The organism is Novosphingobium sp. 9U (assembly GCF_902506425.1).
GTDB lineage: Bacteria > Pseudomonadota > Alphaproteobacteria > Sphingomonadales > Sphingomonadaceae > Novosphingobium.
Window position 1 is genome coordinate 624,843 of sequence record NZ_LR732469.1, and the last position, 56,275, is coordinate 681,117.

Annotated in this window: 52 protein-coding genes (2 of these 52 only partly in view); 25 read left to right on the forward strand and 27 right to left on the reverse strand. The window is 63.9% G+C overall.

Features of this window, described 5'->3' with window-relative positions:
• On the forward strand, positions 1-417 hold the final stretch of the coding sequence (locus tag GV044_RS02835) for a LysR family transcriptional regulator (RefSeq protein ID WP_159865172.1). It extends 501 nt beyond the left edge of the window; 417 of the gene's 918 nt are visible here — the last part of the coding sequence; the start codon falls outside the window, past its left edge; its stop codon occupies positions 415-417.
• Positions 418-432: 15 nt separating this feature from the next.
• On the opposite strand, the gene GV044_RS02840 is transcribed toward GV044_RS02835, so the two are convergent.
• Genes GV044_RS02840 through GV044_RS02850 form a run of 3 tightly spaced genes read right to left on the reverse strand, consistent with a single transcriptional unit; the run spans position 433 to position 2,572 of the window.
• Positions 433-735: a UBP-type zinc finger domain-containing protein gene (locus GV044_RS02840; protein ID WP_159865175.1), complete on the reverse strand. Its 303-nt coding sequence runs from the start codon at positions 733-735 to the stop codon at positions 433-435.
• Positions 732-2,120, reverse strand: coding sequence for an FAD-containing oxidoreductase (locus GV044_RS02845; RefSeq protein ID WP_159865178.1), 1,389 nt, complete (start codon positions 2,118-2,120; stop codon positions 732-734). The genes GV044_RS02840 and GV044_RS02845 overlap by 4 nt, the downstream gene beginning before the upstream one ends.
• On the reverse strand, positions 2,117-2,572 hold the full coding sequence (locus tag GV044_RS02850; protein WP_201298997.1) for a DUF4126 domain-containing protein: 456 nt from the start codon (positions 2,570-2,572) through the stop codon (positions 2,117-2,119). The genes GV044_RS02845 and GV044_RS02850 overlap by 4 nt, the downstream gene beginning before the upstream one ends.
• A gap of 67 nt (positions 2,573-2,639) precedes the next feature.
• Here GV044_RS02850 and GV044_RS22510 point away from each other — a divergent pair, with 67 nt between their 5' ends.
• From GV044_RS22510 to GV044_RS02875, 6 genes are all read left to right on the forward strand, one after another.
• Positions 2,640-2,771 (forward strand): hypothetical protein, encoded by a 132-nt coding sequence (locus GV044_RS22510; protein WP_256377239.1) that lies wholly within the window; start codon positions 2,640-2,642, stop codon positions 2,769-2,771.
• 31 nt (positions 2,772-2,802) lie between these two features.
• Entirely contained in the window at positions 2,803-3,414 is a 612-nt protein-coding gene (locus tag GV044_RS02855) for a sigma-70 family RNA polymerase sigma factor (protein WP_159865181.1), read from the forward strand.
• The gene (locus tag GV044_RS02860) at positions 3,404-4,045 is read left to right on the forward strand and encodes an NrsF family protein (protein ID WP_159865184.1); all 642 of its coding nucleotides are present in this window, start codon (positions 3,404-3,406) and stop codon (positions 4,043-4,045) included. Before GV044_RS02855 ends, GV044_RS02860 begins: the two co-directional genes overlap by 11 nt.
• Positions 4,046-4,157: 112 nt before the next feature.
• On the forward strand, positions 4,158-4,739 hold the full coding sequence (locus tag GV044_RS02865; protein ID WP_159865189.1) for a DUF308 domain-containing protein: 582 nt from the start codon (positions 4,158-4,160) through the stop codon (positions 4,737-4,739).
• 191 nt (positions 4,740-4,930) lie between these two features.
• Complete coding sequence (locus GV044_RS02870) at positions 4,931-5,398, forward strand: carboxymuconolactone decarboxylase family protein (protein WP_159865192.1); 468 nt, start codon at positions 4,931-4,933, stop codon at positions 5,396-5,398.
• Positions 5,398-6,279, forward strand: a complete 882-nt coding sequence (locus GV044_RS02875; RefSeq protein WP_159870776.1) for a sigma-70 family RNA polymerase sigma factor — start codon at positions 5,398-5,400, stop codon at positions 6,277-6,279. The genes GV044_RS02870 and GV044_RS02875 overlap by 1 nt, the downstream gene beginning before the upstream one ends.
• Before the next feature lie 70 nt (positions 6,280-6,349).
• Here the strand turns inward: GV044_RS02875 and GV044_RS02880 are convergent, their stop codons facing one another.
• The 3 genes from GV044_RS02880 to GV044_RS02885 are packed head-to-tail and all read right to left on the reverse strand — an operon-like array spanning position 6,350 to position 10,850.
• Positions 6,350-9,946 carry a M1 family aminopeptidase gene (locus GV044_RS02880; protein ID WP_236554640.1) on the reverse strand — a complete coding sequence of 1,199 codons (3,597 nt, stop codon included), beginning with the start codon at positions 9,944-9,946 and terminating at the stop codon, positions 6,350-6,352.
• 17 nt (positions 9,947-9,963) lie between these two features.
• A complete protein-coding gene (locus GV044_RS22005; RefSeq protein ID WP_236554642.1) occupies positions 9,964-10,239 on the reverse strand; it encodes a hypothetical protein in 276 nt (91 codons plus the stop codon).
• Complete coding sequence (locus GV044_RS02885; RefSeq protein WP_236554643.1) at positions 10,194-10,850, reverse strand: ABC transporter ATP-binding protein; 657 nt, start codon at positions 10,848-10,850, stop codon at positions 10,194-10,196. Before GV044_RS02885 ends, GV044_RS22005 begins: the two co-directional genes overlap by 46 nt.
• A gap of 388 nt (positions 10,851-11,238) precedes the next feature.
• Here GV044_RS02885 and GV044_RS02890 point away from each other — a divergent pair, with 388 nt between their 5' ends.
• From GV044_RS02890 to GV044_RS02910, 5 genes are all read left to right on the forward strand, one after another.
• A complete protein-coding gene (locus GV044_RS02890) occupies positions 11,239-11,523 on the forward strand; it encodes a hypothetical protein (RefSeq protein ID WP_159865195.1) in 285 nt (94 codons plus the stop codon).
• Between the two features lie 121 nt (positions 11,524-11,644).
• A complete protein-coding gene (locus tag GV044_RS02895) occupies positions 11,645-12,790 on the forward strand; it encodes a zinc-dependent alcohol dehydrogenase (RefSeq protein WP_159865198.1) in 1,146 nt (381 codons plus the stop codon).
• Positions 12,783-13,322, forward strand: a complete 540-nt coding sequence (locus tag GV044_RS02900) for a hypothetical protein (RefSeq protein WP_201298998.1) — start codon at positions 12,783-12,785, stop codon at positions 13,320-13,322. Before GV044_RS02895 ends, GV044_RS02900 begins: the two co-directional genes overlap by 8 nt.
• Before the next feature lie 47 nt (positions 13,323-13,369).
• A complete protein-coding gene (locus GV044_RS02905) occupies positions 13,370-13,978 on the forward strand; it encodes a DUF4142 domain-containing protein (protein WP_159865201.1) in 609 nt (202 codons plus the stop codon).
• 9 nt (positions 13,979-13,987) lie between these two features.
• The gene (locus GV044_RS02910; RefSeq protein WP_159865204.1) at positions 13,988-15,838 is read left to right on the forward strand and encodes a M61 family metallopeptidase; all 1,851 of its coding nucleotides are present in this window, start codon (positions 13,988-13,990) and stop codon (positions 15,836-15,838) included.
• Positions 15,839-15,866: 28 nt separating this feature from the next.
• On the opposite strand, the gene GV044_RS02915 is transcribed toward GV044_RS02910, so the two are convergent.
• Positions 15,867-16,709 carry an MBL fold metallo-hydrolase gene (locus GV044_RS02915; RefSeq protein WP_159865207.1) on the reverse strand — a complete coding sequence of 281 codons (843 nt, stop codon included), beginning with the start codon at positions 16,707-16,709 and terminating at the stop codon, positions 15,867-15,869.
• Positions 16,710-16,932: 223 nt separating this feature from the next.
• On the opposite strand from GV044_RS02915, the gene GV044_RS02920 reads away from it, so the two are divergent.
• Entirely contained in the window at positions 16,933-17,367 is a 435-nt protein-coding gene (locus GV044_RS02920; protein ID WP_159865210.1) for a hypothetical protein, read from the forward strand.
• Positions 17,368-17,445: 78 nt separating this feature from the next.
• On the opposite strand, the gene GV044_RS02925 is transcribed toward GV044_RS02920, so the two are convergent.
• From GV044_RS02925 to GV044_RS02940, 4 genes are all read right to left on the reverse strand, one after another.
• Positions 17,446-18,192: an SDR family NAD(P)-dependent oxidoreductase gene (locus GV044_RS02925; RefSeq protein WP_236554644.1), complete on the reverse strand. Its 747-nt coding sequence runs from the start codon at positions 18,190-18,192 to the stop codon at positions 17,446-17,448.
• Entirely contained in the window at positions 18,192-19,487 is a 1,296-nt protein-coding gene (locus GV044_RS02930) for a family 1 glycosylhydrolase (protein WP_159865216.1), read from the reverse strand. Before GV044_RS02930 ends, GV044_RS02925 begins: the two co-directional genes overlap by 1 nt.
• 505 nt (positions 19,488-19,992) lie before the next feature.
• Positions 19,993-20,637 (reverse strand): TetR/AcrR family transcriptional regulator, encoded by a 645-nt coding sequence (locus tag GV044_RS02935; RefSeq protein ID WP_236554923.1) that lies wholly within the window; start codon positions 20,635-20,637, stop codon positions 19,993-19,995.
• Between the two features lie 115 nt (positions 20,638-20,752).
• Complete coding sequence (locus GV044_RS02940; RefSeq protein ID WP_159865222.1) at positions 20,753-22,606, reverse strand: NAD(P)/FAD-dependent oxidoreductase; 1,854 nt, start codon at positions 22,604-22,606, stop codon at positions 20,753-20,755.
• A gap of 207 nt (positions 22,607-22,813) precedes the next feature.
• Between GV044_RS02940 and GV044_RS02945 the strand changes: the two genes are divergently transcribed.
• From GV044_RS02945 to GV044_RS02970, 6 genes are read left to right on the forward strand one after another with little or no spacing between them, the layout of a single operon-like run.
• Positions 22,814-23,626, forward strand: coding sequence for a TauD/TfdA family dioxygenase (locus GV044_RS02945; protein WP_159865225.1), 813 nt, complete (start codon positions 22,814-22,816; stop codon positions 23,624-23,626).
• Between the two features lie 34 nt (positions 23,627-23,660).
• Positions 23,661-25,364: an FAD-binding protein gene (locus GV044_RS02950; RefSeq protein WP_159865228.1), complete on the forward strand. Its 1,704-nt coding sequence runs from the start codon at positions 23,661-23,663 to the stop codon at positions 25,362-25,364.
• Positions 25,361-25,930 (forward strand): CoxG family protein, encoded by a 570-nt coding sequence (locus GV044_RS02955; RefSeq protein ID WP_159865231.1) that lies wholly within the window; start codon positions 25,361-25,363, stop codon positions 25,928-25,930. The genes GV044_RS02950 and GV044_RS02955 overlap by 4 nt, the downstream gene beginning before the upstream one ends.
• Positions 25,931-25,947: 17 nt before the next feature.
• On the forward strand, positions 25,948-26,382 hold the full coding sequence (locus GV044_RS02960) for a nuclear transport factor 2 family protein (RefSeq protein ID WP_159865234.1): 435 nt from the start codon (positions 25,948-25,950) through the stop codon (positions 26,380-26,382).
• A 19-nt stretch (positions 26,383-26,401) separates the two neighbouring features.
• Positions 26,402-27,157 (forward strand): SDR family NAD(P)-dependent oxidoreductase, encoded by a 756-nt coding sequence (locus tag GV044_RS02965; protein WP_159865237.1) that lies wholly within the window; start codon positions 26,402-26,404, stop codon positions 27,155-27,157.
• A gap of 30 nt (positions 27,158-27,187) precedes the next feature.
• On the forward strand, positions 27,188-28,018 hold the full coding sequence (locus tag GV044_RS02970; RefSeq protein ID WP_159865240.1) for a TauD/TfdA family dioxygenase: 831 nt from the start codon (positions 27,188-27,190) through the stop codon (positions 28,016-28,018).
• A 318-nt stretch (positions 28,019-28,336) separates the two neighbouring features.
• Here the strand turns inward: GV044_RS02970 and GV044_RS02975 are convergent, their stop codons facing one another.
• The 5 genes from GV044_RS02975 to GV044_RS02995 all read right to left on the reverse strand — a co-directional run bounded on the left by GV044_RS02975 (position 28,337) and on the right by GV044_RS02995 (position 37,707).
• On the reverse strand, positions 28,337-29,167 hold the full coding sequence (locus GV044_RS02975) for a 23S rRNA (adenine(2030)-N(6))-methyltransferase RlmJ (protein WP_159865243.1): 831 nt from the start codon (positions 29,165-29,167) through the stop codon (positions 28,337-28,339).
• 289 nt (positions 29,168-29,456) lie between these two features.
• Positions 29,457-29,777 carry a hypothetical protein gene (locus GV044_RS02980; RefSeq protein ID WP_159865246.1) on the reverse strand — a complete coding sequence of 107 codons (321 nt, stop codon included), beginning with the start codon at positions 29,775-29,777 and terminating at the stop codon, positions 29,457-29,459.
• 279 nt (positions 29,778-30,056) lie between these two features.
• Complete coding sequence (locus tag GV044_RS02985; protein ID WP_159865249.1) at positions 30,057-32,489, reverse strand: TonB-dependent siderophore receptor; 2,433 nt, start codon at positions 32,487-32,489, stop codon at positions 30,057-30,059.
• A 318-nt stretch (positions 32,490-32,807) separates the two neighbouring features.
• A complete protein-coding gene (locus GV044_RS02990) occupies positions 32,808-36,188 on the reverse strand; it encodes a PAS domain S-box protein (RefSeq protein WP_159865252.1) in 3,381 nt (1,126 codons plus the stop codon).
• 1 nt (position 36,189) lies between these two features.
• Positions 36,190-37,707, reverse strand: coding sequence for an ATPase domain-containing protein (locus GV044_RS02995; protein WP_159865255.1), 1,518 nt, complete (start codon positions 37,705-37,707; stop codon positions 36,190-36,192).
• A 341-nt stretch (positions 37,708-38,048) separates the two neighbouring features.
• On the opposite strand from GV044_RS02995, the gene GV044_RS03000 reads away from it, so the two are divergent.
• Positions 38,049-38,240, forward strand: coding sequence for a hypothetical protein (locus tag GV044_RS03000; protein WP_159865258.1), 192 nt, complete (start codon positions 38,049-38,051; stop codon positions 38,238-38,240).
• Between the two features lie 97 nt (positions 38,241-38,337).
• On the opposite strand, the gene GV044_RS03005 is transcribed toward GV044_RS03000, so the two are convergent.
• The 3 genes from GV044_RS03005 to GV044_RS03015 all read right to left on the reverse strand — a co-directional run bounded on the left by GV044_RS03005 (position 38,338) and on the right by GV044_RS03015 (position 42,966).
• Positions 38,338-39,405 (reverse strand): phosphotransferase, encoded by a 1,068-nt coding sequence (locus tag GV044_RS03005; RefSeq protein ID WP_159865261.1) that lies wholly within the window; start codon positions 39,403-39,405, stop codon positions 38,338-38,340.
• The gene (locus tag GV044_RS03010; protein ID WP_201298999.1) at positions 39,405-40,595 is read right to left on the reverse strand and encodes an acyl-CoA dehydrogenase family protein; all 1,191 of its coding nucleotides are present in this window, start codon (positions 40,593-40,595) and stop codon (positions 39,405-39,407) included. Before GV044_RS03010 ends, GV044_RS03005 begins: the two co-directional genes overlap by 1 nt.
• 70 nt (positions 40,596-40,665) lie before the next feature.
• On the reverse strand, positions 40,666-42,966 hold the full coding sequence (locus GV044_RS03015; RefSeq protein ID WP_159865264.1) for a TonB-dependent receptor: 2,301 nt from the start codon (positions 42,964-42,966) through the stop codon (positions 40,666-40,668).
• A gap of 301 nt (positions 42,967-43,267) precedes the next feature.
• On the opposite strand from GV044_RS03015, the gene GV044_RS03020 reads away from it, so the two are divergent.
• From GV044_RS03020 to GV044_RS03035, 4 genes are all read left to right on the forward strand, one after another.
• Positions 43,268-43,906 carry a GntR family transcriptional regulator gene (locus GV044_RS03020; protein WP_159865267.1) on the forward strand — a complete coding sequence of 213 codons (639 nt, stop codon included), beginning with the start codon at positions 43,268-43,270 and terminating at the stop codon, positions 43,904-43,906.
• Positions 43,907-44,030: 124 nt separating this feature from the next.
• Positions 44,031-44,360 (forward strand): EthD family reductase, encoded by a 330-nt coding sequence (locus tag GV044_RS03025; RefSeq protein ID WP_159865270.1) that lies wholly within the window; start codon positions 44,031-44,033, stop codon positions 44,358-44,360.
• Position 44,361: 1 nt separating this feature from the next.
• Complete coding sequence (locus GV044_RS03030) at positions 44,362-45,570, forward strand: hypothetical protein (RefSeq protein ID WP_159865273.1); 1,209 nt, start codon at positions 44,362-44,364, stop codon at positions 45,568-45,570.
• Positions 45,571-45,575: 5 nt separating this feature from the next.
• Positions 45,576-46,559: a phosphotransferase family protein gene (locus tag GV044_RS03035; protein WP_159865276.1), complete on the forward strand. Its 984-nt coding sequence runs from the start codon at positions 45,576-45,578 to the stop codon at positions 46,557-46,559.
• A gap of 89 nt (positions 46,560-46,648) precedes the next feature.
• Here GV044_RS03035 and GV044_RS03040 read toward each other — a convergent pair whose 3' ends face one another.
• The 4 genes from GV044_RS03040 to GV044_RS03055 are packed head-to-tail and all read right to left on the reverse strand — an operon-like array spanning position 46,649 to position 50,116.
• Complete coding sequence (locus GV044_RS03040) at positions 46,649-47,044, reverse strand: acetyl-CoA carboxylase biotin carboxyl carrier protein subunit (RefSeq protein WP_159865279.1); 396 nt, start codon at positions 47,042-47,044, stop codon at positions 46,649-46,651.
• Positions 47,041-48,756, reverse strand: coding sequence for a pyruvate, phosphate dikinase (locus GV044_RS03045; RefSeq protein ID WP_236554645.1), 1,716 nt, complete (start codon positions 48,754-48,756; stop codon positions 47,041-47,043). Before GV044_RS03045 ends, GV044_RS03040 begins: the two co-directional genes overlap by 4 nt.
• Positions 48,757-48,758: 2 nt before the next feature.
• Entirely contained in the window at positions 48,759-49,370 is a 612-nt protein-coding gene (locus GV044_RS03050) for a hypothetical protein (protein WP_159865285.1), read from the reverse strand.
• Entirely contained in the window at positions 49,367-50,116 is a 750-nt protein-coding gene (locus GV044_RS03055) for a PEP-utilizing enzyme (protein WP_236554649.1), read from the reverse strand. Before GV044_RS03055 ends, GV044_RS03050 begins: the two co-directional genes overlap by 4 nt.
• A 143-nt stretch (positions 50,117-50,259) precedes the next feature.
• Between GV044_RS03055 and surE the strand changes: the two genes are divergently transcribed.
• On the forward strand, positions 50,260-51,033 hold the full coding sequence (gene surE / locus GV044_RS03060; RefSeq protein WP_159865288.1) for a 5'/3'-nucleotidase SurE: 774 nt from the start codon (positions 50,260-50,262) through the stop codon (positions 51,031-51,033).
• A gap of 89 nt (positions 51,034-51,122) precedes the next feature.
• Here surE and GV044_RS03065 read toward each other — a convergent pair whose 3' ends face one another.
• The 4 genes in view from GV044_RS03065 to GV044_RS03080 are tightly spaced (at most 16 nt apart) and all read right to left on the reverse strand, a layout consistent with a single transcriptional unit that may run on beyond the window.
• Complete coding sequence (locus GV044_RS03065; protein ID WP_159865291.1) at positions 51,123-52,346, reverse strand: thiolase family protein; 1,224 nt, start codon at positions 52,344-52,346, stop codon at positions 51,123-51,125.
• A complete protein-coding gene (locus GV044_RS03070) occupies positions 52,346-53,896 on the reverse strand; it encodes a class I adenylate-forming enzyme family protein (RefSeq protein ID WP_159865294.1) in 1,551 nt (516 codons plus the stop codon). Before GV044_RS03070 ends, GV044_RS03065 begins: the two co-directional genes overlap by 1 nt.
• A 16-nt stretch (positions 53,897-53,912) precedes the next feature.
• Positions 53,913-55,370: a pyruvate carboxylase gene (locus GV044_RS03075; protein WP_159865297.1), complete on the reverse strand. Its 1,458-nt coding sequence runs from the start codon at positions 55,368-55,370 to the stop codon at positions 53,913-53,915.
• Between the two features lie 5 nt (positions 55,371-55,375).
• Positions 55,376-56,275, reverse strand: partial view of an acetyl/propionyl/methylcrotonyl-CoA carboxylase subunit alpha gene (locus tag GV044_RS03080; RefSeq protein ID WP_159865300.1) — the 3' portion only. 468 nt of this gene lie beyond the right edge of the window; the window shows 900 of its 1,368 coding nt (coding positions 469-1,368); its start codon lies beyond the right edge, outside the window; its stop codon occupies positions 55,376-55,378.

Sequence of the window (56,275 nt, forward strand, 5' to 3'; positions counted from 1 at the left end):
GCGCCATCGTACCTGGAGCAACATGGGACGCCATCGTCGCTGGAGGAGCTGGGTGGCGCCTGTGCCATCCTCTATTCGAACCGCGGGATCGACTGGCGCTTTCGGTCCGGCGACGGCGAGACGATCCTGCGGCCTCGCGCCTGCCTGCGCGTCAACAACGGCATCATGATGCGAGAGGCCGCGACGACGGGCCTCGGGATCGCGCTCCTGCCGACGTTCTTCATCCACGCCGAACTGGCGAGCGGCAGCCTACGCGTCCTCGATGTCGGCGCCGAAGCGGAGGGGGCGCAGCTGTTCGTGGCTTACCCGCGCAACCGCAGCACCTCGGCCAAAGTCACCGCGCTGGTCGCCTCGCTGAAGCAAGCGATCGGATCGCCGCCTTATTGGGAGAGCGCCGGCCCCGAGGAAAAGCGCTGAAGGCCGTTTCTACCGCTAGACGTAGCGCGGGATGGGTCCGAGTTGGCGCGTCCGGTCCGGCAGATCGACCACCACTTCGTCGACGTAGCACCATCCCCAGCCTTCCGGGGGATCGTACCCCTCGATGATCGGGTGCGCTGTAGCGCGGAAGTGAGCCGTGGCGTGGCGGTGCGGGGAATCGTCGCAGCAGCCGACATGGCCACAGGACCTGCATAAGCGCAGGTGCACCCAGGCGCTGCCGATCGCCAGGCACTCCTCGCATCCCTTCGCGCTCGGGGTGACCTGCCTAATGGTGGACGTGTGGCTGCAGTCACTCATGCTTGCTTCTCCGATGGTGGCGTCAGGCCGAGCAGAACGGTGGGGATCAGCTCCGATACGGTCGGATGGATCGGCACTGCCCAGCGCAGGGTGTCGATCGGCTGGTCGGCATTCATCATGTCGAGGATGCCATGGATGGCCTCGTCGCCGCTGGTGCCCAGCATGGCCGCACCCAGGATGCGCTGCGTTTCCGCGTCGGCGACGATCTTGATGAAGCCTTTCGTTTCGCCTTTCTCCACGGCCCGGCCGACGCGCGTCATGGGTCGCTTGGAGATCAGGAGTGGCCGCCCGCTCTTGCGCGCCTCCGTCTCGCTCAGGCCCACGCGGCCGAGCGGCGGATCGGTGTAGAGCGCGTAGCCGAGCAATCGTTGGCTCACCTTGCGATCCTCACCGTCGAGCAGATTGGCAGCGACGATCTCGAAGTCGTTGTAGGCGGTGTGCGTGAAGGCGCCACGGCCATTGCAGTCGCCCAGCGCCCAGATGCCCGGCACGTTCGTCTGCAGCGTGTCATCGACCTGGATGTAGCCGCGCGCGTCGGTCACGATTCCGGCGACGTCCAGCCCGAGGTCATCGGTGTTCGGTCGGCGTCCGACAGCGAGCAGCACGTGACTGCCCGTCACGGTCGGCTCTCCAGAACTGCAGTCGACGGAAACGAGGACTCCGTTCTGGTGTGGCGCGAAGCCGATGCAATTGGCGCCGGTTCGCACGACGATGCCCTCGTCCTCCAGGATCGCGCGCACGGCATCGGAGACGTCCTCATCCTCATGCGCGATCAACCGCTCGCCCCGCTCGACCACGGTCACCGCCGCGCCGAAGCGGCGATACATCTGAGCGAACTCGAGCCCGACATAACTGCCGCCCACCACCACCAGATGCTCGGGCACGGTGTCGAGCGTGACCATGTCGGTATTGTCGAGATGCGGTACGTCGCCGACGCCCGGCATGTCGGGGACCAGCGCGCGGCCGCCGACGTTGAGGAAGATGCACGGCGCAGTCAGCTCCTCATCATCGACCGCAAGGACGTTCGGGGCAGTGAAGCGCGCATGGCCGCGTAGCAGGGTCAGCCCGGCCATGCCCTCCAGCCACCGTTCGTTATTCGTCCGCGCATCGGTGACAACCTTCTGCGCCCTGGCCGCCACCGCCTTCATGTCGATGGCGATCTCGCCCGTGGTGACGCCGAACTCGGCCCCGCGCCGCGCCAGGTGCGCGGCATAGGCACTGGCGACCAGCGTCTTGGTCGGCATGCAGCCGGTGTTGACGCAGGTCCCGCCCACCAGCTTGCGTTCGACGAGCGCGACTTGCATGCCCGCCGCGGTCAGCCGCCCGGCTAGCGGAGGCCCGGCTTGGCCCGCGCCGACGATGATCGCATCGAACGTCCGCCTCATAGCATCAGCACGACGGCTGCAGCGGCCAGGATGGCGACTGCATCCTCGACCAGCGCGGCCGGCCGATCGCTGCCGAACGCCGCCGCCAGCCTGGCGCGCGCCGCCGCTCCGCCAAGCGTGCCGATCACTGTGCCGACGAGGCCGAGCAACAGACCGATGACCCACGATCCCGACCCCACGCCGATGGCAGCCCCGCAGACACCGCCACTCACCAACCGCGCCCCGAACTGCACCGGCACCTTGCGACTGGGCGTCGACGGCAGCTGGTCGGTCACAAGCTCGCCCACCGCAAGCAGCGACAGGACCCAAGGGCTGAACCGGTAGCCGAGGAACGCCAGCCAGCTCCCGTCGAGCTGCAACCGGCTCGATGCAGCGGCCCAGGCGATGGCGGCCGGCGCCAACATGGCGCGCAGCCCCGCGACAATGCCAATAATGAGTGCGAGGACGATCACGCTCTTGCCCTTTCAGCTAAGGGCGGAATGGTCTCACGCCCGATCCGCGCCGACAAGTATGATCGGCATGTCGGAAGCCACTGCGAGGTATGCCGAAGGCGGCAAGCAGAACATCGTTGACGCCGCGGGCGTCGATGGTCCCTGCAAAAAAGCGCAGGTCCGAAAGGCCGCCGCGACGAAAAAGATCGACATGGAGTGACCGAGGCCGCTCGACGCGCGAATAAGGGATCATGCGCTCGCATCTCCTGTCGAGATTGATCTCCAAGCCGTCGTCGGGCGCGGCGCCGCTCACGCGTGAGCGTCCGTCCCGCATGACGCCGGACAGCTGGAGCAGCCTGATGGCAGCGGCCCAGGATGGTCATGGCGGTGCGTATCGAAGGCTGCTTGGCGAAACGTCGGAATGGCTCAAGCGCTACTTCGAGCGGCGACTGCCGCCCGGCGACGTGGACGATGCCGTCCAGGAAAATCTGCTCGCCATCCATCGGCGGCGTCATTCCTACGATCCGCAATACCCCTTCGGCCCCTGGCTGGCGGCCATCGCCAAGAACAAGTGGGTCGACCAGTTACGAAGCCTGGCGCGGCGCCCGCTCGACGCGCTTTCGGAAGACTCGGCGGTGGGGGATCACGAGGCGTCGGTGGTTAGCAGCTCGGTACTCGCCAGCCTTCTTGAGGAACTGCGCCCCGCCCAGGCCCAGGCGATCCTGCTGGTCAAGGTGCAGGGCTACAGCGTCGAGGAGGCCTCGTCCCAGACCGGCCTCTCTCCCTCGGCCGTGAAGATGAACATCCACCGTGGCCTCGTGCGCCTCACGGCATTGATTGAGAAGACCCCCGATGTCGAATGAAGCCCTGATCGCCGACCTGACCTCAGGTCTCGCGCCGGTCCAGCGCCGCAGCATGGTGCGAGAGGGCGCGCTCGTCTTTGCACTGTGTGGACTGGAACTTGCGCTCGTTCTCGCCGGAGGCGTGATGCGACCGGACATGCATCACATGGCCGGTTCGCCATACCTGATGTGGAGAGTGGGAAGCCTGGGACTTCTCGCGCTGGCGGCCTGCGCGCTGGCAGTGCGGTCATTCTCGCCCACAACGCGGCCGCGGCAGGGGCTGATGCTCGCCTGCGCCTTGGCAGCCCTAGCCATCGCTGCCGGCGCCTTCGTCATGCCAGATGGAGCGAGTGGCCGAGGGCTGCTCGACCGGATCGATCCGACAAGCGGGATGATGTGCGCGACATCGATCTTCGTGCTCTCGCTGCCGATCGTCGCATTGCTGGGCGCCCTGATGCGCAAGGCCGCGCCGATTCAGCCGAGGCGCAGCGCGCTCGCATCGGGCATCGCCGCGGGCACCTGCGGAGCCTTCGTGTTCGCGTTCTACTGCCCCTTCAACGATCCGCTCTACGTGGTGTTCTGGTACAGCATCGGCTGCGCCGCGGTCACCGGCGTAGCACGATGGTGCCTGCCGCGACGCTTTCGGCTTTAGCCTGACCTCGCGCGGACGCCCCGCGCCGCGCAGTGAAAACTACCCCTCACCGTTCCACCCCGGACTTCCCGGGAACGGAGACGTGCGCCCTCATCACAATAGGAAACGTGCCATGACGACCAACTTCGAGGCGTCCGCTCCCGACAGGGACTGGCTCAAGACCTACTACTATCTGCGCTTCGCGGTCTCTGCCGCCTGGGTCGCGCTGGCGTTCACGCTGGGCAGGAGCGTGCCGCAACTGGCCGCTGTGATGCTCGTCGCCTATCCTGCATGGGACGCCCTTGCGAACGTTCTCGACGCGAGCCGAAGCGGCGGCCTTGCGAGGAACAAGAGCCAGGTGCTGAACTTCGTCATCAGCACGCTCACCGCAGTCGCAGTCGCCGCCACCCTCTCGCATGGCATGCACACGGTGCTGCAGATCTTCGGCGTGTGGGCCGTCCTGTCCGGCCTTCTGCAGCTCGTCACCGGCGCGCGGCGCTGGAAGGCGTATGGAGTGCAGTGGGCGATGATCCTGAGCGGCGCGCAGTCGGGTCTGGCCGGAACCCACATGCTCAACCAGGCAGCAGGTGCCGCACCGGTTAGCATAGTCGACATCGCCCCCTATGCGGCGTTCGGCGCCTTCTATTTCCTCATCTCGGCCGTCTCGCTGACCGTCAGCGACAAGCGGCGCCGCGCCGGGACCGCTGCGGCCTGAGCTTGCGCGGGCGAGACGGTACCTTGCGCTCGCCTGAGAAGAGGAAAGGCTGGTGCAGTGCTTGCTCTATGCAATTGAGCGCTACACCACGTTGATCCTGTTCATGGGCGATCGAAAATATCACCCAACCCATGTCACACCGCGACTGCCCGCCTCGTCATGTCAGCGCAACCCACGAAAGGACCGCTGACATGACTGCAAAGCTCAATCCCTACGCCGCCGCACCCCAACTGATGAAGAACTGGACTGCAACGTCGCTGCTCGTCAACGACAGCCTTGAGGCGGGTCTTGTCGAACTGGTCAAGATCCGTGCTTCGCAGATCAACGGCTGCGCCAACTGCATCAACATGCACACCGCCGAGGCGCGCGAGCGCGGTGAGCACGAGCAGCGCATCTACTTGCTCTCGGCCTGGCAGGAGGCGCCATGCTATAGCGAGCGTGAACGGGCGGCGCTGGCTTGGACCGAGGCATTGATCCGCCTGTCCGAGAGCCACAACCACGAAGCCGCCTACGAAGCGCTGGCGGCACAGTTCACACAGGAGGAGCAGGTGAAGCTCACGCTCGTCATCAACGTGATTGCTGCCTGGAACCGCATGGCCATCGGCTTTGGCATGTGGCTAGAGACGGACGCCACGCGCAAGCTCCAGGCGGCGGCGTGATGCTGGCGGCAGGCGGCGGCGCCCACCTCTTTCCCGAGGTGGAGGACGCGGCGACAAGCTTCGGACCCTTGCGACCCCGCCTGCTGCGCGTTGCCTACCGCATGCTCGGCTCGGTGAGCGATGCCGAAGACGTGGTGCAAGAGGCATTCATTCGCTGGATGAAGGCAGACCGCGCCATTGTGCGCGAACCCGAGGCATTCCTGCGCCGCACGGTCACGCGGCTATGCCTGGACCAGCTCAAGTCGGCGCGGCATCGCCGCGAGACTTACGTAGGCCCGTGGTTGCCGGAACCGCTCGTCGAAGCAGACGAGGAAGACGAGGTCACCCTGCCGCTGATGCTCGCGCTGGAGCGCCTGTCGCCGCTCGAACGCGCCGCCTTTCTGCTCCACGATGTGTTCGGTCTCGCCTTCGAGGAAGTGGCGGCGACGATCGGTCGCGATCCCGCCGCTTGCCGGCAACTGGCCGCACGCGGCCGCGCCCATGTGCGCGCCGGCCGCCCACGCTTTGCTGTTGAGAAGCAGCGCGGCCAGGAAATCGCCGAGGCCTTCTTCGCCGCTTCGCGCAGCGGTGACATGACGGCGCTGGGCACACTGCTGGCAGCCGACGTCAGCCTCCACTCCGACGGCGGCGGCAAGCGGGCTGCGGCGGTCACAGCGGTATGCGGTCTCAAGCCCGTCCTGCGCCTGCATAGGGGGCTAGCCGTGCTGTTCGGCAAGTCCGGCTCGCAACTGGTGCGCACGACCACGATCAACGGGTTGCCCGGCTTCGTCACCTGCGAAGCGGACGGCGAACTGCAGACCACCGCGCTGGAAATCGAAGACGGGAAGATCGTCGCGATCTACATCATGCGTAATCCGGACAAGCTGCGACATCTGCACTGAAATGGCATGTCGGCGGCGCTCAAGGTGGCCTACACTATGGCAGCATGGCGAAGTCTGGCCCGCGCCGCCCTCAATCGACTGCTACGACGTTGTCATCTGAGTTGCGATCGATGTAGAAGTTGTACGGGTCTACTCCGGCGAACGCCGGCTTCTGCGCCGATCTCAGCACGATCCGCTGCCTGCCGGTGACCACATCCTGGCGCGCCATCGCGATCACGTCACTGCGATCGAAAACGCCTTGGCCTGGCTTCTGCTTGAACAAGCCGACTTCGATCGGCTCGCGCAGTGACGCGGAGCGTTCCGTGCCCTTGCCATCGGCGTAGTACTTGGCGGCATCGATGGTGAGCGTCGTGGTCCAGCTGCCATCGGGATTCTTCGTCACCTTGGCATTGTCCGCCTTCAGATCGTAGATCGTGATGCGTTCGAACAAGTCGGTGATCAGCGCCTGCTGCTCGGGCGTGTGGGCTTCCTTGCAGAACTCGGCAATGAGATCGACCGAGCGCGGGTAAGGCGCGCCCTCGAAGCGGTAGCGCGCCAGGAACCGCGCCAGCGCCCGGTCGACCGCGTCCTCGCCCAGCCGTTGCTGGAGCAGGTACATGACCAGCGATCCCTTGCGGTAGTGGATGTAGCCCTGGTCCTCGACGCGGTAGAGCGGCAGCTCCTGCAATCGCTCGCCCTTGCGGTTGCTCAGGTATTGATCCAGTTCGTACTTCAGGAAGCGCCGGATCTTGTCGGGGCCATAAAGGCGTTTCATCACCATCAAAGCCGAGTATTGCGCCATCGTCTCGGATAGCAGGGTGTCGCCCTGCATCGCGCCGCCGACCACCTGGTGTGCCCAGTACTGGTGCGCCAGCTCGTGCGCAGTCACGTAGCTGACATAGTCGATCTTGTCCGGATCGCGTACGTCGGCGGCGAAGCCGATGCTTTCCGAGTAGGGCACGGTGCCAGCGAAGGCTTGGGCGAAGGTACTGTAGCCGGGGAACTCGATGATCCGCGCATAGTCGAACTGGTAGGGGCCAAAGTGTGCGGTGTAGTAGTCGAGCGAAGCCTTCATCGCGGCGAGCATCTTGGGCACGTTCCAGGCGTGCCGCGGGTCGTGGTATACCGAGAGGCGGATGCCGGCATGGTCGTCGTGCGCCTCTGCATAGCGGGCCGACTGGATCGAGAAGAAGTTCAGGATGGGCGCGGGGCTGACGAACGTCGCGGTTCGCCGCCCATTTCGGGTCACGTCGGAAATCTTGTTGCCCGGCGCGATCGGCACTTGGTCTGCGCTGGTACTGAGCACGATGCGCGAGTTGACCCAATCGGCATGCACGTAGTTCTCGCGCTGTGCCGAAGTATCGTCGAGCGAGGCGGGGCGCAGCTCGTCGGGTAGGCCCTGGCGCCGGCGCGCGGTGCGGTCGGTCAGCAAGGCATCGCGGGTCATTCCGATCACCGGCGCGAACACGAAGTTGTTCACGAAGCTGCCGTTCTCGACCAGGTCGGTGTGGGGCTCACCGTTCTCGAAACCGCGCCGCCAGATGGTGGATCGGAAATCGAGCGTGGCGGTGCGGCCAGGCAGCAACGGCGTATCGAAGCGGTAAATGCGATAGCCGTTCAACTTGTCGTAAAAGGCAAGCCTGGCTCCGGCGAGCGCGAGGCTGGTGAAATCGACGGTATCGTCGGACTGGCGCACGTGCACTTGCCAGATTGGCGCCTGGGTCTCGTTGCGCAGGACGTAGCGGCCGGTCACGTCCATCCGGCGGCGGGCGGGGTCGAGCGCGACATTGAAGGCGACGTCGGTCACCACGGGACGTGGCAGGTTCTCGTACTTGAGATAGCGACGTTCGTAGTCGGCGGTCTGCTTCTCGATCTGGTCCTTCGTGCGGTAGAGGTTGAGCTCGGCAATGTTGTGGTGGATCAGGATGCCGCTGCCCACCATGCCCGCCAGCCCGAGCGCGGCGAGGGTCGCCGAAACGGGCGTGATCCGCCGGCCGATGCCCGCGATCCGCGGCCGCACCGCGACCACCGTGCCGCGCGGCCACATCCAGTGTGCGAGCACCAGCAGGATCAGACCGAAGCAGCCCCAGTACAGCCGGCCCCACATCGCCCCGGCCCAGAATCCCGAGCCGTTCATGTCACTGAGCGGCTCGGTCGGTCCACCACCGTAGATATACAGCATGTTCGAATAGCCGAGATTGCTCAAGAACACGCGGCTGACGAACCACACCAGCATCACGCCCCAGCCCACGTACTTGTTGGGGCTGACGACTTGCACGAAGACCGACAGGATCGCGATCGCCAGCAGGTCGATGCTCTGCGGTAAGACCAGCCAGGCGAGATAGCTGCCCCACTCAATGTGAGTCACGCCGCGGCTCAGCTGATAGGCCACACCCATCGCCATGCCGCCGAGCGTCATGGCCAGCAGCACCGCGAGGATTGCGAGGATCTTGGGCACGAAGATCGCCCAGGCCGGCGCGGGCGTGGAATCGACAATTTCGTTGATCCGAGTGTCGCGCTCGCGCCAGACCAGCTCGCCGCCGTAGAACACCGCGACGACAACGGTGAACAGGGTCATGCCAATCATCACTGTCGAAATGACATTGGCAGTCAACGGATAGGACGGCGTCCCGTACTGCGTCTCCGCGAAGGCTAGCGCGGTCCCGGTGTATATCAGCGCGATCAGCAGCAGCACGATGAGGCCGGGGCTCTTCAGGACGAGAAGCACCTCGGTCTTCAAGCGCTGACGGAATATCGCGGCGACAGCTTGGGCCGATCCGGCGCGGCCGGTCACCGTTTGCCCACCCGTCACCGGGAGCACTGCCGCGGCCTTGGCCAGCTTGCGGTCGTCTCGCGCGATCTTGCGCAGACGACGCTTGGAGGGCGCACGCTCGGTCATGCTGAAGCGCTGCCAGGTCACGCCCAGGAACAGCGCGCTGAGCGCCAGAACGACGAGGCGGTTGAACAGCAGGTTGCCCGCAAGCGGCAGCAGGCGGCCGTTCATGTCGTCCGCCGTCCAGTACCGTGTGACCTGCTCGAGCGCGCCCATCGCCATCGGTTCGAACTGGGCGAGCACGTCCTGGTATTCGGGGCGCGGACCCAGCACGCTGTTGACGATGAGATAGCCCATCACGAACACGAGCACGCCGACGTAGCTCGCCAGCATAGAGCGCGTCATCGTCGTCAAGGCGAAGAGGAACGCCGAGGATAGCAGGATGTTGGGGATCGCGATGATGAGGAACGGCCAGGCGTATGCCGCCAGTCCCCCAGGTCCCACCGTCTCGGGATCGACCCAAGGCATGGACGCGCCGACGCCGATGCCGATCGGCACCGCCATATAGCCCAGGATCGCGACTGCCAGTCCGCCTAGAAACCGCCCGGCGAGGAACTGGCCGCGCGTGATCGGCGTGGCGCGGATCATCGGGCTGAACCCGGTGACGTCGTCGCGCACCACCGCGTTCGCCACGAAGGAGGTAATCACGAACAGGTAGAACAGCCCCATGACGGCCGTTGCCACGGAGATCGCATAAGGCGAGTTCTCGTGCACCGAGCCGGGCGTCCCGATACTCACGTTGGCACTCGCCGAGATGCCGAAGCCGAGCAGGAAGAAGATAGCGGCCGAGACCCAGAACACCGGGTTCTTCAACTGATAGCGAAGCTCGAAACGAGCGATGGAAACGAACATCATGGCGCGTTCCGTCCGGCTCAGGCAGTTTCGACGGCGGGGCGGCGCACCGACGCGAGCGTGGCGAAGTAGACGTCCTCCAGCCCGCCCTGCACCGGATCAAACCCATCCGGGCGCTCGTCGCTGAGGACGTGGATGATGACGCGCCCGGCGAAGAAGCGATGCGAGATGATCTCGTGGTTGAGCTTGTAGTTATCTAGCTGGTCGTGATCGATGGTGCGTTGCCAGACGCGGCCGCGGGTCGACTCGATCAGGTCGCGCGGCGCGCCTTCCAGCTGTACGCGCCCGTTCGCCAAGACCGCCATGCGCGGGCACAAGTCGGCGACGCGTCGACGATGTGGGTGGAGAGGATCACGACTACATTCTCGCCGATGCCGGCGAGCAGGTTAAGGAAGCGGTTGCGCTCCTCGGGATCGAGACCGGCGGTGGGCTCGTCGACGATGATCAGCTCGGGGTTCCCGATCAGTGCCTGGGCAATGCCGAAGCGCTGCCGCATGCCGCCTGAAAAGCCGGCGATCGCCTTGCCACGCACGCTCCACAAGTTGGTCTGCTCCAGCAGCGTCTCGACCACGATCCTGCGATCCGCGCGGCCGGAAATGCCCTTCAACACGGCCATGTGGTCCAGCATCTGGTATGCCGAGACGCGCGGATAGACACCGAAGTCCTGCGGCAGATAGCCGAGGGTGCGGCGCAGCTTCTCCGGCTCGGCCAGGATGTCGATATCGCCCAGCGAGATGCTGCCGTGAGTCGGGGCCTGCAGCGTCGCGATCGTGCGCATCAGCGTCGACTTGCCCGCGCCATTGGGGCCGAGCAGGCCGAACATGCCACGCGGTATGGAGAGCGTGACATCGTCGAGCGCGCGTGTGCCGTTAGGATAGACGTGGCTTACGCCGACTAGTTCCAGCATTCGCGTAACCCCCATGAACCCGCCGCATACTAGCAAGCTTTCGAACGCTTCAAAGCGTTCGCTGCAATCGACACAAGCGGCCGAGCAAGCAATCTAGAGCGCGTCTCCAGCTTCGGGCGGCTATGACCGGTCGTTGCAGTCTGACCCCTACGCTACTCAGCGGCGCGCGATGGCTTTCCACTTGCTCGTGCCGACAGGTGCGCATCCGCAAACAGCTTTGCAGCACAGCGTGAGCCTAGTACTCCGCTTTTTGCACTTTGTTTCCAACACCAAGCGCACTTCTGTGTTGATGTAAATCAACTACTTAGTCAGATCTGATGGGGAACTGTTCGCGCTCCACAGGGTTGTCGATGTAATCGTAAGATTGGGAGCTCAAAGGATGCACGCGGTGACAGATGCCGATCGCGCGGCGGCGGAGGAATTGCGTGCGGCCTTGGCGGATATTTCTGGTTTCTGGCACACGCCCGGCGACTTGAGCCCGATATGCGTGGCTATGGCCCGTCACCGCGAAACCGTTGAGCGTCAGCAACTTGCCGTTATGGGGCAAGCAACGCTTGGGAACTCCTTGGGCGGCTTGGCGCCGGCAGGCCGAGAGGTCTCGGTCGGCCGCAGGGAGGTTGCCGAGCGGCGCAAGGGCCAGGGTCTGGGCTATCGCGCGCGAACCTCGATCTGATCTGCATGAGCACATGCTTGGCAACGTAGCTGTGAGGAACTGGCGCATCGCTCAGTAATCACCTGATTGATCCCGCGAGGACGAAAGCGGCCTCGCCGAACCGGCAGTAATGGAGACGCGCATGTTGGCGATGGATTACCGCGGCCCTTACCGCGTCCGACTTTCCGAGAAACCGATGCCGCGCATCCAGCATCCGGGCGACGCGATCGTGCGGGTGACGCGCTCGTGCATTTGCGGCTCGGACCTGCATCTTTACCACGGCATGGTTCCCGACACGCGCGTGGGCACGACGTTCGGTCACGAGTTCTGCGGCATCGTGGAAGAGGTCGGTTCCGAAGTTCAGAACCTCAAGGTCGGTGATCACGTGCTGGTCCCATTCAACATCGCGTGCGGGAAGTGCCACTTCTGCCAGCAGGGCCTGTTCGGAAATTGCCACGAGTCCAACCCGCAGGCGACCGCTGTGGGCGGCATCTTCGGATACTCGCATACGGCAGGCGGATATGACGGAGGGCAAGCCGAGTACGTGCGCGTGCCCTACGCCGATGTAGGCCCAACCGTGATCCCCGAGTGGATGGATCCGGACGACGCCGTGTTGCTCACCGACGTCGTGCCGACCGGGTATCAGGCCGCCGAGATGGGAGGCATCCAGAAGGGCGACACCGTCGTCATCTTCGGCGCCGGACCTGTCGGCATCATGGCCGCACGCTGCGCGTGGCTGTTTGGCGCCGGCCGCGTGATCGTGTTCGACATGCACGACTATCGCCTGGAGTTCGTCAAGACTTACGCTCCGGCCGAAGTCTACAACTTCAAGGAAGTCGACGACGTGGTCGTCTTCATGAAGAAGACCACCGATGGCCTTGGCGCAGACGTGGTGATCGATGCCGTCGGCGGCGATGCGCAAGGCAACTTCCTGCAATGGCTGATGGGCAGCAAGCTCAAGCTGGAAGCCGGCTCGGCCACCGCGCTGCACTGGGCGATCAACTCGGTGAAGAAGGGCGGGATCGTCTCGATCGTCGGCGTCTACGGACCGACCGGCAACATGATTCCGATCGGCAATGTCGTGAACAAAGGCATCACCATCCGCGCCAACCAGGCTTCGGTGAAGCGACTGCTACCGCGCCTGATCGAGCACGTGCGCGTCGGCCACATCAATCCCAAGGCGCTGATCACGCACAAGGTTCCCCTGCGCGAGATCGCCGACGCCTACCACATCTTCGCGGCCAAGCTGGACGGCTGCATCAAGCCGGTGCTGGTGCCCCATGGCTGACGAACAGGAGCGAACGATGGACTTGCCGGTGAAGACCCAGAGCCCGCACCTTGTCGACACCTCGACGATCCCCGGCTGGGGCGTAGACGCGGACCCGCGCAACGACCCTACGTACCCGATCCGCGACCAGCGCGCCGATCACGGGCTGACCAAGAACTGGGACCGGCCCACGGTACAGCAGCCGCAAGTCGAGATCCTGCAATCGATCGAGCACATCCGCCAACCTGCGGTTGTGGGCACATCGGTGCCGCCAACGGGGTTCAGCGGGATGATGCGCCGCGCTGCATTCCGCTGGAGCGAGTCGAACTGGATGCACTGGCTGCTCCTGCTGGGCGCCGATCGCGTGAACGTGGTCGAGGGGCTGGTCGAAGATCTGGCGCATGCGCGCCTCCCCAACATTCCGGGCGAGATGGGGATCAAGGCAGAGCTGTCGTTCAACAAGCGGGGGTTCGCGCGCAAGATCGCCGTTGCCGGCGCTGGCGCGGCCCTGGGCTATGTCGCGATCAAGGCGGCCCGTCACCCCCGACCGTAGCCCTGCTCTCGCCTTTTAGCGCGATCCATCAGTCGACAGGAGCCCCTATGCCCAGAACTCTCTATCTCGCTGCAGCCGTCCTCGCACTGTCGGCTTGCGGCACGCATGACAACGGATCCAATGCGCAAGACCTGCAGAGCGAAGGCGCCGTCGACAAGGCCGGCACGGTCGACGATCCCGGCGTCGCGCAAGCCGAAGCGCAGCCTTCCGACAACACGAACATCTACGTGTCGCAGGCCGCCATCGGCGACCTCTTCGAAATACAGTCCAGTCAGCTCGCGCTGAAGAAGGCGCAATCGGCTGAAGTAAAGGCATTCGCCAAGCAGATGATCGCCGATCACACCGCGACCACTGCTCAGCTCAAGACGCTGGCATCGCTGCAGGAAGTCGGCCGCGCTCTCCCGACGCAAGTCGATGCGCCGCACAAGGCCATGCTCGACCAGCTGAATGCGGTATCGGGCGCGGCCTTCGACAAGGCCTACCTCGACCAGCAAGCTCGGGCCCATCAGGAAGCACTGCTGCTGCACGCGGATTATGCGGACAAGGGCACGGTGAGTGCGGTAAAATCCTTTGCACAGACGGTCACGCCCAAGATCCAGCATCATGCCGACATGGTGAAACAGCTTCAGGCCAGCCTCGCGGGCGGCGCACGCTAAGGCATTACCATGATCAAGGCGCCTCAGCCTCTCTCCCAGCCGCTGCCCATCCCCGAACCCAAAGACGAGTCCTACGGCGCGGCTCTGCGGCTCCATGTCGACGCTACCGACGTGCTGCGCCGGATATTCCGGGTTCAAGAGACGATCCCCGTACGACAAGCCGGCGTGCTGACACTCATGTATCCCAAGTGGCTGCCGGGCTACCACTCGCCACAAGCACCGATCGAGCTGCTTGCCGGGCTGGTGTTCGAAGCGAACGGCGAACGCCTGCACTGGGTGCGCCATCCGACCGAGGTGCATGCCTTCCACGTTCACGTTCCCGACGGCGTGGATGCGATCGAGGCCTCGTTCCAGTACGTCACGCCGACCAGTAGCGTGCAGGGACGCGTCGTCGTCAGCCAGAGGCTGCTGAACCTCGCCTGGAACGCAGTGGTCCTCTATCCCGCCGGGTACTTCTCGCGCGGGATTGAGGTCGAAGCGAGCGTCACTCTGCCGGACGGCTGGAGTTTCGCCACCGCGCTGCCGGTCGAGACACAGGAAGGCAGCAGCGTATCGTTCCGCCGGGTTGGCCTGGACGAATTCGTGGACTCGCCGATGATGGGCGGGCTTCATGCGAAGCGGATAGCGTTGGACGATACGGTCACGCTCAATGTCTTTGCCGAAGAATCCGAGCACCTCGATGCCAGTGACGAACAGATCGCGGCCCACCGCGGCGTGGTCGAGCAAGCGGACTTGTTGTTCGGCCCGCGCCCCTTCGACCGCTTCGAAGTGCTGCTGGCGCTGAGCGATGAGATCGGCAGCATCGGCGTCGAGCACCATCGCTCATGCGAGATCGCCAGCGTGCCGGGCTACTTTGCCGATTGGGAGAACACCTTTCCCCGGCGGGACAGCTTTCCGCACGAGTATATTCACGGTTGGAACGGCAAGCACCGGCGGGGCGCGGACTCCTGGGCGCCCTGCTTCTACCAGCCTATCCGCAACAGCCTGATGTGGGTCTACGAGGGCCAGACGCAGTACTGGGATCGCGTGCTCTCGGCGCGCTCGGGCTTGTGGTCGGCTGAACATGCCCTGGCAGCCCTGGCGGACACAGCGGCGACGCACGACATGCAGGCCGGCTCACGATGGCGGCCGATGAGCGACACGACGCGAGATCCGATCATCGCGGCGCGCAGCCCGCTGCCCTGGCCCAGCTGGCAGCGCAGCGAAGACTACTACACCGAGGGCGCGCTCATCTGGCTGGACGTCGACACGCGAATACGCGAGTTGAGCGGCGACTGTCGTTCGCTCGATGATTTCGCACGAGCCTTCTTCGGCGCCGATGAGCCGAGGGGCGGCTATACCGAGACGTACCTGTTCGATGACGTTGTTCGCACTCTCAACAGCATCGCCGAATACGATTGGTCCAGCTTCTTCATCGACATGCTCGAGAACACCCGCGGCGAGGCTCCGCTCGCGGGAATCGAACGCGGCGGGTATCAGTTGGTATATCGCGACACACCCACCGCCCTATGGCGCGCCCGCGAGCAGCTGACAGGAGTGACGAGCTTCATCTTCTCGCTTGGGCTCACCGTCTCCGGCGACGGAGCCTTGGGGGAGGTGCGCTGGGACAGTCCGGCCTTCGAGCAAGCGCTGACGTCCGGCTCGCAGCTGCTCGGCGTGAACGGCCAGACTTTCAGCGTCGAGAGCCTGGACAGGGCAGTCTCGAGAAGCCGCGAGGGCGAGCGGGTCCAATGCCTGGTGCAAGACGGCCATCGCCAGCGCGAGGTTGAGTTCGACTATACCGAAGGCCACCGCTACCCGGCATTGCAGCCCCTCCCCGACCAGCCACCGCGCCTCGATCGGATCCTGATGCCGCGTTAGCAAGCACCCGCGCGGTAGCTGATCGGGCTCATGTGGTTCCCGCAGCAGCCCGTTGCAGCGCTTCCAGTTCGACCTGGTCGTGCGAGCAGAAGATGGTCAGCTCGGTCCCGTGTCGACGCTTGAGGTCTCTCAGGCGCTCTTGGTTGCCGAGACGTTGCACGCGATCGACTTCCATCAGCCTCTGGTAAGCGCGCAAACCGGGCGTGCAGCGCGTGTGTTTCAGGTCCATTTCGCCGCGGTAGAAGTAGGCATCGCCCGCATTGAGCACCCAGCCCTGACCCGCATCGACTGCGATGCCGGCGTGGCCGAAGGTATGACCGGGCAGTGGCACCATCAGGATCTCGGGCGGCAGACCTTCCAACTGACGCACCGCTTCGAAGCCGAACCACGTCTCACCGGCGTGCCCATACGTCCGCCAGTCGCGTACCTCGTCCCACTGGTCCGGGCGATAGCGCCGGCGTGCGATGAAGCCCTGCCGCTTGCGCTCGGCGGCGTCGCGTTCGCGCTCCATGACGTGTACGCGGGCCTCGGGGAAGTCCTCGATCCCACCGGCATGGTCGAAGTCCAGGTGCGTGAGCACGATGTGGCGCACGTCCCGTGGCGAGAAGCCGAGTTGCTCGACCTGGTAGCGCGCCGTGTCCTCGATCCGGAAGCGGATGTTGAGCAGTGCGTGGAAGAAGCGGCTGAGGCGCGGATGGGGGTGGCGCACGTCGGCAGTTCCATAGCCGGTATCGATGAGAACCAATCCCTGATCGGTCTCGATCAGCTGCGCGGTACACGGGATTGTCGCCAAGGGGCCATGGCTGAAGCCGTCGAACAGCGGCCCGCCAAGCGGACAGTCCGTCCCGCACTTGAGATAGTGGATGCGCATGATGGTCCTTCCGTGACGCTACCCTATGTCGAACGCAGTGCAGACGGGTTCGGATGATACTTTTTCGTCATTGGGCGAAGAATAGCCAAGGGTGATCGCCCCGGATAAGGCCAGCTCGGAGCGCGACATGGCAAGTAGTGCGGCTGAGCGCTGTTCCGCTTTGTTGCCTCAGCCGCGATCTGCCTGCATCCTCGGGGCGGCCCATGCTCAAGAAGGATAGGTGATGATCAAGCCAGCCGTTGCTGCCGTCTGTCTGGCCATTCTCCTGCTTGCCGGATCGGCACAGGCGCAGAGCAATCTTTGGTTCGGCACCTGGAAGCTCCGGCCGAACGATGCGAGCGAGAAGCCGGAGACGCTGATCTATAGCGACGCAGGAGACGGAGCCATGAAGATGGTCTCTGTCGAGCAGCAAAGCATCATTATCACTCACTTAGACGGTAAGCGGGCAGCGGACGTGGGTCCCGGAAACCGGCAAGGCGCATCGCTGGCGGTCAAGGCCACCTCGCCAACCAGCTATGATTGGACCTTCTTCAAGGATGGCAAGCCTTTCGTCCAGGGCAGGAACACGCTCGCGGCAGATCTGAAGTCGTTCAACGAGGTGAGTTGGCTGGTAACAAGGCCGAGCGACGTAGTCGCCCTCGTCTACGAGCGGCAGTGAGATGTGCCGATGTGATCAAAGACCGTGATGGACAAAGGGCATCACCTATACACCAAGCGATCCGGAGCGCGCTGCGGCTCAAAGCTTCGCAAGCCGTCCACCATCAACCGCGAGCGAAGTACCGGTGATGAACTTCGCATCGTCACTGGCAAGGAACGCCACGGCCGCGGCGATGTCCTCGGGCGTGCCGACATCGCGCTTGTCGATCGTCTCGGCGCCTGATTTCACGTTGGGGTTGTCCCAAAGCATCGGCGTGTCGATCGCGCCGGGCAGCACCGCGTTGGCACGGATCCTGACATCTCGCCCTTCGATCGAGCTTGTGCGCGTCAGCGATAGCAACGCCGCCTTTGCCGCCGAATAGGGAGCGGCGTTGGCGCTTGTCTCGATCGCATGGACGCTGGCGATGTTGACGATGGCGCCGCCCTTGTCGCCGCAATGCAGGAAGGCCTGACGCGTAAAGAACGCCGCACCAAGCAAATCGACACGCAGCACCTTCAGCCAGTCCTCGCCGGTGAACTCCGCCAAGGTCTTGAAGGTCATCAGCCCGGCGTTGTTGACCACCACATCGAGCCGGCCGAACCTGTCGAGCGCCGTACGCACCGTAGCTTCGACCTGCTCTTCCGCGCCAACATCGCAAGCCACGCCGATCGCCAGCCCGCCGGCATCGGCCACGAGCTTGTCGGCCGTCGCCTTGGCGGCATCGCCCTTGAGATCGGCTATAATGACGCTTGCGCTTTCAGCGTGCAGCCGAGCGGCGATGGCAGCGCCGATCCCTCCGGCGGCACCCGTGACGATGGCGACTTTACCTACGAAGCGGCGTTCCATCATCCATTCTCCTGAACTGCAGGCGCCGTCGGTCTCGCCTTGATCATGCTGGCGGCGCGTTGCATCTGGCGTCTGGCGTGCTGCTCGCTGACTTCGTCGGGCAGGACGACCGGCACCGTCAAACACAGGCTCTGCGTCGGCAGCACGTCGCGCCACTCGCTGATGAGCTTCTTGTAGGCCTCGCCGACCGGGCGGATCTTGCGATCCAGATCGTAGAGGCCGAGCGGATTGACGTTACCGTTCTTCTCGCGCAGCGCACTGTCCCAATCGACCTGGTCCGTCAGCGAGTACCAGGTGAAGCCGACAACCGGCACGCCATCATTACGCACGCGCAAGACGTTGGCCCATTCCTTCCAGAGCCAGTCGACCGCTTCGCTGCCGGCAGGGCCCTGGTTGAGGTTGGTCTCGGTATGCATGACCGGGAGGCGATAGCGGTCGTGATACTGCCGGGTGATCTCGCTATAGCCGAAAATCTCGCCCGAGGCACGTGTCGACCCGTCCGCCGAAACGCGGTGCTCGTTGGTGACGTAGTAGTCGTTCCCCATGATGCAGTGCTGCTTCATGCGGTTCTGCAGGAAGAAATGGTACTCATCTCGGGACATGCCGTTGTCGAGCAAGTACTCGTACATTTCTGAGTCGACCCGTCGGCCATAGTTGAGGTCGAGCGAGAGGAACCGCTGCGAGTTCATCACCTCGGCCGGGCGGATCGCCGCGGGGCTGTCGGCGTGGAAGTATTCGGAAGACTCGCTCTGCACGAAGATCGCATCCGGCCGGACCTTGAGGATTGCTTGCATCGCCAGCACGTTGGCCTTGACGATGTGCTTGAGCGCGGTGACGAACGCGAGGTCGCTGCTAAGCTGTTCGTTCCACCATCCATATCGCGCTGAGAAGGTTGCGCAGATGTACATCTCGTTGACCGGGGTATAGAGTTGCACCCACGGAAAGCGCTCTGCAAAGGCGAGCGCGTAGTGGCAGAACCGCTCGGAGAAGTCGGGGTTCTGGAAGTTGCCGATCCAGTCCGGCACGCCGAAGTGGCACAAGTCGACGATCGGTACGATATTGCGCCGTTTCAGCTCGGCAAAGGCAAGGTCGGAAAACTCCCAGTCGTACTTGTCCGGGCCAAGCCAGGTCTTGTGGATCGGTGGGCCGAACCGCAGGTACCCGATGCCCATTTCCTGGACGAGGGCGAAGTCCTCTTTCCAGCGCTGGTAATGGCCGCAGCTCTCCATCTCATCGACGCGGGTGCGACCGCCATCGATGGTCGGCACGGAGTTCTCGATGCCGGTGGCGAACATGAAGGTGGTAATGAGGAATCTCCTTCTGCCCAGCTAAACGCAGCCGTACGCATCTGGAGCCCGCCTAAGTTCGATATTCATCGGTGCATTGCTCTTGAGCCATTACCGTCGTGGCCTGGTCGAGGCCAAGTCAACCCATGAGCGAAGTGCTCGATTGCACTGGATAGCGCCGGCATTGAGGCATCCTTTGCACTGACGAGCGCGCTGGCATGCGGATGTCGCGCTCCGATGCAGAAGATGCCTTCGCACCATCTACCTGCGGCAATGTTGGCGGTTTACCGAACAGGTTCAGCATGCCCAACATGAAGATGCGGACGGCCAGACGGCTTCGATGGCAGCGCCGCCGAGAACCATGTGCAGGATGCTGCCGCCCGGCATGGTCGATTGCAGCTGCTCGTGCTCATGCTTTTAGGAGCCTTGATCGTCCGGCTCCACCGAGTGCAACAACGGCTAGCGAAGCTCAGGCCACGTTACTGCGCTGCAGGTACGACGCGAAGCCGCAATTCTACCGGCAGCATCCCGCGATGAATACCGGGACGACGCGCTCCACCCAGCTCTCGCGCTCTTCCCCAGAAATCTCGCGGCTCGAGAGCATCGCGTTCACATACCAGCCGCGCAGCAGCAGGATGAAGGCTTCGGCGGCCGTGTGGCAGTCGTTGCTACCCAGCCCGGACGCGGCGCTGCATTGCTTGATGAACCACGCCACCTGAGCGATGCCTACTTGCGTGCGTTCCGCCGCCGCCAGCCCCAGCTCCGGGAAGCGATGAGCTTCGGAGTAGATGAGGCGATTGACCGCCATGAGGTCGCCACTCAGACTGATGGCCAGCGTGCGATTGGCATAGGCCTTCAGGCCCGCTTCGAGATTGAGCGGCGCCGAGCCGGTTAGCGTCGCGATAACGGAGAGACGTTCGACCTGCTGGCGCATGATCGCGCGGAACAACTCGTCCTTGGATCGGTAGCGAGAGTACAGCGTGGTCTTCGATATCCGCGCGACCTTGACGATCCTCGAGATCGAGGCTCCGCCATAGCCATGCTGGAGGAACTCCTGCAGAGCGACCTCGAGCAGTTCCTCTTCGATGAGCGGGACACTCTCCGTCGGCGGCCGGCCGCGAGACCGGCGCCCGGAACCCTCCACTTCCAGCTCTGTCACACTCGCCAAATCAGCCGTTCCACTTGCTACCGTCCTGAAGGAAACATCCGCTTAGCTGGCTGCGCTGGTTTCGGCGACCATCCATGCCGTAAACTCACGACGAGGCCGGGCGCCGTCAGGCAGTGGATCCAACTGCCTCGGGATCGCGCACGATCATGCCCGCCAGAATCTCGCCTTCACGCCAGGAGCCGACCAGCTCTTCGAACGCGTCCCAACCGGGGCCGTATGACTCTCCCAGGTACCAGCGGTTCTTGGACGTATCGCCGTCGTTGTTGAAGTAGCTCGGCGGGCACTCGCGCTGCAGGTACGACACGTCGATCGCCGTTTCGCGCAGGAGCTTCACCCAATCGTCTTGTGCTTCCAGGCTCGGTTCCACGGACGTATGCCCGCGGTCCAACGCGGTTTTGATGATGTAGGCGATGTGGAAGCCCTGGCGGCTGAACTGGTGCGTCGTGGTGGCGAAGAAGCCGCCCTGGACATAGCCGGTGAAGAACTGATTGGGGAAGTTGCTGGCCATCGTGCCGTGCAGCGTGCGGTATCCGTCCGACCAGTAATCGTAGAGCGAGAGCCCGTCGCGCCCCTCGATCGTGCGGATGCCCCACCGCTTTTCCAAATCGCTGGTCACTTCGAAACCGCTGGCGCAGACCAGGCAGTCGATCTCGTACTCGGTGCCTTCGTGCACGAAGCCGTTCTGCGTCATGCGCTCGACGCCGCGCGTGTTCGACACGTCGATCAACTTGACGTTGGGCTGGTTGAACGCTGGGTAATAGTGGTCGTTCGAGAGCGGGCGCTTGCAGTTGAACATGAACCACGGCTTCAGAGCCTCGGCGGTCTGCTCGTCCTGCACGATGCTTTCGACGCGGCGGCGCATGCGCTCCATCACGCGCACGTCCATCGCCGCGCGCCGCTCGGCGTACTCCTCCGGGCTCTGCGGCCAGCCGATCTGCTCACTCTCCGCGGCCATGTTGCGGTTGATCTCGGTCCAGATGTCGCAGATCTGGTCGGCTTGGCCCGGCTTGAGCCCGAACACCGCGCCGTCGTGGAAGTTCTTCTGCCGCTCGTACTGCCAGCCCGGCTGGAGCGAGGCCGCCCAGTCCGGATCGGTGGGCGGATTGGGCCGCTCGTCTACGCTCGAGGGTGTGCGCTGGATCACGTAGACCTGCTTGGCGTACTTGGCGAGATACGGAATGGCCTGGATCGCCGTAGCGCCGGTGCCGACGATCGCCACGCGCTTGTCGGCAAGCTTGCTGAGCACCGGGTCCCGCCACTCGCCGCCGGTGTAGTCGTAGTCCCAGCGGGCGGTGTGGAACAGCTTGCCCTTGAAGTCACGAATTCCCGGAATGCCGGGAAGCTTGGGCTTGTTGAGCGGGCCGCCGCACATGATCACGAAGCGCGCTCGGATATCGTCGCCGCGATTGGTTTCGATGTGCCAGCGCTGGATCGCCTCGTCCCACTTCAGCGAGCGCACCAGAGTGTGGAACAGGGCGTTCTCGTACAAGCCGTACTGCGTGGCGATTCGGACGCAATGCCCTTGGATTTCATAGCCGTCCGCGAACTTCTTGGACGGCATCCACCCCGTCTCTTCCAACAACGGAAGGTAACAGTAAGCGTCGTTGTCGCACTGGATGCCGGGATAGCGGTTCCAGTACCAGACACCGCCGAAATCACCGGCATGCTCGATGTGACGGAAAGTGTTGACGCCCGCATTGCGCAAGTGAACGCCGGCCATGATGCCCGAAAAGCCGCCACCCAGGATGGCAACGTCGAGATCTTCACTGATCGGCTCGCGCGCCGTCATCGGCGTGTGCGGATCGGCTTCGTAAGCCTCGGCAAAGCCGGTTTCGGTGCGGACATACTGGTTGCCGCCCTCGGGGCGCAGCCGCCTTAGACGCTCCTGCTTGTAGCGCTCGCGGATCGCGGAGACATCGAGTTCCTCGACGGGCGGCACGTTGGTGGGCTGGCAGGTCATCGCACTCTCCCGATGCTAATCATACACGCTTGAACGTTTGCGCTGTCACCGCACTTCATACGTGTCAAGCCCGGCTTATGTGCATGGATGTGTGCGGGTATAGCGCCGGCGAAGACCGCTCCCGACGCCTACCGCTTTTTACATTGACAGTGCTGCCATGCTTCACGCAATGCTTCCATGCGGTATCAATAATGGCGTGGAGCAATCATGGCCTTGGAAGTGATCGATCTGACTCCGGTGACCGGCTCGGAAGTTCGGGTGGACCTTGCGACGCTCTTGGCGCCTGAGACCGGAAAGGAGCTCCGCCGCCTGCTCGTGCAGCGAGGCGTGCTGGTATTCCGCGGCGCCAACCTGACCGACGAGCAACAGGTCCAGCTCGCCGGAAACATGGGCAACATCCGCGATGAAGGTAAGGACGGCGTCTTCAAGGTCACGTTGGACAAGCGTGAGAACGCGGGCGCTGAGTACCTCAAGGGTTCGTTCCTGTGGCACATGGATGGCACGCACGATCAGGTGCCGGTCTTCGCCTCCCTGCTGAGCGGCCGCAAGCTGTCGCAGGAAGGCGGGCAGACCATGTTCGCCAATTCCTACGCTGCGTACGAAGCGCTGCGCGAGGAGATGAAGCGCAAGATCGAGAACCTGCATGCGGTTCACAGCCTCGGCATGTCCATGACGCGCGCCGGCGTCGAGGCGACCGACGAAGATCGCGCTCGCTGGCACATGGCGCCCGATCGTACGCACAAGCTCGTCTGGCCTCACGCCAATGGACGCAAATCCCTGGTGATCGGTTGCCACGCCTCGCACATTGCCGAAATGGACCGACAGGAAGGCGAGGAACTGATCGAGGATCTCATTGCATGGACGACGCAGCCGCGCTTCGTCTACGTACATGAGTGGACTCCGGGAGACCTGCTGATCTGGGACAACACCGGCGTTCTGCACCGCGTCGAGCCGTACCCGATGGACAGCGGGCGGATGATGCACCGCACGACACTGCTGGGCGAGGAAGCCTTCGCTTAAAGCACAAGAAAAAGAATGTGAGAGGATAAGAGCGATGATCCGGAACCTGCCCGAGAAGTGGGACCTTGAAGTCGATCTGGTGGCCATCGGGTCAGGCGGCGGAGGCCTGGCAGCGGCCATTACTGCGCAGGACCATGGCCTCAAGGCCGTCGTCCTGGAGCGCTCGGACGAAGTCGGCGGCGTGACCGCTTATTCAATGGGCGAGGTGTGGATCCCCGGCAACCATCACGAGCGCGAGCTCGGGATCGAGGACTCGCCGGAGAGCGGCTATCGTTACGTCAAGTCGCTGTCGATGGGTTACGGCGACGAGCGCGCCATGCTGAACCAGTCTATCCACGGGCCGGTCGCGCTGAAATACTTCGAAGACGCCATCGGCCTGAAAATGGACGTCACGCGCAACTTCCCGGATTATTACTACCCGCACAACAACGACAGTGTGGCCGAAGGGCGCTACCTGGAGGTGGAGCCGTTCCCGGCCGAGACACTGGGCGAGTGGCAGCACAAGACCCGGCTCACGCCGCACCTGCCCGCCGGCTTCACCCACCACGACATCTTCCGCGGCGGCGGCCTCGCCAACATGCTGGGCTGGGACTACGAACTGCTTGCGGACCGCATCAGCAAGGATCTGCGCTGCTTGGGGCCGGGCCTTGCAGCTTACTTCGTCAAGGGCGCGCTCGACCGGGGCATCCCGCTCCTCACGGGAACGAGCGCGGAGGAACTCATCGGCGATGGCGAGCGGATCATCGGCGTTCGCGCGGTGCGCGAGGGCAAAGACCTGTTCATCAAGGCTGAGCGCGGTGTCGTTATCGCCGTCAGCGGCTACGAGCGGAACCCTGAACTCGCCAAGACCCTGAGCAACGTGCTCGAGCCCGTTTCGATGGTGATGAGCACCGTCGATGGTGCGCACTTCCGCCTTGCGGGCCCGGTCGGTGCCCGGATCGCCCGCGTGCCCGATCCGGCGAACTTGGGCATCCACATGCCCGGTGAGGAGCACGACAATGGTTCGGCACTGTGGCGCGGCTCGCTGCCGTTCCTCGGCCTGCCGCACACGATCGTCGTCAATCGAGCGGGCAAGCGCTTCGCCAATGAGGCCTTTTACCGCTCCGTCTACTATGCGGTGGATGCGGTAGACGGCGCAACGCAGACCCACCCGAACTATCCCTGCTGGGCTGTCATCGACAGTCAAGCACGCACCAAATACCCGTTCGGCTCCTTCATGCCTGGCGACGAGCTACCTGAAGGACTCGCTGTCAAAGGCGAGACACTCGCCGAGCTTGCCAGCAAGATCGGCGTCGATCCGCAGGGGCTGACCGAAACCGTCGAGCGCTTCAACGGCTTTGCTGCAGCGGGCGAGGACCCCGACTTCAAACGTGGCACGTATCCCTGGGGCGCGGCCATGACCGGTGACCTCAACCACAAGCCCAATCCCAATCTCGGCACGCTCGAACAGGGACCGTACTACGCCATCGAGCTCAAACGGATGGGCGGCGGCGGCATCACCGGCACCGGCCTGCTCGCAGACAACCACTGCCGCGTGATCGGCTGGAACGACAAGCCGATCGAAGGCCTCTACGTGGCCGGCAACTCGATGGCGCGGCTCGATACCGGTGCGGTGATGCAGAGCGGCATCTCCAACGCTCGGGGCATGACGCACGGATACCTCGCAGGGCGCCACGCGGCAGGCAAGCCGAGCGACCTGCTTGACCGCAAGCTCGCCAGCGAGCCGGTGCCAGCGTGATCGACACCGAACAGAAGGTCGTCATCGAGGCACCGATCGAGACGGTCTGGGCTTTCGCGCGGGATATCAGAGCCTGGGCTCAACTGATGCCGGGCCTGCAGGACTGCGACGTCATCGACGATGACAACTCGCGCTGGACCTTGAAGGTCGGTGCCGGCGCACTCGTGCGGGTCGTCAAGGTGGCGGTCAGCGTCGATCGCTGGGCCGGGCCTGAAGAGGTCGACTTCACGTACAAGCTGGAAGGCGACCCCGTGAAGGGCGGCGGCACCTACCGTGCTCGCAGACTGAGCCCCACGGAGACCGAGATCGCGCTTGCCGTGCGGGTCGAAGGTACCGGACCGATGGCGCCGATGTGGGAAGCTATGGGCCGCCCCCTCCTGCCCAAGTTCGCGCGCGGCTTTGCCGAGCAGTTCAAGGCCGAGATCGAGCAAGCGAACCCACCCGTCGCGGCCGCATCGGCAGAGCCTCGCGGTGCCGAGCCGACCACGCCGCCGTCGGGACTTGTGGCGCGGATAATCGCGTTTGTTCGCACGCTGTTCGGCCGGGCGGCCGGCGCATCTAAATAAAAAGGGAAGAGGCTGCCATGAGCGAAGAAAACAAGGCTGTCGTCATCAAGTTCATTAAGGCGTTCAGCGACGGAGATGCCGAGACCGCCAAGACCTGCTTGGCGCCCGATGCGATGACCATCGCCAAGGGGTTCGGCAAGCTTTCGGGTCCGCGACCGTACGAACTCATCGTCGCTACCACCGCTCTGTTCAAGGAAACGGTTCCGACCGGCCTGCGCCCCGACTTCAAGACCGTCACGGCCGAGGACAACCGGGTCGTCGTGGAGTTCGAAGGCAATGCGGTCCTCGCCAACGGCGCGGACTACTGCAACCAGTATTGCATGGCGTTCACGATCGAGAACGGCCTGATCAAGAACGTGAACGAGTACTACTGCACCATCCTTGCCGACGATCGGATCCTGCCGCTGCTCGCCAGCGTCGAGGACCAGCGTCACGAAATTGACGCGATTTAAGCTGGGCGAGAGACGAATCATGACCAGGAAAGTAGCGCTCGTGACCGGCGCGGCTGCGGGTATCGGCGCAGCGTGCGCTCGGCGCCTTGCCCGCGACGGTGTCGCTGTTGGAGTTCTCGACCTTGATGCGGAGCGCTGCGCCGACGCGGTGGCAACCATCGCGGCCGACGGTGGCCAGGCCATCGCGCTGGGAGCCGACATCTCGGACCGCGCGCAAGTGAAGGCAGCGCTGGCACAGCTGCGCGAGGCGTTCGGGCCGGTGTCCATCATCGTCAACAATGCGGCGATCACCGGCTACGTACCGTTCCTCGAAATGACGGAGGAGCAGTGGGAGACAGTGCACCGCGTCAATCTGACCGGGACCTTCATCGTCACCCAGGAAGCGCTTCCTGACATGATCGAGGCATCATGGGGCCGCGTCATCAACATCGCCTCATCCGCAGCTCAGACCGGCGCGCCACGTATGGCGCATTATGCTTCGTCGAAAGGCGGCATGATCGCGCTCACGCGTACGCTGGCGGTTGAGTTCGGTCCTTCGGGTGTCACCGCGAACGTGATCCCGCCGCGCTTCATCACCGGCACGATCATGTCCGAGCATTCGTTCGCCAACTCCAAGCAGCCGATGAGCCGGGAGGCGCTCGCCGCCAGCGGGCCGATCTGCCGCGAAGGTCAACCTGAGGATATCGCCGGTGCCGTTGCCTGGCTCGCATCCGATGAGGCTGGCTTCGTGACGGGTCAGGTGATCGGTGTGAACGGCGGCCGGATCATCGCCTGAACCAGACGAGACAATATCGGGAGTTGCGCGATGAAACTGAACTACGAAGTCTTGAAGCCGACTATCGGTGCGCGTGTCGAACTGAGCCGCGATCAGATCGGCGACCCGCAAGTCGCCCAGGACCTGCTCGAACTGCTCGAGCAGCACACCGTATTGGCGTTCCCGCAGGTCAACTTCACGAACGACGAGCAGCTCGCCCTCACCGACGCGTTGGGTAGCCGCGTCAACATCGCCGCGAGCATCGCCGGCCGCGAGAACTCCGACGAGGTCTATGAAGTGACGCTCAACGAAGGCGCCAAGATCGAGAAGGAATACGTGCTCGGCACGTTCTTCTGGCACATGGACGGCCTGACGGTCGATCTCACTCCGCCCAAGGCCACGGTCCTCAGCGCCCGACGCCTGTCACCCACCGGCGGCCAGACCGAATTCGCAAGCACCAAGGCCGCGTACGCCGCGCTTTCCGAAGAGGAGAAGGCAGAGCTGCAGGACCTGCGCGTGCTGCACACGGTCACAGCTTCCTTGCGCGAAATACTGAGCGAGGAGGAAGTCGATCCCGTGCGACGCACCTTGCGCCACGAGCATCCCCTCGTCTGGAGGCGTGCCGATGGCACGACGTCGATGGTCCTGGGCTCGACCGCGGACCTGATCATCGGCAAGAGCAAGGCTGAGAGCCGGGCGATCCTGGCGCGCCTGCTCGAGTGGACGGTGCAGCCGGCGTTTACTTACCGCCACAACTGGCAGGACGGTGACTGCGTGGTCTGGGACAACACCTCGGCGCTGCACCGGGTCGTTCCCTACGCGCAGGACTCAGGGCGCATGATGCACCGCACGACCATCGCCGGGGTAGAAGCCGTCCATTAAGCGTCGTCTCGCGAGGGAAGCATAGGTGAGCAACGGACAGGTTACATGTGTCCCGGCGTTAAGCTCAGCAAGATCATGGGCGTCTCCTAAGACTGGCTTGGTGAGCTGTTTCGTGCCACATGAGGCCTGATGCACGCTTCGCTACCTTCCAGACATCCATTGCGTTCATGACCTCCGCATTGCACCGGCGCCGACCATGCCATGAACGTTCAGGAGCACCTGCCAGCCTTGGATGACGAGCAGTTCTGCGAGATGTTGTGGTCGCTGCCTGAAGTGAAGCGTGTCCTTATTGAGGGGAACAGGGGATGAGGGCTTACTTCAAGCGCCTAGCCAATCGCATGTGATCGCGCCCCTATGCCCTTCCGGCGCCAGCGCGCACCGCAGGGCTTCCAACAGCGGCGGCAACGCTTGGGTGAAAGCGTAGGGCGGATTGACGATATAGAGGCCGGCGCCGTTATAGATGCCGGGCTGATCGCTATCGTACAACCAGTGCTCCACCGACAGCATCTTCGGAATGCCGAGCTTGCGCAATTGCTCCTTCCACCGCGTATGCGTGCCCCGATCCTTCAGCGGGTACCAGATCACCGTCACACCATGCGCCCATTTGCGACACGCGGCAGCGAGGGTGGCAGTGATGCGGGCGCGTTCATCGGTCTGCTCGTACGGCGGATCGACCACTACCACGCCACGTGCAGTGCGGGGCGGTAGCATCGCCAGCCAAAGCTCATAGGCATCGCGCTCATGAACGGCAGCGGATGTATTACGCATCGCGCGGCGCAGGGCACTGGCGTCCTCGGGATGCTTCTCGTTGAGGATCAGGAAGTCTTGCGGGCGCAGAAGCTGTGCAAGGATTCGCGGCGAGCCGGGATAAAGGTGCGGCTCGCGCCCGACATTGACCGCTTCTACGGTGGCGCGATAGTCGTTCAGCAAGGGGTTCGTGTCCGTAAAGGCACGCAGCACGCCTTGCACGGCCTCGCCAGTACGTCGTGCTTCCTCGCCGCCAAGATCGTAGATCCCGCAGCCGGCGTGTGTGTCGATCAGGGTCAGCGCGCCTTGTTTCTGCTGCAAGGCCCGCACAAGCGCGATCAGCAGGCTGTGCTTCACGACATCGGCGCTGTTGCCGGCATGAAATGAATGTCGATAGTTCATGGTGACTCAAGGATCCGACGGCGTGCCGTCATACGTGCTGTTGGACGCGCTTGCAGCATGACTGCTGGTTCACAGCCGGCCAAAAACCTTCAACGCACATCGGTGCAGGGACTCAAGCCACCCGGTGACGGTCGACACTAGAGGCGGAGACGCACGGATCCGGTCGTGTAGCAATCTCTGATCCTCGATGAGCCGGAACCGACTGATGTAATCGCGAAGCGCATGTTGCGCGCCTTCGATTGCGCGGAGGCAGCCTGGTGGACTTTGGCTCTCCTCCGCGTCGACCTCTTTAATTGCCTTCGGCATCGACTGTGAACACCACTGGCTTGCCTCGGGACATCGGCTCCCAACCGGCTGACATAGCGGCGCGCACGCACCGCGAAATCGTGGCGTCATCGAGTTGAAGACGACCTGGCGGCAAGCCCTTCAAAAGCCGCTTAGGTGGCGGAAACTGTACCCTTGCTTCGCGCTTGGCATCACGCTGGAGTAGGGCAATCGTCATTCCTTTCCAACCTTCGTCATCCGAATGGTGCGGTTCACTTTGGAGGTGCCAATCGTATAGCGCGCCATCGACATCGACGGTGCCGCTCTTGCTCTGGGATTTCGACATCGGGCGGCTCTAGCATGCTATCTCCACCAAAGCACAGAAGCTGTCGACACGTTGTCGACGGCCACAAACGGTCGGGGCGGTTGCCCTTCCTGCGGAAAAAGCCAGTCGGCACGGCGAACGCCACCATCGCAAAGGCTGAGGCAACAGCGCTCAGTGAAGGGCCGTTCTGTCGAACTTGTGAGATGATCGATGCCATGACTGGTGCACAGCACAGGCAAACGAACATCGCGAAGGGCCCGAGAAGCGGCACAAGGCTGTGCCGTGGCCCGGGCCCCTGCATCACCAAGCCAGGTTCACGCGCGCATAAAGGAAGCGACCGTTGAAGCCGAAAGGCGAGTAGTACGGGAACGCGGTGCCGCCATTGTTGTAGTTGATCACGTTGGTGTCCGGCACGCGATCGGGATAGACGTCGAACAGGTTGTTGACGCCAATCGCGACGTTGGACTTGCCGAACAATGGCGCACGCAGCTCGGCATCGACGATGACGTGCTTGCCGGTCTCGACGTAGTCGACCAGGCTGGAGGCCGGCTGGGTGACGCTGCCGTAGTACGTCGCGCGCACCAGGCCGCCGAAGCCGGACTTGTTCCAGTCGACCTGGCCGGTCAGCTTCTCGCCCGGAGTGCCGTCCTCGATGCTGACGATGCGCTGCTGGCCGAACAGCGCGGGCACCGTGATCGTGCCGGTGCCGGTGGGCACGCGGGTGAGCTTCACGTCGTTGAGGTTGCCCGCCACGGTGAAGTCGAAGTTGCCGGCCGCATCTGTCGCCACGCGATAGTGGGCGACGAGGTCGATACCCTTGGTGGTCGAGCGGATGCCGTTCACGAAGAAGCGCGCTGCGCTCACGTTGAACGGCCGCAGCAGTGCTGTGATCGCGGGGCTGGCGTTCACGCCGGTGCCGAGGTTATCCGACAACGCGAGCTGGTCGCGCAGCTTGATGCGATAGGCATCCACCGTGAGATCGAACCCGCCCGAGCGGAAGACGAAGCCGCCCGACAGGTTGAACGACTTCTCGGCATCGAGCGCCTTGCCGCCCAGCGCGGTCGCGACCGGGCTGGTGGACGGAAAGGTGCCGGTATCGACGATCGCGGCCGCGCCGTTCACGTTGGTAACCTGCGGCTGCGTCAGCGTGTAATACTGCTGCTGCAGCGAAGGTGCACGGAAGCCGGTCGAGACCGTACCGCGCAGTGCGAAGCTGTCCGTCAGGTCATAGCGGGCTGAGAACTTGCCGGTACCTGTCTCGCCAAAGTCGGAATAGCTTTCGCCGCGCGCCGCCAAGCCGAGCAGCAGCTTGCCAAGCTGTGCCTCCAGGTCAATGTAGCCGCTCACGTTGTCACGATGGCGGCTGAGCGCGTTAGCGGGCGAGAATCCCTGGAAACCTTGCGCGCCGCTACCCAGCGTGGTGGTAGCGCCGAGCGGACCGCGCGCGTAGCTCTCAACCTGTCCTTCGCGGATCTCGAAGCCCTCGTTGCGATACTCCACACCCCAGGCGACGTTCAGCGAGTTGCCCTCGGCAAAGTCGAACTTCTTGCTGACATCCAGGCCGCCGACGATCTGGTCGTAGATCAGCTTGCCGTCATAGAAGTCGGTCGGCGAGGCAGCGCCATAAGTCGAGTTGATCGAGTTGCGAGTGTGCAGCGTCAGTTCGTTGCGGCCGTAGGAGACGCTGAGGTCGACATTCCAAGTGCTCAGTTCACCTCGGATGCCGAGCGCGGAGTTGATATCATCGGACTTCACGTTGATCTTGGGCAGGAAGCCGGTGGGGTAGATCGCGGCGACGTTGTTGGCGTTGGTGGCTAGGCGCGGGAAGGCCGCGCCGGTGCTGTCGCGGTTCTGATAGCCAGCGTAGCCGTAGACCGACCACACGTCGTTCACCGGTGCGCCGAAGTTGGCGAAGACGGTGTACTGCTCGACTTCGGGATCGCCGAAGCGGCTGGTCACGTCGTTGGGCGTCACCCGACGATCGAGGTCGCCGCGGCTGGTATATCCGCGCTTCAGGTAATCGCCCGAGATTGTCAGGAAGCCGTTCTCGCCGAGGCCGAAGCCCTGCCAGACTGAGGCGTTGTAAGTCTTGCCGTCGTGGCGGTCGCGGCTCTGGCGCGCGGTGTCGACACTGGTCTCATATTGGCCATAGCTTGCCGAGGCGCCGCCGCCGGAGCGCGCTTCACGCAGGCGCAAGTTGATGACACCGGCGATCGCGTCCGAGCCGTACTGCGCGGATGCGCCGTCACGCAGCACTTCGACACGGTCGAGTGCAACGGTGGGAACGGTGTTGAGGTCGAACGCCGCCGAGCCGCGGCCGACCGAGCCGTTGGTGTTGAGCAGCGCCGACGCATGGCCGCGGATGCCGTTGATCAGCACCAGCGTCTGGTCGGGGGAAAGGCCGCGCAGCGTGGCTGGGCGGATTGAATCAGTGCCGTCAACCGCCGCCGAGCGCGGAAAATCGATGGAGGGCGTTACGTTGGAAAGCGCCTGCCCCAGCTCGCTGGTGCCCTGCGACCGCAAGGCGGCAGCCGAGAGCACGTCTACCGGCGAGGCAGTGTCCAGCCGCTGGCGGCCGGCGACACGAGTGCCGGTTACGATGATGTCCTCGCCCGTCGCGCCTAGATCGGCATCGGAAGCGATCGTCGCGCGCGCATCCTGCGCCGAGGCAAGGCCGGGTGCCAGCATAGCGGTGAGCGAGCAGGCAATCAGGGCTGCAGTGCGCGTGTTCATGAATTCTCCGTATTCAAGAGTGTGGAGCTCCAATACACAACTGCGCTTGTAGACATACCTCTTCCATATGCGGGCAGCAACATTCCGCGGGACCGATGCTGAGCTGCAACACTAACCGGCCGCGTTGTCAGCGCTTGCCTCGCGGGCCTTCCCTCTTCCAGCGTGACCAGGTTCCGGCTGTTCCGATCGCGCTCTTGGCTCGCGAACTTCCGACACTTACTTCCGCGCGTCGATCACCGCTCAAAGCCACGTATCCGGCGCATGAGAGGCCGATCTGGAGCGAACCCGTCGTTCTACCGAAGCAAGGCCAAGCGCAAATCAGACCATTTGCATAGCCAGCAGCATATCTGCGAGCTCATCCTTGCGGAACGGCTTGGTCAGTCGCGGTAAGTCGGCGTCGACGCCTTCGAGCTCGGCATACCCTGACACCAGCAAGACGGGCAAGTTCGCGTTGCCTTGCGCGACATGACGCGCAAGCTCCGTTCCGGTCATCCCGGGCATGAGGTGATCGGTAACGACCACGTCAATCGCTTGTCCTTCATCAAGAACCCTGACTGCCTCCTCGGCCGACTTCGCCTCCACCACCGCATAGCCCAAGTCGTTCAGCATGTCGGCCGTGCTCATCCGTACCAAGTCTTCGTCGTCGACCAGGAGCGCCACACCTCGGTGCTCGCCCCCCTCATCGTGACGCCTGCCATTCGCCGGCTTTTCAGGAGCGGCCAAACTGATGGGCAGCCACATGTCCACTTGCGTACCTTGGCCAAGGCGGCTCTCGATTGCCATGGCGCCACCAAGCTGGGACACGAGCCCGTGAACCGAGGATAGACCCAGGCCAGTGCCCTTGCCAATGCCCTTGGTCGAAAAGAACGGTTCCACCGCTCGTCCGAGTGTCGCCTCGTCCATGCCGCTGCCGGTGTCCGCCACGGAGATACGGACGTACGATCCAGGCCTGGCACCCGACCTATGACCAGCCGCTATCCTCTCGGACGCTGCAGAAATGCGCAGACTGCCGCCATTGGGCATGGCGTCCCGAGCGTTCACGGACAGGTTCAGCAAAGCCATCTCGAGCTGATTGGGATCTGCCTTTGCGGGCATTAAATCATCGTCCGCTTCGACGGCAACTGAGATCTGAGGTCCGGTGGTGCTCGCAATGAGTTCGCCCATGCCTGAGACCAGCTTGGCTACATCGACCGCGACCGACCGTAGCGGTTGCCTGCGCGCGAAGGCAAGGAGGCGCTGCACCAGGATCCTCGCGCGCTCGGCCGATTGCGCTGCTCCGGCGATCAGGCGCTGTTCGCGCTCGCCGCCCACGCCTTTTCGCTGCAACATGTCGAGCGAGCCGACAATCGGCGTCAGCAGATTGTTGAAGTCGTGTGCGACACCGCCGGTGAGCTGCCCCATCGCTTCCATCTTCTGGCTTTGCCGAAGCGCGTCGTGTGCTTGCTCGCGCTCGGCGATCGCCTCGGCAATGCGAGCTTCGAGCGTCGCGTTGAGTTCGCGCAGGGCTTCCTCGGCGCCTTTGCGTGCCGTGATCTCAAGGGCGGTGCCGGCGACGCGAAGACAGCGGCCGGACGCATCGAAAACGCCGCGTCCTTTGGCTGCGACCCAGCGGACGACGCCGTCTTCCTTGCCGATCGTCCGATAGTCCACATCGTAGAGCGCGCGTTTGTCCGGGTCGGCAGCGGCGAGGTAGGCTGCGGTGGTCGCCTCGCGATCTTCAGGATGCAAACCGTTGTAGAAGTCGTCCATGCTCACCGGCACGTCGGCGGAGATCCCGAACATCGCTTTGGTTTGCGCGGGCCAGACAAGCCGGTCATTGATGACATCGACATCCCAAAAGCCGATTTCCGCGTTCTCCACGGCCAGCCGCAAGCGTTCTTCGCTCTCGCGCAGGCGGGCCTCGGCGCCGACATGCTCGACGTGAGCCCAGCACCGTTCGACCACTTCCCTGACAAGGGATATCTCACCCGGCGTCCAATCCCGGGCCTGATGATGGTGAACCGCCATCATGGCCGCGAGCCGCCCTTCCTTCACCAGCGGACAGCAGATGATGGCCTCGATACCGATCGCCTGGAACATCTCGCGCCCCTCGCCGGGCTGGAGCTCCGCGCTCACGTCACGCACCACGAGTGTTTGCCCATGCAGCATATCGTCGACCGCGCGTGGACCGAACAGAGCGAGGCTGTAAGTGCCCGCCGAGCTTGCTATGCCGGGCGCGCTGTAATCGTTCCGGATCCAGAAACGGTCGTTGTCGACATCGACGTCGGCATAGGCGCAACGAGAGACTTCCAGCTTGTCTCCAAGTATCTGCGCTGCGGCTTGCATCGCAGCCGACGCGTCTGGCGCGGCGATGAGCCGCTCCTCCAAGGCACCGAAGAAGCGTAGACGAGACTCGCTCTCCCGCAATGCCGCTTCGGCTTCATGCTCGGCAGTGCGGTCTCTGAAGATCTTGACGTATCCGCCGTTCCCTTCGGCCAAGGGCATCGTCAGCCCGGAACCCCAGAAGCGGCTTCCATCCTTGCGCACGTGCCATCGCTCGTTCGTGGCGCGACCTTTGGTGGCCGCGTCATGCATCTCGCGCTCGGGAACAAGAGCGAGCCTGTCCTCCGCCGTGAAGATCAGCGCTCCGGGGCGGCCCAATGCTTCCTTCGCCGGATAACCTGCGAGCCGTTCAGCTCCGCTGCTCCAGCCGCTGATGTTCCCCGCCTCGTCCAGGGTGACGATCGCGAAGTCCTCCGCGCCTTCCACGATCTGGCGGTAGCGCGCCTCGCTTTCGCGCAAGTTGCTCTCCATCCGCGCTCGCGAGATGAGGATACCGGCGGTGCGAACGACGAAGTCGACGATTGCGAGGTCTGCGGAGGCAGGCTCGCGTGGTTCCCGGTAGTACATCGCGAATGTGCCAAGCACCTCGCCACGCACCGATGTGACGGGGAGCGACCGGCAGGCTCTAAGGCCATGCTGCAGCGCCAGCTCGCGATAGTCGGCCCATAGCGGATCGGTGGCGATGTCAGCGACAAGGACAGGCTCGTTGCGGTGGACGGCAGTGCCGCAAGAGCCCTGGCCTGACCCTACCTCCAACCCGTCGATTTCCTCGCTGTAAGCAGCCGGCAAGCTCGGACCAGCGCCATGGCGCAGGCGAAAACCGCTTTCGTCCAGCAGTAGGATCGATGCGATCACTCCCGACTGCGAAAGCTCCTCGACCTCCAGGACGAGAGCTTCCAGTGTCGACTGGAGGGGGGCTTCCGAAACGGCGAGTTCAAGGATGCGGTTCTGCGCCGCACTTAGCGCCGCGGCATCTCGCACCTGATACTGGCGAGCCCTTGCCTTTAGCGAGGAACGGACCGCTCCCAGCATCGCCTCGGCGTGCAGCGGTCGTTCGAGCAACACGACGTTCCCGAGCTCGGCCAAGCGTTGCGTCGCAGCTACCGTGCGCGGCGAACGTGATCCGTTCGCCAGCACAACGAACGGTATGTCGGACCAGGTGGCTTGACCTGCAACCCATGCCGCGATCGCCGCAGGTTCGCTGCCGGCAAGCGCCTCTTCGGTCAGGAGCACGGCACCGGCCCCCTCCGACATTCGGTCCACCAGGTCCGCCTGATCCGAGCAGATGCGCGACGCGATCGCGTTGCGGGCAAGAAGTGCGGCCGCAGTCGCGGCGTCACGGCCACGCGGTGCGAGGATCAGGACGCGATCGTTCATGCTAGCTGCGCAGCGCTCCCGAACCGGTCTCGCCGCGGCTTGCCATCAAGGTCTTGGTCTCACCCGAGAACGTGGGCACGCCGGTCAGGACACCCTGGAAGTCGTTGAGCGGCTCGCCCAACACGAGCCCGCCGCGGTCGATCTGAAACTCACGGATCGTGCGTTCGTGACGGGCCGTGCGCGTCTTGATCACCGAGATCGCCTGCCGAACCTCTCCGCTCGCCTCGAAATAGCGCAGCTGAACGACGGTATCGGAGAGATAGCTCAGATCCACGTCCGACCGGATATCTCCTGTCACGCCGTGCAGGCCAAGGATGAGCAGACTGATCACTCCCTTCTGACCAAGATAGCTGAGCATCTCGTGCATCTGGAGCACAAGGAACTGCTCGTTCGACATCGACTGCAAGTAGGCATTCAGGCTGTCGACCACCACCACCGTTGCATGGTGGCTCTCCACCGCGTCCCGCACCGCAGCAGCGAATTCGCCGGGCGACATCTCGGCCGGATCTATCGCACGAACCTGTAGCTGACCACTCTCGAAGTAAGGCCGCAGATCCATGCCCAGTGAAGCGCTTCTCGCCAGAAGTGTCGGCAGGCGCTCGTCGAACAGGAAATAGGAGGCATTCTCGCCGCGCTTTAGAGCAGCGATCATGCATTGGACGCACGCCGTGGTCTTGCCGACACCTGCCGGCCCGGTGAGCAAGGTCGACGTTCCGGGCACAAGTCCGCCGCCGAGCAAGGCGTCGAGCGCCGCTGAGTTGGTCGTGGCCGCACCGCCGATGTCGGCTCCTGCGTGCTCGGACGCAACGAGCCGAGGAAACACGCGCAAGCCACCCCGCTCAATCTCGAAATCGTGATAGCCGCCGCGAAACGGCACGCCGCGCATCTTCACGACGTGGAGGCGGCGCCGCTGCGCGCCGAAGCTTGCCAAGTCCTGATCGAGAGAGATGACGCCGTGGGCAATGCTGTGGAGCTGCAGATCGCTGCCCGTGGCGCCTTTGTCGTCCAAGATGAGAACGGTGCACTGGCGCGTCGAAAAGAAGTGCTTCAATGCCAGGATCTGGCGGCGGTAACGGACAGGGCTTTGGGCCAGCAAGCGTAGTTCGGAGAGGCTATCGAGCACGACCCGCCTGGGCCGAACTTCGTCCACTTTGGCCATGATGTTGCGAACGGTCTCGCCCAGCTCGACCTCGCTAGGATGCAGTAAGGTCTGTTCCTGGTCGTCGGCAAAGCCGTCCGGCGGCACCATCTCGAATAGCCGAAGGCTGTCCAGCGACCAGCCGTGCGACTGGCCGACGGCGCGCAGTTCTAACTCGGTCTCTGCAAGGGTGATGTATAAGCCCGTCTCATTATGCGCCGCCCCTGCGAGTAGAAAGCCCAGCCCAAGCGTCGTCTTGCCTGTTCCGGGTGTCCCTTCGACCAGGTACATGCGCTCAGGTGTGAGCCCGCCGTTGAGGATGTTATCCAACCCCGGGATGCCGGTGGATTCCAACGACGGCATTGAAGCGCTCGGCGACATTCTCGACCTCCAGTTATCGGCGATCGCCTGATGATGCGACCATCACGATTCCTCCAAACCGCGCCAGTGGTCGCTTTTCAGGCATCGGCAAACAGAACAACGCACGAGGAGCGTATCAGAGCCCGATACGTTCCGGATGTGTTTGTCCCCGAGGTCACATAGCTCCAGCTTGACGAGGATCCCGAGCGATGATGCCAGTAGAACGCCACGCCACTTCATCGCCGAACGAGTATAGCGGCCGGATGGCTTATTTGGGTTGAACCTGCGGGCAAACCGAACATCTCACGCGCAGATTCACACAGCTGCAGCCTCGCGCGGACCTGCCTGCACCGGAACTGCGCATGCCGCTCTTGACCAACAAGCTTGCGCGCACCGACCCGTCAGCAGACACGCAGGGCACTTGGCCATCCCGCGAGACCTACCACTCGTTCATCTCGCTTCGCCAGCGGGTATCAATCACCATCGGCGACCTGAGCTTCGGCCACTTTTACCAAGGGTTGCAGCAGATGCCCTTCACCGGATTCTCTGGTTGAGAAAGGGCAGGTCCGGGCTCGCCGTTCAATCGGCAGTTGCGAGGCAAACGGACCGAAATGGCGTGCATTGAACATAGCATTGATCCTGGAATTGCACCTACTTACACGCTTCCATGCTCTGCATGGCGAGCGTGACTATCCGCGGCAGGCTCTTGGCACGCTCGCGGGCATGCTCGGATGCGGCGGTTCCCCGTAGGACGCGACCCTTTATGCCGTGGAAGATCGCAGCGAGGCGGAAGAAGTTGAAGGCGATGTAGAAGCCGTAATCGGCCTGCGAAATCAGCGGACGCTGTACGTTGCGGCAGTAGGCAGCGCAGTACTCCTCCTCCGATGGGATGCCGAGCGCCGCGAGGTCTGCGCCGCTCAATCCAGCGACGATTTCGGGCGGCATGCGGAACATCATGGCATGGTAGGCGAAGTCGGCCAAAGGGTGTCCCAAGGTCGAGAGTTCCCAATCCAGAACCGCTAGCACTCGCGGCTCGGTGGGATGGAAGATCATGTTGTCGCAGCGAAAGTCGCCATGAACGACACGGGTCTCGTCTCCCGGGGGGATGGCCGTGGGTAGCCACTCGATCAGCCGATCCATGCCCTCATCTCGCCCTGCCTCCTCGTCGGCGAGGTATTGCTTGGACCAGCGAGCTATCTGACGCTCGAAGTAGTTCCCGGGCTTTCCATAGTCGGCTAAGTTGATCGCCCCCGGGTCGAAGCGATGAAGTGCAGCGATCGTCTCGTTCATCGCCTCGAAGTAGGCGCCGCGCTCGGCTCTGCTCACGTCGGGAAAGGTAGCATCCCAGAAGATGCGGCCTTCGACCATGTCCATGACGTAGAACCAGCTGCCGATCACGGTGTCGTCAGTGCAAAGCCCGAACACATGCGGCACCGGAAAGCCGGCGCGACCGACCGCGGAAAGCACTCGCGCCTCGCGCTCCACGGCGTGCGCTCCCTTGAGCAACGGCCCAGGGGGCTTGCGCCTCAAGACGTAGGAGCGCAGCGGCGTCACCAGCTTGTAGGTCGGGTTGGACTGCCCCCCCTTGAACTGCTCGACACGCAACGGTCCGGCATAGCCAGCGACGTGCTCAGCCAGCCACGCTGCCAAGCGTGCTTCATCGAAACGATGCGTCTCGCGCACATCTGTGGTCCCGGCGTTGGCGGCCGCGTCGAGCATTACACGGGCGCTCCTTGCTGCTGTGCCGCCTTCCAATCGCGCTTGATCTTCTTGGCGAGGCTCCACTTGTGGACTTCGGTTGGCCCATCGTAGATGCGGAATGCGCGTATTTCGCGGAACACCTGCTCGACGATGGTGTCGGCCGTGACGCCCGAGCCGCCCATGACTTGCACGCAGCGATCCGCCACCCGCATGAGCGCTTCGGATACGGCGACCTTGGTCATCGAGCTTTCCGCCGTTCCGAGTGCCCCCGTGTCGAGCACGTCGGCGCACCATTCGATCATCAACTCGGCTTGGCGTAGATCGATGAGGTTTTCAGCCAACATAAAGCCGACACCTTCGTGGTCGATCAGGAGCTTGCCGAAGGCCATGCGCCTGTTGGCGTAATCGGTCGCGATCTCGTTGGCGCGCACGCAGGCACCCAGCCAGCGCATGCAATGTGAAAGCCGCGCTGGGCTCAGCCGCACTTGCGCGTACTGGAAGCCTTCGCCCGCTTCTCCCAGCATCTGGTCGGCGGGCACGCGCAGGTTGTCGATCGTCACAACGGCATGGCCGCCAGGCATGGAGCTGTCGATCGTGTTGGGCACATGATCGATGCGGATCGCCGGGTCAGGCAAGTCGACAAGGAACATGCATGCGCCCTCCTCGGCCTTGGCCATGACGATGCCGACTTGCGCGCCTTGCGCGCCGGTGATGAAGGCCTTTCGGCCATTGATAAGCCAGTGATTGCCGTCACGACGGCAAGTGGTGCGCATCATCGAAGGATCGGATCCGGCACCGCCTTCGCTTGCGGGCTCGGTCATGAAGAAGGCGGAGCGCGCACGGCCTTCGACCAGTGGTCTGAGGAACCGTTCCTTTATGTCCGCCGAGCCCACCTTGCCAAGAAGGTACATGTTGCCCTCGTCAGGCGCGCCCGTATTGCAGGCGAGCGGTCCTAGTGGTGACAGCCCTGTGCGCTGGAGCACGATGGCGGTTTCGCGCTGCGATAAGTGGCTGCCGTCGGGCAGGATATGCGGGGTCAAGACGCCGGCTTCTCTTGCTTTGTCCTTAAGCTCGGCGACGAGTTCCTCAGTGGGGCAATCGTGATGATCGCGGCGAGGATCGCGCTCATAGGGAACCACGACGTCGCGAACGAAAGCCTCGACGCGGCTTGCGATCTTGGCAGTAACTTCAAGGCCGGCGCCACTCAACTGATTGCTCCTTGATTGACCGTCGAAGAGGCCGCGACCCTGAGGTCGCGGCCGATTAGGTCGACGGAGCTTAGAAGTCGTAGCCGACGGTGATGCCGTAAGTTGCCGGGCGCGCCGCGTAGCGCACGATGGTGTCCTGACCGGCAACGACATTGGTCCAGTAATACTTTTTGGTGATGTTCTTTCCCCAGATGAACGCACGCAAGCCCGCATCCGAAGTCACGCCCAGCTGCCCGTCCAGCAGGGTGAAGGCACCGATCTTGTAGTCAGGCGTTTCACCCACGATTGCATAGGTCTTGCTGCGATACGTGAGCTGCGGGCTGATGAAGGCCTTCAAGCCGTTGCCGATCTCGGTTTCGTAGCGGGCGTTGGCGCCGACTTGCCATTCGGGCGTGAACGGCACGCTCGAGCCGGCGAAGTCTGCGGTGACACCGCCGGCATTGACGCCGGTGTAGCGGTCGATCTTCGACTTCACGTAGACGGCCGACGCGGTGAGGCTCAGGCCGTCCGTGGGGCGGGCCGTCACTTCCAACTCGCCGCCGTAAAGGTGTGACTTGGGGATGTTGATCAGCGCGTCGAGCACACCGAAAGTAGCGTCGATCAGCTTGGACCTCAGCTGCTTGTCCTTGTAGTCCATGTAGAACACGGCGCCGTTCACCTGCACCGCACGATCGGCAAGCGTCGCCTTGAAACCGCCTTCATAGTTGACGATCGATTCCTGCGTAGCCGGCGGGTATTGCAGCGTGGAGGATGCGTTCAAGTTCCCGAAGCCGCCAGCCTTGTAGCCCTTGGCGATGTTGACATAGAATAGCAGGTCGCTGTTCGGCTTGTAGTCAATGCCGCCGCGCCAGGAGACATTGTTCTCCTTCAGCTTGCCGAAGTAGGGCTCACCGTTGAAGAAGTTCTCGTCCAACTGGAAGCAGTCGTTGATGCCAAGCGCAGGACGGTTGGGATCACCCGACAACAGGCGCGAGAACACGGTGAAGAGTGCCGCGGTGCCGCCATCTCCGCCATCATGGTTGCAGATCTCTGCGGTGCGGTTCGACTGGGTGTAGCGTAAACCACCTTTCAGCGTCACCGTGGGGGTGATATCCCATTCGACGTTGCCGAAGCCTGCGTAGTTCTTCATCCGCTGGACGGAGTAGTTCTGGCTCGAGATGATGCCAAAGTTGTAGAACGCGGATGAGTCCGCATAAAGCAGGCGCTCGTCGTAATCGACGGCGTCATGACTATAGTTCGCACCGACGACCCAGCGCACGCCCGCGCCGCTGCCATTCGAAACGCGCAGCTCTTGTGAGAAACTGCGGATCTTGCCCTTGTAGGGATCGAGATCGATATCGGACAGCGCTGTGCCGTCCTGATCCATCTCGCCGCGCTCCTTGAAATGCGTATACGCCGTGATCGAGGTCAGCGTGAGCCCGTCCGCGAACTCCCAGTCGCCGCGCAATGCTGCCTGCTGCAAGTCGCGCTTGCCGTACATGCCATTTTCCGGACTCCAGTCCGCCGCGCGTGGCTTCAATGGCGAACGGGGATAGTTGAGCACGGGCGCCGTGTTCGACACTGCCTGTTGGTTGAAACGGTAGTACTGCACTGCCTGCGGATCGCTGCCGTCGTGCCAGGCATTGAGGTTCAACTCAAACTTGAGCGTGCTCGACGCTTCCCAGTCCAGCAACAGGCGCCCGGCGAGCTGCCGCGTCTTGCCGTTTTTGGCATCGCGCGTGTAGCTGCGCTGCCACTCGTCGGCACGCTCGCCGCGCACGGCCAGGCGCGCGTTGAGTCCAGGCGCGAGCGGACCACTGATGAAGGCATTGCCGATGACATCGTTGAAACGACCATAAGTGAGGTCGGCACCAGCGGCAAAGTCGCTGGTCGGCTTGGCAGCGATGTAGTTGATTGCGCCACCGGTGGAGTTTTGTCCGAATAGCGTGCCCTGCGGCCCTTTGAGAACTTCGATGCGCTCAAGATCGAAGGCCGTTAGATTGGTCAAGATCGGAAACGGCAGCGGGACCTGATCGAGATAGACGCTATTCGCCGGGTAGGAGCCGAGGGAGGTATCGTAGAAGCCCACGCCGCGCAGCGTGTAGACTGGCGTATTGTTTGCGCTGTTGGTGTAGGTGAGACCCGGAACGGCTTTGGCAATATCATCCACCGACTGGATCTGCCGCTCCTGCAGCGCACTGGCACCAAGCGCGGTGATCGTCAGGCCAACGTCGTTGATGCTCTGCTCGCGCTTGTTGGCGGTAACCACGATTTCGCCGGTGTTGCGCGGCGACTCGGCAGCCTCTTGCGCTTGAACCGAACCCGCGGTGGCCATCACCGCCAGAGCCCCGAGGGACACGCTCGCCAGCGTGGATCTGCGCATCATACCCATCTTCAGGTTCTCCCCTGCCATGCGAGCGGAGGCTTGGCGCCCCTCATCTCTTCGTAACCGTCGTATCGAGCCGTACCTGCGATCTGTCAAGATCGTTTGACGATTTCGTGAAATGAGACTGCCGGATCAAATTGTATTGATCGTGGACGCATGAAGGTCATCGCGCTAAGCTCCTACAATTCACACACAAGGCGACGACAGGATGGCAACCCGGACAAGCGACAGGACCGATACCGACACTCTCGACACTGCGGCCGAAACCACGAAGGCAGATACAAACGTCGGCAGCGCGGCAGATAAGGTGTCGGAAGCCATCATTCGCGGCATTCGTGCCGGCGTCTTTGTTCCGGGACAGCACCTCGTCGAACCGGATCTGACGCAGCGCTTGGGGATCAGTCGGGGGTCCTTGCGCGAAGCGCTCAAGCACCTGGCCGCCGACGGGATCGTGACGCTCAACCGGTTCCGCGGCGCCTACATCGCTACCCTCGATCGCAAGGCCGTTCTGGACCTGTTGCAGACACTCGAGCCTTTGGCATCGCTAGCAGCGCGCCTCGCTGCCGACCACTGCGACACAGACGCGAAGCGTGCACAGATCATCAGTGCGGCAAACGCGATCGACGAAGCCAATCGCAGCCACAATCGCGCCCTTTATCTCGAACTTCGTCGGCAGTTCTATTCCGTGCTCGTGGCGATCGGCGGCAACGGCGAGCTGGAGCGTGCGATGCCACTGACCCGCACCGACCTGTTCCGCGCCCAGATCGAGTCGATCCAGTCCGAGAAGCAACGTGTCCGCCACGCGTCAGGCTATAGCAAAATCGCCAAGGCCGTAGCAGAAGCCAATCCGGCCGCTGCCGAGCGCGCCGTGCAGCGCCATTTCGCCGGCACGCGCAAGACAATCGAAGAATTGCCAGACTTGGCGTTCGCCAGCTTCAGTTCCTGAGCCAAGCGCACCGCGAAGCGGGGCCGCACAAAAAGCGATGCTTCGCTGATCTTGTTTTTTGCTAGACGAAATCGTCCGACGCTTTACACCTGTGATCGGGATTGGATAGCAGGGCTACAAGCCTATGATTCGGATCAGCGCGGTCTATGCGAACGAGCATGGCAGCCGCTTCGATACGCAGTATTACCAGCACCGGCACGAGCCGTTTGCGACCGATCTGCTGACGCCGCATGGCCTCTTGGGCCTACGCACGACGTTAGGTGAAGCCGCGCTGGACGGAGCGGCACCGCCCTTCTGGGCAATATCCGAACTGCTCTTCGCCTCACGCGAAGTATTCGACGCCGCCTTATCCCATTGCGGCGAGGCGCTGTTCGCCGACATCATCAACTACACCGATGTCGCCCCCACGCTGCAGGTCAGCGTGCTCGGAAGCGACTGGAACAAGGGAGCCTGACATGGACACGCAATTGCTGAACACGCCGACCCGCTACGTGCGCAATGCGATGGAAGACATCGGCATGATCACGGCACTGGACGAGTTCCTGAACCACCAGATTGTCGACACCTTCGCCTCCGTCAGCACTTCGGAACTGAGCTGGACCGAGAAGATCTGGACTGCGATTGTGCGCAAGGACGGCACTCTTGGCATCGATTTCGGGCTCGGCCGCTACCACAACCGCGGCGTGCTCGATGGCTGGGCTGCCGTATCACGCGGCAGCGAACAGTGGACGGTGCGCGCCAATCGCGAGTTGCGTGACGATCCGCTCACCACCGAAGTGGGGCCGCTGAGCTATGAGATCATAGAGCCGCTGCGCCAGGTGCGTTTCGCGTGTGCCCGCAACGACCAGCAGCCAATCGCCTACGACATCACCTTCACCGCCGAGTTGCCACCCTTCTTCGAGGACCGCCACAAGCAGAGGGAGAAAGATGGCTTCCGCATTGGCTCTGACGTCATACGCTACCATCAGGTCGGGGTGCCGTCGGGCTGGGTGGAGCTCGAAGGTGAGCGGATCGAGATCAACCCCGATGATTGGACGCAGTATCGCGATCATTCCTGGGGTACTCGGCTCGATGTCGGTGCGCACAATCCCGATATTCGCCCGACCTCCGACTTCGGCGACGTGAAATTCGGCGAAGGCGAATACGTGCTGATCTGGAGCCCGTTCATGCTGGTTTCGCCGAGCGGCGAAAAGATCGCGTACCACATGTACTTCCAGTCCAAGCAGGGCCGCATCTTCTACTCATCCGGCTATCGCAATCTTCCGGACGGCACGCAGGAGAAGATCGCCCGCGTTCGGCCCGAACTGCGCTTCGACGACGTGACGCGCCGACTGCTCGGCGGGCAATTGCACTTCGACATGCTTCAGGGCGGATCGCACACGATCGAGGTGGAAGTGGTGGGTACCTCGGGCGTGCACCTCGGGCCCGGTCTCTATCTCGGCTTCGACGGGCGCAAGCACGGTTCGTGGCATGGTCCTCTGACGGTGGAGGGCGAGAAGTTCGACAACACGCTCGACCGCAAGACGCTGGAGCGCATCCGTCAGCTCCGGGACTGCCCGATCAAGGTCACCGAAGGCGACTGGATCGGCTACGGCATCATGGAGACCATCATCCACGGCGAGCATCCCGACATGGGGCTCACCACCGCGAATTCGCTGGTCTGACCGCGATGGCGCGCGACACCGAGAAGCTGGCAGCGGGTCTTCGGGCCTGGCTGCCTCGCGGAGAGCGGATCACCGGGGTCAAGACCCTGTCCGCCGGTCACTCGAACGAGACTTACCTGGTTGAAGGGACCAATGAGATCCTGCGCATGCCGCCGTCGGAGGAAGGTTTGCTGCCGCCCTACGACATGGTGCGCCAGCATGCGGTCCTCTCCGCCGTCGCGGCCAACGCACCTGAGGTGCCGCTTCCGCCCGTGCTGGAACTTTGCGACGATCCGCGGGTGCTGGGTGATCCCTTTTTCCTGATGGGTTGCATCAAGGGTGAAGCTTTCGAGTACAGCGTGCCCGAGTGGCTTGCCGCTGACCCGGACGCCGGCGCCGACCACGTCTGCCGCCAATGGTTCGATGCGATCATCGCGCTGCACAACATGCCCGCCTCGGCAATGCCACCCGGTGCACGAACGGTGCAGCAGGAGGCGCAGCACTGGCTGGAGGTCGCACGCGGGGCGGACTCGGTGCCGCCACTGATCTCAGTGCTGGAGGACCTCGCTGCGCGCCCGCCACGAACATCGGGTGCGCCGACGCCGGTGCATGGTGATCCCAAGCACGGCAACTGCCTGTGGCACGAGGGCCAACTTACAGGGTTGCTCGACTGGGAAATGGCCCAAGTGTCGGAGCCGCTGCTGGACCTTGGCTACGTGTTGATGTTCCATGATCAGGGTGAGGCGTCGCTCGCCAACGCTGGCTTCGAGTTGCCGGGCTGGTGGTCGCCGCAACGCATGATCGACGAGTGGGAAGCCGGCACCGGCCGCACTGCCGTTGATGTGGCGCGCTATGGCGTGCTCGGCCAGGCCAAAGTGGCGGCGATCATCTCGGTGGGTGCGTTCCTGTTCAACTCGGGCCGCATCGCCGATCCACGCTTCCAGGCGTTCGGAGCGCTGATCCCATCCTATACCGCCTTGCTCGAACGGCGCGCCATGGCTGCTGGCTGATCTCCCCAACTCGCCCGCCCACAAGAGAAGGGGCAGGTCCGCGAAGGACCTGCCCCTTTTTCGTGCTCCGAGTGTGCGACCCTCGGGGCTTATGCGGCTTCGATCTCGATCAGGTCGTTGCCGAACTCGATGAGTGCTGAGGCGTCGACGAGCACTGCGCGGACCTTGCCGGACGCGGGGCTCAGGACCTCGGTCTTGCGCCCGAGCACATCGACCAGAGCAATGAGATCGCCAGCAGCCACTTGTGCGCCTGCTTCGCAATGCGGTTCGAACAGACCGAGGTGCGGTGCCTTGACCCTCGCAACCTGAGGCACGTCCCTGACCTGCTTCGGCTCCGGCGGGCCCGCGAGCAGCGGGTTAGGACCACCCTCCTTGCGGGCAAGGAACATCGTCCAGTCGGCTGAGCGGAAGAACAGGTCCTTCAGCGAGGATCGCTCGAACTGCAGGAGCATCGCGCGAATCTCGTGAATGGGCATTGTCGTCATGAGTCCTCCAAAGCGACGAGGAGGGCCGGCAGAACCGGCTCCGTGATCATCCGACTCACGCCCGCGCGACGCGCGATGCGGGCGATCTCGGCGTTGGCGAGCCCGCTGCCGCGTGCAGCATCCTGACCCTGCAATGCCGCGGCGAGTTGCTCGTGCGTACCCTCCGCAAGCAGGCGGTCGACATCGATGCCGTCGTCGCTCTCCGCAGGGCGCAGCACTTCGACGGCCGAGCGCTCACGCGCCCAACCGATGAGACGCGACAGGCGCGCATCGTCCTGCTCCGAGGGGACCTGTGTCTCCAGTGCGCCGGCGTAGACCTTACCGGTGGCGCCATCGACCGTGACAGTCTGGCCCGCCTTCGCAACCGCGCCGGCACCGACACCGACGACACAAGGCCGTCCCAATGCGCGGCTGACGACGGCAGCATGCGAAGTGGATCCGCCTTGCTCGGTGACGACTGCGCGCGCCGCGATCATGCCGTGGACGTCATCAGGGCTGGTCGTCGCGCGCACCAGGATCACCGCTTCGCCCGCAGCTGCGCGGCGCTCGGCCTCGTCCGAATCCGCGACCAGAACACCGGTGGCAACGCCGGGGCAAGCGCCCTCGCCGGTCGCCACGGTCTCAGCGCCGTCAGCCGCACCTGGCACCAGTCGTGGCAGCAGCAGCGTCGAGACCTGCTCAGCACTGACACGCGACAAAGCGGTGGCGGCATCGATGCGGCCTTCGCTCACCATGTCGACGGCGATGCGCACGGCGGCCTCAGGCGCCCGCTTGGCCGAGCGCGACTGCAGCAGGTAGAGCTTGCCCGATTGCACCGTGAATTCGATGTCCTGCACGTCGCCATTCTCGCGTTCGAGCATGTCGCTCGCCGCCAGCAATGCCGCGTGTGCCTGCGGCACATGCGCGTGCATGGCGTCGAGCGAGAGCGGCGTGAACTTGCCCGAGACCACATCCTCACCCTGCGCTCGTGGCAGGTACTCGCCATAAGGCGCGGGATCGCCCTGCAGCGGATTGCGACTGAATAACACGCCAGTGCCGCTCTGCTCGTCGAGGTTGCCGAACACCATGGCCTGGATGGTCACCGCGGTGCCCATGTCGTGCGCGATGTTGTTGTGATCACGGTAACGCCTCGCCCGGCGCGTGTTCCAGCTTTCGAACACTGCGTGGACCCCGCCCAGGAGCTGGCTTTGCACGTCCAGCGGGATCTCGCCGCCTGCCTTCGCGATCTCGCCACGCCACATCGCCGAGCCGCCCCCATGCTCCAGTTCGACCGGCTGCTTGAGCACGATCGCGCTGTAGAGCTCCAGAAAGCGTCGGTGCGTGTCGCAGGCGAAGTCGGCCAGCCCGGTCTCGGCCGCCAGTGCGGCCTCTCCGTCATCGTCGATGCCAAGGTTGAGCACCGTGTCCATCATGCCGGGCATCGAGATCGCCGCGCCCGATCGGATCGAGAGGAGCAACCGCTTGTCGCCGCCGCCAAAGGTGCGTCCGGTACGCTCCTGCAGCCAATTGAGGCCCTCCGCGATCTCCGCTTCCAAGCCCTCCGGCATGGCGCCGTGCTCCAGGTATGCGAGGCAGGCCTTGGTGGTGATCACGAAGGCCGGCGGCACGTCGAGGCCGAGGGCGGCCATGCGCGCCACCGACCAGGCCTTGCCGCCGATGAGCGCGCGGTCGGGCAGGCTGCTGCCGTCGAGCAGCGTGGTCCATTGCGCCATCGTCATTCCTCCCGCTCACGGCCCATGATGCGCAGCAGTTCTTCGTGCAGCTCGAACCAGACGGTGTGGTAGCTGTCTCGACGGATGTCGCTGACCCACTCGTGGTCGCCGTCTTCCGAGGCTTCCAGCGCCGCGAGGAGCTTGTCGGCGTAGTACTTCAGGCGCGGCAAACGGCTGGCAAGGCGCTGCAGGATCGGCTCGGCCTGCTCGTGCAAGCCCCCGAGCCGGTCGATCACCGCCTCGTCATGCGCCTTGTCGCTGTGATCGTTCGCCACTTTGGCGCCGCCCACGTCGAGAGTCTGCCAGTCGGTGATGATCTGCTTGAGCGTGCGATTGATCCGCTCGAAGCCCTCGTAGGCGCCGACGAACACCGCATCCTCACGCAGCGTCCCGAAGTGACGAGGGTAACGTGCCACCAGGGCCACGCCGGCAAGCGGCGTCAAGGCATAGGCGCCACGCGCCTCGACCATGCGGCCGGTGGCGACGGCGCTCTCGATCACCGCCTGCGCGTGCGCCTCGGGCACGCCGGCCAGCTTGGCGATCGCGGGCAGCGGAGCGTGGCGCTTGATGGCGGTTGCGTGCAGCACGAGGTCGCGCTCGTTCATGGCGGTCATGCCGCATCCTCCAGAACCCACACGCGTGCGACGCGTTCGACGCCCTGCTGGTAGTCTTCGGTGGTCTTGGCTGCAGCCGTGACCTCGACGGCGATGCGATCGCCTTCACGGATCCCGGTGACCTTGGCGTTCATCACGCAAGGGATATTGTACTCGCGCGTCAGAATGCCGAGGTGCGATCTCACGGAGCCACCAGCACAGACGACGCCCGCGAACTGGTCGATGATCGGCGCCGTGAGGGTTCCGCCCGAGTCGTCTATGATGGCGATCGAGCCTTGCGGCACCCCGTTCGACAGCAGCTCCATCACGCGCTCGTTCGAGCGCACGTAGAGCGCGCGGCCGACCACGTCCTTGGCATGGCGCACGACGTTGTCGCCGATGCCTCGCAGCGCCCTGCCCTCGGCGTCCGTCTCGCCGGTGGGTGCATCCGGATGAGCGAAGCCGGCGCCCTCTTCTGCGGCCGAGCCGTCCGCCTTGTGTGCCTCTGGTCGCTCGACGACGGACACGCGCGCCGACCAGTCGAAGCGGTGGCCGCTGGCAAGAATACGCGCTTCGACGGCCTCTATATCCTCCCGTGTGACCAATCGATCCGAGCCCGCGAAGACGAAGTCGTTCCAATCCTGTCCTGACTCGCGCAGACGCGCCCGCACCTTCTCACGCACGAGATCCAGCACCGCCTCAACCAACGGGGTGGCCGGCGGTTTGGCGTGCAGCACGTCGTCGATAGGCAATTTATCGCAGCCCACGATCCCTCCCGATCATTCTTGTGCCACCAAAATGACGCAAGCCTCAGCAGCTGTCAACATTATTGGATGAAATCGTTCGACGATCTTGACCGCTTTTATTGGCTCGAATAAGTCCCGGCGAACAACAATCGGGAGGAATGTCGATGTCTCAGGATCCACCCCGCGTGCTGCTCGTCAACGATGACGGCATCGACGCGCCAGGACTCGTCATGCTGGAGCAGGTGGTGCGCGGGTTCACCGACGACATCTGGGTGGTCGCGCCGGACGAAGAACGTTCGGGTGCCGGGCACTCGTTCTCGACCACGCTGCCGATCCGCGTCAAGCAGCGCGACGAGCGACACTTCGCGGTCAAGGGCACGCCGACGGATTGCGCTTTGCTGGCGATTTACGAGTTGATCGAAGGCAAGCGCCCCGACGTGCTGATCTCGGGCATCAATCGCGGTCCGAACCTGGCCGAGGACATCACCTATTCGGGCACGGCTTCGGCGGCGATGGAGGGGGCCTTGCTCGGCATCCCCGCCATCGCGCTCAGCCAGTGCTTCCGTCCGCCCGCCGCGGTGCCGTGGGACAATGCCGAGCGTTATGCCGGCGAGGTGATCGAGAAGCTGCTGCGCTTCGATTGGAAGCCTGGCATGTTCATCAACGTCAACTTCCCAGAGTGCCCGGCCGACCAGGTCACCGGCATGCGCGTGACCGAGCAGGGCCAGCGCCCGCCCGGCGCCTTCATCCCCGAGAAGCGCGTCGATGCCCGGCATTTTCCGTACTACTGGGTCAAGATCGCGCTACCCGCCGGCGGCCATGCGCCGGGCAACGACTTGCAGGCGATGCTCGATCGCGAGATCTCGATCACGCCCATGCAGCTCGACATGACTAGCCGTGCGGCGATCCCTGACTTGCAGGAGTTGTTCGCGGCCTAAGCCTTGGCGGACATTCCGCCACTCTTCACCCATCTCACCACCTTCGTCATACCCGCAAAAGCGGGGGTGACGAAGGTGAAGGAGACGGTTCAGTCTCGCGCCAGGATCGTCACGGCGGACATGCCATCTTCCACGCCGTAGAACCCGCCGGAATTCTCTGCCACACCGATCCGCGCGCCTTCGACCTGGCGCTGTCCGGCCCGGCCGCGCAGCTGCGTGACCAACTCGTGGATCTGCGCCGCACCCGTCGCGCCGAGCGGGTGCCCCTTCGACACCAGCCCGCCCGAGACGTTGACCGGCACCCGGCCGCCTAGCGCGGTATCGCCCAGCTCTGCCGAAATTCCGGCTTCGCCCGGCGCGCACAGGCCGAGCGCTTCGGTCTGGATCATCTCGCCGATCGAGCTGGCGTCATGCACTTCGGCGAAGTCGACGTCCTCCGGTCCGATCCCCGCGCGTGCATAAGCAAGCGTGGCTACCTTGCGCGTGACGTGGTTGGCATAGTCGTCGCAAGCCCGGTTGCTGCCGGTGCGGTTCTCGGCCGCGAGAACCCGGATCGGCTCGCCGGAGAAGCGCTTGGCCATCTCGGCCGAGCAGACGATCACCGCCGCCGCACCGTCACTGATCGGCGCGCACATGGGGTTGGTCAGCGGCCAGGCGACTTGCGGAGCGGCGAGGATCTCCTCGACGCTCATCGGCTCGCGATATTGGGATAACGGGTTGAACTGCGAGTGGTTGTGGTCCTTCGACGCCACCGCCGCGATCTGCGCCTGCGTCGAGCCGTACGTGCCCATGTGCAGTCGCGCCTGCGCCGCATAGGCCTCCATCAACACGTTCGGGCTGGTCGAGACTTTGTCCGCGGGCACAGGCTCGAGCAAGTCGCGCGTACGCTCCAGATACCCCTGCGCCTCGACGAGGTCGCGCGGCTGCTGGAACACTGCGAAGCGCTTGGCCCGATCGTCGCTATACAGCTTCTCCACCCCGACCACGAGCGCCATCTCGGCCAAGCCGGCGCGTACGTGATCTACCGCGAGGTGCAGCCCGACAGTCGAGCTGGCACAGGCCGCCTCGACATGGAACCCGCGCACACCGGCGATGCCGAGCGGCCGCAGCGCATATTCGCCGGGGATCGACATTTCGCCGGCAAAAAACCCCTGGATGACATTGGCGTAGACCGCCATGTCGACTTGCTCGCCCGCGAGCCCGGCATCCTCGAGCGCGAGGCGGACGGCCGCTTGCGTCAGTTGCTCGTGCGTCTTGTCGAGGTGCCGGCCAAAGGGCGTCATGCCGACGCCCAAGATCACCGCCTCGCGCATCAGATCGCCCTTCCCGCCGCTGCCCAGTGCACTTTACGCAATTCGGAGCGCAGCACCTTGCCCGCGTTCGAACGAGGAAGGCTGGCGATAACCTCGATGCGCTTGGGCGTCTTCACCGGTCCAAGCCGCTCGCGTGCCTCAGCCAGCAAGGCTGTGACATCGACCATGCAGCCCTCGCGCGGTTCGACGACGGCGACAACGGCCTCCCCCCACTTCTCGTCCGGAACGCCGATGACAGCGCAGTCCTGAACCTGCGGGTGCGCCATCAGCGCCTGCTCGACTTCCGCGGGGTAGACGTTGAAGCCACCCGAGATGATCATGTCCTTCTTGCGATCGACGACGTAGAACCAGCCCTGCTCGTCGCGCACGCCGATGTCGCCGGTATGATGCCAGCCAAACGCCGAGACCTCTTCCGTCGCCTGCGGGTTCTTGTAGTAGCCTTGCATCACCAGCGGCCCACGGACGACGATCTCGCCGCGTTCGCCTGGGCGAAGGATACGGCCCTCATCGTCCATGATCTCGACGATCGAGAGCAGGTTCGCGCGCCCGCAGCTGCCAGGATGCGCCAGCTCGCCGTCGGGACTCAAGTGCTCGTGCGGCGGCATCGCGGTCACGCACATCGGCGCCTCAGTCTGGCCGAAGCTGGCGTTCATCACCGGGCCGAGCACGTCAATGGCTTCCTTGAGCCGGTCGAGCGACATCGGTGCGCCCGCGTAGGAGATGTACTCCAGGCTGGAAAGGTCCGCTTCGCGCACACCCGGCTCGGCCAGCAGCATGTAGATCGCGGTCGGCGGCAGGAACATATAGGTGACGCGGTGGCGTTCGATCGCCTGCAGCACCATGGGAGGCTCGAAGCGCGGCAGCACCACGACGGTCCCGCCCAGCGCCATGCTGGCGAGCGCGAGCGGCCCGGCGGCATGCGTCATCGGCGCCGCGACGAGATTCACCGGAGGGCCCTTCATCGGCATCGAGGCGACCAGGCTGGAGACGAGCGCCTGCCAGTTGCCATTGGAAAGCATCACGCCCTTAGAGCGGCCGGTCGTGCCGCCGGTGTTCGCCAGGAATGCCAGCTCGTCAGCCGCACCCGATCGGCGCTGGGCAACGGGGTCGTCGCTTTCTACCAGCATGTCGCCGAGGAACGCGTCAGCTTCAGCAAACGGCACATCGAGCGCGATGAAGCGACGGATATTTGGGCACTGCGTCCGAAAGCTGGCGACGCGTTCCGCGACCTCGGAGTGGATGAACAGCGTGTCGACGTCGAGCAGGTCGAGCAGGTAGGCGTTCTCGTCGACCGAGGCGCGGTTGTTCGCCATGACCCAAACGCCATCCGCGCGAAGGATGCCCAGGATGGCTTCGAATGCGCGCGCGCTGTTGCCGCTGAGCACCGCGGCATGCCCGCCAGCGGGGAAGCCGTTCGCGATCAAGGCACGCGCAATGGCGTCGCTGCGCGCCTTGACCTCACCGTAGGTGCTGACGGTCTCGCCCTCGACCATGCACGGGCGATCGCCGCCCATGCGCGCACCCCGGTCGAAGAAGTCGATCATCCGCATGGCGCGCGCCTGCCCCTCAGCGCCGCATCGAGAGTTCGAGCTGGCTGGATCGCACCTGCACCAGTGGCAAGCTCGCGACCTTCATCAGCCTCGCGACCTGATCGAGCTCGGGCGACGACAGCGTCGGGTAGTCGGGCCGCGGCGCGCCGGACAGCCGCATGCGATCGATGTCCGTGGCTGGCACCAGTGCGCGCAGCAGCAGTTCATCGTCATCTCCGCCGGTACCGTGCCGGCGGTGCAGCTCGGCGCGATCGGGCTGCTCGGGCGGGCTCGCCAGGATCTCCTTGGCGCGTGGCTTGGACATGATGCGGTCCATCACGTCGGCATCGATTGGCGCCACGGGTTCGCCGTAGAAGCCTGCCGCGTACTGGATCACCTCGTCGGGCACCACCGAGTAGCGTTGGCCGGTGACGATGTTGAGCACCGCCAGCGTGCCGACCAGCTGCGCGAACGGCGTCGCCATGCCGGGATAGCCCAGCTCGCGCCGGACGCGGGCCACTTCCTCCAGCACGTCAGGCAAGCGGTCGAGCATATTCTGCTGCACCAGCTGCGCGCGCAACGTGCCCATCATGCCGCCCGGGATCTGGTGCTTGAGCGAGGTCACGTCGTACTCGAAATGCTGGTTCACCAGGAACCCGGCCGCCTTGCCGACGCGCTCGAAGTGATCAGCGACCGGCTTGAACATTGACGTATCCAGGTTGTGGGTATGACCCAACATCTCGACGTTCTTGGCCATGATCTCGACCGAGGGGATCGACGGCCCGTTCGCCATCGGCCGCACCGCGGTGTGGATCGTGGTGACGCCGAACTCGATCGCATCGATGTACGACTTGGCCGACTGGCCGAGCATGTTGTTGGCATGCATCTCGATCGGCTTGCCGCGCGCTTTGGCCTTGATCGCCGGCACCAGCGTGGAAATCCGATCGCGATCGAGCACGCCACCAGTGTCGTAGAGCAATAGGCTGTCGACCTCATCCAAGGCAGAGAGCTTGTCCGCCTTGTCCGCGTAGTAGGCATCGTCGTGCACCGGCGACAGCGTGAACAGCATCGTGCCCGCCACCTGGCAGCCATACCCCTTCGCGACCTTGGCCAAGCGGTGCATCTTGTCGATGTTGAACAGCACGTCATAGAGCCAGAAGCTGCGCATGCCGTGGGCGCAGAGCCGATCCACCCAAATGTCCATCAGCGCATCGGGCGTGAAGCCGAAAGTCACCGATCCGTTCGAGCGGCACCCGGCACGCAGCGGCGTCTCGGGCATCGCCTTGACCAACATGTCGAGCCCGGCCCAGGGGTCCTCCTGGCAGTGGCGGATCAGCACTTCGAACAGCGAGGAGCCGGCCAGGCTGATGATCTGATAGCCGGTCTTGTCGATCAGCGGCGCGACGGGCAGCGCCATGCCGGCCTGCATGCGCATGCCCCACAGGCTCTGCTGGCCATCGCGCAGCGTTTCGTCGAGGAAGTTGATGTGCGCCAAAGGGGCTACTCCGCTGCCATGCGCTGGTCGGTGAGCAAATCCTGCTCCAGCCAACGGGTATGGATCTGATTGGACCGGAAGTGCTCGTCGCGAAGAATCTCGCTGTGGAGCGGAATTGTGGTGGGCACGCCTTCGACCTCGAAGCTGTCGAGTGCGCCGATCAGCTTGTCGATTGCAGCGTCACGCGTCTCGGCATGGACGATCAGCTTGCCGATCATGCTGTCGTAGAAGGGCGGGATGCTCGCGCCTTCGCTGATGTGACTGTCGAGGCGGATGCCCTCGCCTTCGGGCGGACGCCAGCGAGTTACAGTGCCCGGAACCGGCACGAAGTCGCGCGCCGGATCCTCGGCATTGATGCGGCATTCGATGGCATGGCCGGTCAGGACCACGTCCTCCTGGCGGACAGACAAACCTTCGCCCCTGGCGACGCGCAGCTGCTCGCGCACTAGGTCGCGACCAGTGACCATCTCGCTGACCGGATGCTCGACCTGGATGCGCGCGTTGACTTCGATGAAATAGATCTCTTGGCGCAGGACATCGTAGAGGAACTCGCACGTGCCCGCATTGCGGTAGTTGACGCTCTTGGCGAGGTTCACCGCGGCGGCGTGCAGCTGACTGCGCAATGCGTCAGGCATGGCGACGCAAGGCGCCTCCTCGATCACCTTCTGATAGCGGCGCTGCACCGAGCAGTCGCGCTCACCGAAGTGGACGACCTCGCCCCGCCCGTCGCCGACCAGTTGCACTTCGACGTGGCGCGCTTCGGGCACGAAGCGTTCCATGAACAAGGTGCCGTCATTGAACGCCGCTTGCGCCTCGGCACTGGCACGGTGGAAGCCAGCTTCGACTTCGCCAGGACCGTTGACGATCACCATGCCGCGCCCACCGCCGCCGGCCGCGGCCTTGAG

Excerpts from the sequence above, each read along its gene's own strand:
- GV044_RS02840 (WP_159865175.1), bottom strand. The coding sequence starts at position 735 with ATGAGTGACTGCAGCCACACGTCCACCATTAGGCAGGTCACCCCGAGC.
- GV044_RS02845 (WP_159865178.1), bottom strand. The coding sequence starts at position 2,120 with ATGAGGCGGACGTTCGATGCGATCATCGTCGGCGCGGGCCAAGCCGGG.
- GV044_RS22510 (WP_256377239.1), top strand. The coding sequence starts at position 2,640 with ATGTCGGAAGCCACTGCGAGGTATGCCGAAGGCGGCAAGCAGAACATC.
- GV044_RS02855 (WP_159865181.1), top strand. The coding sequence starts at position 2,803 with ATGCGCTCGCATCTCCTGTCGAGATTGATCTCCAAGCCGTCGTCGGGC.
- GV044_RS02860 (WP_159865184.1), top strand. The coding sequence starts at position 3,404 with ATGTCGAATGAAGCCCTGATCGCCGACCTGACCTCAGGTCTCGCGCCG.
- GV044_RS02865 (WP_159865189.1), top strand. The coding sequence starts at position 4,158 with ATGACGACCAACTTCGAGGCGTCCGCTCCCGACAGGGACTGGCTCAAG.
- GV044_RS02870 (WP_159865192.1), top strand. The coding sequence starts at position 4,931 with ATGACTGCAAAGCTCAATCCCTACGCCGCCGCACCCCAACTGATGAAG.
- GV044_RS02875 (WP_159870776.1), top strand. The coding sequence starts at position 5,398 with ATGCTGGCGGCAGGCGGCGGCGCCCACCTCTTTCCCGAGGTGGAGGAC.
- GV044_RS02880 (WP_236554640.1), bottom strand. The coding sequence starts at position 9,946 with ATGATGTTCGTTTCCATCGCTCGTTTCGAGCTTCGCTATCAGTTGAAG.
- GV044_RS02885 (WP_236554643.1), bottom strand. The coding sequence starts at position 10,850 with ATGCTGGAACTAGTCGGCGTAAGCCACGTCTATCCTAACGGCACACGC.
- GV044_RS02895 (WP_159865198.1), top strand. The coding sequence starts at position 11,645 with ATGTTGGCGATGGATTACCGCGGCCCTTACCGCGTCCGACTTTCCGAG.
- GV044_RS02900 (WP_201298998.1), top strand. The coding sequence starts at position 12,783 with ATGGCTGACGAACAGGAGCGAACGATGGACTTGCCGGTGAAGACCCAG.
- GV044_RS02905 (WP_159865201.1), top strand. The coding sequence starts at position 13,370 with ATGCCCAGAACTCTCTATCTCGCTGCAGCCGTCCTCGCACTGTCGGCT.
- GV044_RS02910 (WP_159865204.1), top strand. The coding sequence starts at position 13,988 with ATGATCAAGGCGCCTCAGCCTCTCTCCCAGCCGCTGCCCATCCCCGAA.
- GV044_RS02915 (WP_159865207.1), bottom strand. The coding sequence starts at position 16,709 with ATGCGCATCCACTATCTCAAGTGCGGGACGGACTGTCCGCTTGGCGGG.
- GV044_RS02920 (WP_159865210.1), top strand. The coding sequence starts at position 16,933 with ATGATCAAGCCAGCCGTTGCTGCCGTCTGTCTGGCCATTCTCCTGCTT.
- GV044_RS02925 (WP_236554644.1), bottom strand. The coding sequence starts at position 18,192 with ATGGAACGCCGCTTCGTAGGTAAAGTCGCCATCGTCACGGGTGCCGCC.
- GV044_RS02930 (WP_159865216.1), bottom strand. The coding sequence starts at position 19,487 with ATGTTCGCCACCGGCATCGAGAACTCCGTGCCGACCATCGATGGCGGT.
- GV044_RS02940 (WP_159865222.1), bottom strand. The coding sequence starts at position 22,606 with ATGACCTGCCAGCCCACCAACGTGCCGCCCGTCGAGGAACTCGATGTC.
- GV044_RS02945 (WP_159865225.1), top strand. The coding sequence starts at position 22,814 with ATGGCCTTGGAAGTGATCGATCTGACTCCGGTGACCGGCTCGGAAGTT.
- GV044_RS02950 (WP_159865228.1), top strand. The coding sequence starts at position 23,661 with ATGATCCGGAACCTGCCCGAGAAGTGGGACCTTGAAGTCGATCTGGTG.
- GV044_RS02960 (WP_159865234.1), top strand. The coding sequence starts at position 25,948 with ATGAGCGAAGAAAACAAGGCTGTCGTCATCAAGTTCATTAAGGCGTTC.
- GV044_RS02965 (WP_159865237.1), top strand. The coding sequence starts at position 26,402 with ATGACCAGGAAAGTAGCGCTCGTGACCGGCGCGGCTGCGGGTATCGGC.
- GV044_RS02970 (WP_159865240.1), top strand. The coding sequence starts at position 27,188 with ATGAAACTGAACTACGAAGTCTTGAAGCCGACTATCGGTGCGCGTGTC.
- GV044_RS02975 (WP_159865243.1), bottom strand. The coding sequence starts at position 29,167 with ATGAACTATCGACATTCATTTCATGCCGGCAACAGCGCCGATGTCGTG.
- GV044_RS02980 (WP_159865246.1), bottom strand. The coding sequence starts at position 29,777 with ATGTCGAAATCCCAGAGCAAGAGCGGCACCGTCGATGTCGATGGCGCG.
- GV044_RS02985 (WP_159865249.1), bottom strand. The coding sequence starts at position 32,489 with ATGAACACGCGCACTGCAGCCCTGATTGCCTGCTCGCTCACCGCTATG.
- GV044_RS02990 (WP_159865252.1), bottom strand. The coding sequence starts at position 36,188 with ATGAACGATCGCGTCCTGATCCTCGCACCGCGTGGCCGTGACGCCGCG.
- GV044_RS02995 (WP_159865255.1), bottom strand. The coding sequence starts at position 37,707 with ATGTCGCCGAGCGCTTCAATGCCGTCGTTGGAATCCACCGGCATCCCG.
- GV044_RS03000 (WP_159865258.1), top strand. The coding sequence starts at position 38,049 with ATGCCGCTCTTGACCAACAAGCTTGCGCGCACCGACCCGTCAGCAGAC.
- GV044_RS03005 (WP_159865261.1), bottom strand. The coding sequence starts at position 39,405 with ATGCTCGACGCGGCCGCCAACGCCGGGACCACAGATGTGCGCGAGACG.
- GV044_RS03015 (WP_159865264.1), bottom strand. The coding sequence starts at position 42,966 with ATGGGTATGATGCGCAGATCCACGCTGGCGAGCGTGTCCCTCGGGGCT.
- GV044_RS03025 (WP_159865270.1), top strand. The coding sequence starts at position 44,031 with ATGATTCGGATCAGCGCGGTCTATGCGAACGAGCATGGCAGCCGCTTC.
- GV044_RS03030 (WP_159865273.1), top strand. The coding sequence starts at position 44,362 with ATGGACACGCAATTGCTGAACACGCCGACCCGCTACGTGCGCAATGCG.
- GV044_RS03035 (WP_159865276.1), top strand. The coding sequence starts at position 45,576 with ATGGCGCGCGACACCGAGAAGCTGGCAGCGGGTCTTCGGGCCTGGCTG.
- GV044_RS03040 (WP_159865279.1), bottom strand. The coding sequence starts at position 47,044 with ATGACGACAATGCCCATTCACGAGATTCGCGCGATGCTCCTGCAGTTC.
- GV044_RS03045 (WP_236554645.1), bottom strand. The coding sequence starts at position 48,756 with ATGGCGCAATGGACCACGCTGCTCGACGGCAGCAGCCTGCCCGACCGC.
- GV044_RS03050 (WP_159865285.1), bottom strand. The coding sequence starts at position 49,370 with ATGACCGCCATGAACGAGCGCGACCTCGTGCTGCACGCAACCGCCATC.
- surE (WP_159865288.1), top strand. The coding sequence starts at position 50,260 with ATGTCTCAGGATCCACCCCGCGTGCTGCTCGTCAACGATGACGGCATC.
- GV044_RS03065 (WP_159865291.1), bottom strand. The coding sequence starts at position 52,346 with ATGCGCGAGGCGGTGATCTTGGGCGTCGGCATGACGCCCTTTGGCCGG.
- GV044_RS03070 (WP_159865294.1), bottom strand. The coding sequence starts at position 53,896 with ATGCGGATGATCGACTTCTTCGACCGGGGTGCGCGCATGGGCGGCGAT.